Source organism: Loktanella sp. DJP18 (genome assembly GCF_049310965.1).
Taxonomy (GTDB): domain Bacteria; phylum Pseudomonadota; class Alphaproteobacteria; order Rhodobacterales; family Rhodobacteraceae; genus Loktanella.
Map to the genome: position 1 here is coordinate 1 of NZ_JBMERN010000005.1, position 54,894 is coordinate 54,894.

Consider the following 54,894-nt stretch of genomic DNA (forward strand, 5'->3'; position numbering starts at 1 on the left):
CTCTGAGCAGTACCTAAATTTTATTCAGTATGAAGTTTATAGGTTCCTAAATGCACTAAACTCAAAAATCAAAAACTCTGAATTTGGGCGCACACGCTCGATTAACAACGTGTACGAGAACGACTTCAAAATGATTTCTAAAACTTATCTTATTTTGAGGCTGCTGGGCGTATCACGCAATGAATCTCGAACATACTGGTAGCGTCGACTAATCGCAATACCCCAATTGGGCGCATGAGTCTCTGCTAAAAGTATGATTTCCTCGGGCGTGAAATTGTAGTCGCTGTCGTTGCGCGAAATGATTTCATAGATTTGTTTGGGGAACGGTCTCGCAAGGAGCGAAGCAACGAAAGATGCTTCATCCCAGCTAAGTCTTGAAGCATACTTACAAAATATAAATTTCGCGTTGATCTCAACACCTTCAAGTTTGTACCCGAAATAGCTTTTGTGCATGTAGGCGTAGAATATCGAAGCTTTGCTACGATGAGCGTTAAGCAACACAGCCAAAAGTAATTCTCGGATTTTTCGCCTGATAGTGCGTTCATAGCGGCCTGTGGCTATTCGCACTAACTGCTGGTCGATCGTACTAATAGCACCCAGCCTGCCGCCCACTATTAGCCTTTTGATTAAGCTAAATGATGCTCGCAACTCAACGCCAGAGTGAGAGAAGAATTGTCGGTCTTCTAAAAACAGGATCGCAGCTTGTACCTTTGTTAACTCGGTGAATCCTGTAATGTGACTTTGCTGATAAATTGCTGAAGAAAGGCTTTGGGCGTCAATACAATCCAATACTTGATCGAGATCTCGATTAAGTCGCAGCAGCCATCGTTTAGGGCTGAAGTCGAAAGATATTTGGTGCCAGTTTGTCATTTTACTTCACCAAAACCCCCTCAAACTCCCGCCATTCCCCCTTGCTCATGCCCGAGGTCTCCTGCGTGACCGCTTCCCCCGCCAGCATCCGCTTCACGCAATCGAGGCCCTTGGCCGACAGCACCGCCCCACCCAACCGATAATCCGCGAACGCCCCGTAGGCCGCCGGCACCCAGTCCGCCACGATTCCGCAGATCGCCTCGGCATAGACGCGGATTTCGTATTGGGCGTGGGGGTCGGCGCGCAGGCGCAGGAAGTGGAACAGGTTGTGCAGGTCCACCTTCCAGTACCACTGGGTATAGATGTTCGCAGGCAGGTTCATGCGGGCGAGTTCGCGGGCGAGGCCCTGTTTCGGTGTGCCGTCCGGCCCCTCCTCGCCGATCATCTCGGCGTAGTGGTCATAGGTCCGGGCGGCGTCGCCCTTCAGGATCTCCAGCACGCGGGCGGATTCGTCAGGCGTCAGCGCCTGCCCCCGCCCCTGGTTGTTCACGACCGATTGGGCCGCCAGCTGTTCGGGTGCCGGGATGTAGAATTCGCGGTCGAGGATCGAATAGCGGGCGGAGTATTCGTTGACGTTGGCCGTCCGGTGCCTGATCCACTGGCGCGCGACGAAGACGGGCAGCTTCACGTGCAGCTTGACCTCGCACATCTCGAACGGGGTCGAGTGCCAGTGCCGCATTAGGTAGCGGATCAGCCCCTCGTCGTTCTGCACGGATTTGGTGCCGCGGCCATAGGACACGCGGGCGGCCTGGCAGATCGCAGCGTCGTCGCCCATGTAGTCCACCAGCCGGACGAAGCCGTGATCCAGCACCGGATGTGCGGTGTAAAGATGCTTTTCCGCCCCCTCTGCCACGGCCCGCAGGGTGGGCCGCGGGGTCTGGCGGAGATCGTCGATTTCGGCCTGCTGGTCGGGGGTCACGGGCATGGGCGGCGTCCTTTGCATCACGAGTCGGGGCACTTTAGGCGGCGCGTGGCAAAACCTCCATAAGTGGTGAGCAAAGCCGCCGGGACCGGGTGCGGCGGATTGACTTGCGGCGATGGCACCGGGACAGTGACCGCCAACATCTCGACTTCGCAGGGGGCGATTCCATGATCCGTTCGACACTGGCCGTGGCGGCCCTTGCACTGCTCACGGCCTGCGGTGACGGTCAGCCGTTCTTCGACGAGGCGACCGACCCCGAACCAGGCACCGGGACTGGTGGCGACGACGACGGCGGCATCGACACGGGCGGCGCGACGCCGCCCTTGCCCGGCACCGCATCGCCGTCGGCGGATGCCAGCATCGTCCGGTTCGAGCCGTCTGCCGCCGACGGCAGTTCGCTGGTGCAGGACGTGGCCTACGATCCGGCGACCGACACGTTCTCTGTCGACGGCATCGGGTTCGACGGCAACAACGTCTATACCCGCCTGCCCGGCACCCTGAGGACCATCGGCCCGGCCCGTGCATTCGGCGCGTCTCTGGTGGTCAAGGATGCGCTGACCGGGACGCCGATTACGCAGATCGCCCCCTACCGCGCGCTTTACGGCGTCAGCCGCAACCGCACCGACGGAGAGCCGACGACAAGCTATGCCATCGTGCGCACCGGTGGGTACGTCGGCTACGGGTTCGGCGGCTTTGTCTATCAGCGCAACGGCGGCGTGTCGCTGCCGACGACCGGTCAGGCCGGCTTCAGCGGCGAATATGCCGGTATCCGCGTGTTCGAGAACCGCACCGGTCTGGAATACACGACAGGCGACATGAACATACTGATCGATTTCGAGGACTTCAACGCCAACGATGCGGTGCGTGCCCAGATCACGAACCGGGCTGCCATCGATCAGGCCGGCAATGCCATCCCGCTGGGGAACGGCGACGGTCAGTTGCGTCTGCCCGATGTCGGCTGGGTGATTCAAGAGGGTTCACCCACGATCAACGGCAACGGGGAACTCACGGGCGAGCTGCGGTCCGTGACGCTCAACGATCAGGGCGCGCTTGAGACTTACGAGACCGGCACCTTCAACGGCCTGATCGCGGGCGACGCCACAAAGAGACCCGGCGGCGAGATCGTCGGCGTCGTGGTGCTGCAATCCGCCGACCCGCGGTTCGAAGGCGTCAACGTCCAGGAAACGGGTGGAGTGGTCCTTTACCGTGACTGATGCAGGACGTGTCGTGGGCCTTGTGCTAGCGGCGACCATGACCCTGGCTGGCATGCCGGCTGCGGCGCAGACAGCGACCGATCAGGATCGTGCGACAGGTCTGAGCGTCGACGACATGCGCGTGCTGGCCCAGCAATTGCTGGCGGTGGGCCAGCCGTCGGCTGCCGGAAACGTGCTGAATGCGGTGCTCGCCCAGAACCCGGACGACACGGCCGCGCTGATCCTCGGGGCGCAGGCCGCGTTGGACCAGAACCAGCCTGCAGCGGCCGTCGATCTGGCAGCGCGCGGCTACCGGACCACAACCGACCTCACAGCCCGCTTTGTCGCCGCCCGGCTTGCCGCACTTGGCCATGCGACGCTGCAACAGGACACCCGCGCGCAATTCTGGCTGCGCCGTGCCCGGCAGGTGGCACCGGATGCAGAGAACGCGGAGTCAGTCGCCCGTGACTATGCGTTTCTGCGCAACCGCAATCCGCTGTCGTTCAACCTGTCCTTCGGGGCCACGCCGTCGAACAACATCAACAACGGGTCGCGGTCGGACACCGTCACGATCGGCCCCTTCGTCACGGTCCTCAGCGAATCCGCCAAGCCGCTGTCGGGCTTTCAATTCGACGCAGGTGCCACGTTGCGATATCGGTTGCGCGAGGATGCGCGGTCACAGCTGTCCGTCGCATTCGACCTCAACACCACCACATATGCGTTAAGTCAGACCGCCAGGGACGCCCTGCAGCGCGACATCGACGCTGCCGCGGGCGACACCAGCGACCTGCCGCGGGCGGGCAGCGATTTTGCCTATACCGAGGCGTCGGTGTCCCTGATCCAGCAGCAAATCCTGCGCGACGACTGGCAGCCGACCACCCTGTCGCTGTCATTGGGTCGCAACTGGTATGGTGGCGAAACCTACCAGAAGTTCGTGACAGCCTCGGTGTCGCAAAGCTTTGCCTTCGGCCCGGGGGAACAGATCAGGCTTGACGGTTTCTATCGCTACAATTTTGCGGATCAGCCGGATCGAGTGGACAGCTTTGGCGACCCGATCCTTTATGACGACATCGCGAATTTCGGGGTCGGTCTGGGTTACACACGCCTGCTGGACGACGGCAACATCGTGAATCTGGGCGTGTCGAACCGGATGAGCACATCGGACAATGCCGAAAACGACTTCGTCTCTTGGCGCGTCGCGGCGGGTCTGGACCTGGCCCAACCGGTGATGAACGTCCGCTTCGGGTTCGGGGCGCAGTTCGAGGAACGCAAATTCGACCGTTCCATCTACACTTCCGGCATCCGGCGGGACCGAACCGTGACCGGCCAGGTGACGGCGCTGGTGGACGAGTTGGAATACTACGGCTTCACGCCCGTCTTTACCCTCAGCGCCGGGCGCACCTATTCGCGGGCAGAGCGTTTCGATACGGATTTCGCGAACATCGGCATCGATTTGCGGTCGGCGTTCTAGGTTGCGGTCTTGGCAGGGCCTGAGGACAGGCTACCATTTGGCCAATGCAAACAGCCCGAGGAAGGACCACGATGTCCCTGAAATACCTGCATACCATGCTCCGCGTTCAGGATCTGGACAAGACGATGGCGTTTTTCAACCTGCTGGGTCTACGGGAAATTCGCCGCCGCGACGATGACGGCGGACGCTTTTCGCTGATCTTCATGGCCGCCGAAGGGGACGAGGATTGCCCAGTCGAGCTGACCTGGAACTGGGACGGCGACACGGGCCTGCCCTCCGACAGCCGCCATTTCGGCCATCTCGCCTATCGCACCGACGACATCTACGCGCTGTGCCAGCATCTGATGGACAACGGCGTGACGATCAACCGGCCGCCGCGCGACGGCAACATGGCGTTCGTTCGCTCACCGGACAACGTCTCGGTCGAATTGTTGCAGAACGGCGACGCGCTGCCAAAGGCCGAGCCGTGGGCCAGCATGGAAAACATCGGTCATTGGTAGGATGATCGGCCGGCTGGCAGCGCTGACCGGCCTGACGTTGATGGCGCAGCCGGCCGGTGCCTGCCGGCTGGCGCTTGTGCTGGCCATCGACGTGTCATCCTCTGTCGACGCGGCCGAGGATGTGTTGCAGCGGCAGGGATTGGCACAGGCGCTGGTCGACCCAGAGGTCATGGCCGCCTTTCTGACCGCTGACGATCCGGTTGCGCTGGCCGTCTTCGAATGGTCCGGGCGCTACAACCAGGCCACGCTGGCGGACTGGACAGTGGTGCAATCGCCCGATGACCTGATCCGCCTGTCCGCCCAGATCGCGGGCAGCAGCCGAAGCCACAACGACTTCCCGACCGCGATGGGCCATGCGCTGGGTCATGCGGCCGGTCTGTTGCAGTCCGCCCCCGCCTGCCTGTTCCAGACCATCGACGTCGCGGGCGACGGGATCAACAACGAAGGTTTCGGACCGGTCGAGGCGTATCGCGCGTTTCCGTTCGAAGGCGTGACGGTGAACGGCCTTGTGGTGAATGCCGCCGACTTCGAAGGCGAGGTCGGCCTGATTCCGTTCTACATGAATGAAGTCATCCGCGGCCCCGGTGCCTTCATCGAGGTCGCGACGACATTCGACGATTACGCGCGCGCCATGCGGCGCAAACTGATCCGCGAGCTTGGCGTTCAGGTCCTGGGGGGTGCTGCCGCACCCGTGCCGCAAGGGTGAGGCATCTGTTGCTCATTTCCCTGATGCTGGCATCGCAGGGGGCGCATGCGGCCTGCCGACAGGCGCTGGCGCTGGGCCTCGACATCTCCGGGTCGGTGGATGCGCGGGAATATGTGATGCAGCGCGAAGGGTTGGCGGGGGCACTTGGGTCAGCTGCCGTGCGCGCGGCGATCCTGCAACAGCCCGACGCGCCGATCCGTCTGACCGTCTTCGAATGGAGCGGCCCTGTCGCACAGACGGTGATCCTGCCGTGGCGCACGATCGTCGACTCCGCGGACCTGGATAACGCACGCCAACGCATCCTGACCGCGCCCCGCAGCCGGCAGGACCAGACCACGGCGCTCGGTTCTGCCATGCTGGCCGGGTTCGCGATGCTGGACACCCAGAACGATTGCTGGGCCCGCACGCTCGATCTATCAGGCGACGGGATCGCCAACACCGGCCCACGGCCGCAGGACATCGGACAGGATCGCACGCCCCCGGGCGTCACCGTCAACGGGCTGACCATCGGGGCCGACCAGCAACCCGGTCGGGATGAGACCGCAGCCGACATCCGAGAGCTTTCGGCCTATTTCCGAGCCTACGTCATTCGAGGCCCCGGCGCATTCGTCGAGACTGCCGTGGGATTTCAGAACTATGCCGCGGCGATGGAACGCAAGTTGCTGCGCGAATTGCAGTCCCTCGCCCTGTCGCACGCCGATCAGTAGATGTAGCGGATTTGTTCCGTCCAGTAGCGTTCGACCCGCCGCAGCGATCCGGTGATATCCTCGATCCCCTGCTGATCCACGACGCCGCGCGACAGCAACCCTTCCGCGTGGGTGGCGAAAAGCTTCGACACGATCTGCCGGATGTCACGCCCCTTCTGCGTCAGGCGCACACGCACGGACCGGCGGTCGATTTCCGACCGTTCGTGATGCATGTAACCGCTGTCGACCAGCTTCTTGAGGTTGTAGCTGACGTTACTGCCCTGGTAATAACCGCGCGTCTTCAACTCTCCCGCGGTCACCTCGTTGTTGCCGACGTTGAACAGCAAGAGCGCCTGCACCGGGTTTATTTCCAGCACGCCGACGCGCTCGAATTCATCCTTGATGACGTCCAGCAGCAGCCGGTGCAGCCGTTCGACCAAAAGCAGGGAATCGAGGTATGTCGCCATGAAGGCCGCGTTTGCCGGCGACATCTGCATGTCGTCCGGCCTCGTGTTCAGTTTGGCGTGCAAGGTCATTGCCGTCTCCGATATCGACTGTCTGACCTCGACCCTGCACGGAATTGTCAAAAATTCCGTTAAGTTGCGTGCGGTCGTGTCAATCCCGTCGCCCCGGCGGAAATCTCGGCCACAAGGGGCGCGAAATGGACAGGTGCCGCACTTTGCCCGCTGACCCAGTGATAGATGTCCAGATCGCTCTCCTCCAGCAACGCCTCGTACTGGGCAAGCTGGTCCGAATCGTAATCCTGCAGCCGACGTCGGGCGAAATCCGACAGGATCAGGTCCATTTCCTTGATCCCGCGCCGCATGGACCGCATGATCAGCCGCTTGCGCGCGGTCTCGATAGCGTCCTGCATCAGGCGTCCTTCAGCTTTGTGCGTAGCCGCTTTTCCAGGCGGGCCAGACGGTCGGCGCTGGCGACGATCGACAGGCGTAAATCGCGCAGGTCCGACAAAAGGGCGCGCGTGTCCACGTCCGCATCCCCGTTCTCGGACGGTGGCGGCAGGCCGTCGCCCTGCCCCGTCAGCAACCAGGTCAGACTTACATTCAGCATCCCCGCCAGCATCTGCAATCGGTTGGCGCGCGGCTCTTTCACGTCCTGTTCCCAGGCCTCCAGCGTCGTGATCTTGACGCCAAGGCGCGTCGCAAGGCCCTCGACGTCCAGCCCGGACGCCTCTCTCGCGGCTGTCAGCCGATCGCCGAACGTCGCGGCGTCGTCGCTGTACCAATCGGAATCGGACATGGCAGGCTCCTGATCGCTTGCGTGGTGATGGTCGGGCGTCTTATGACACAGGCGAACCCCATTGGCCACCGGATGCCCCCCATGACCTTTCTGTCTGCGACCCTTGACCGCGTCAAACCCTCGCCCACCATCGCCGTCACGACGCGCGCCGCAGAGTTGAAGGCGCAGGGCCGCGACATCATCGGCCTTGGTGCCGGAGAGCCCGATTTCGACACGCCCGACAACATCAAGGCGGCAGCGACGCAGGCGATCAAGGATGGCAAGACGAAATATACCGCCGTCGACGGCATCCCGGAGCTGAAGCAGGCAATCTGCGCCAAGTTCAAGCGCGACAATGCGCTGACCTACACCCCCGCTCAGATCAGCGTCGGCACGGGCGGCAAGCAAGTGCTTTACAATGCCTTCATGGCGACCTTGAACCCCGGGGACGAGGTCATCATACCCGCCCCCTACTGGGTCAGTTATCCCGACATGGTGTTGCTGGGCGGCGGCACACCCGTCTTCGTCGCGGGAGAAATGGAGCGCGGCTACAAGATTACCGCCGATCAGCTTGAGGCCGAGATCACGCCGCGCACCAAATGGTTCCTGTTCAACTCGCCCAGCAACCCGACCGGCGCAGGTTATAGCTGGGATGAGCTCAAGGCCCTGACCGACGTACTGCTGCGGCATCCGCATGTCTGGGTGATGACCGACGACATGTACGAGCATCTGGCCTACGGGGCCTTCACGTTCTGCACCCCGGCAGAGGTCGAACCGAAGTTGTACGACCGCACCCTGACCGTCAACGGCGTCAGCAAGGCCTATGCCATGACCGGCTGGCGGATCGGCTATGCGGCAGGGCCCGAGCCATTGATCAAGGCCATGCGCAAGGTGCAGTCGCAGTCCACCTCGAACCCCTGCACCATCAGCCAATGGGCCGCAGTCGAGGCATTGAACGGCACGCAGGAGTTCCTGAAGCCGAACAACGCCATGTTCGTGCGGCGCCGCGATCTGGTGGTGGATGCGCTGAACGACTGCCCCGGCATCGCCTGCCCCCGTCCCGAGGGGGCCTTCTATGTCTATCCATCGATCAAGGGCTGCATCGGCAAGACCAGCGCCGGCGGCACCGTGATCGACACGGACGAAACATTCGCCACCGCCCTGCTGGATGAAACCGGCGCTGCCGTCGTCTTTGGCGCGGCCTTCGGCCTGTCACCGCATTTCCGCGTCAGCTATGCCACTTCCGACACCGCCCTGAGCGAAGCCTGTGCCCGGATCAAGACCTTCTGCGAGGGGCTGACCTAGACGGCGACACCACCGACCTTGATTGACGGGTGCGCTTCGCTATCGTTGCGCAAAAAGGGACGGACTGCATGGGTGCCGATCTGCCAGACTACTACTTTCGCATCCGCGAGAACGGCGCCGCCGTATTCCGCATCGATACGGAAAACCGTCAGCGCCGGATCGAGATGGACCAGCTTGCCATCGTCAACGTCCGCAACGGAGAGGTGAAGCCGCAAGGCGACCGCGTCCTGACGGCACAGGACATTGCCGCATTTCAGGACTGGCTGAACAAGCGGGTGGCGCTTCTGGCGCAGCGCGACATCGACGATATTCACCGGGCGGTCGACTACCTGAACATCACGACCCAATGGGTCCAGTCCAAGGCGTCCGACGACCAGCTTGAAGACGTCACCGACGCCTTGCTGCTGGCGATGCACGACCTGCGCACGGTGCTGGTGCGCAAGAAGGCGGACCGGTTGCTGGGTAAGGATGTGGTTGGGTCTGACGACGATTAGGTGTGCCGGCGCTCCCGGATCTGGCGGATGACGCGGTAGACATAGGCGATCACGATTGCGCCGATTATCAGGTTGGTGATCGGATTCAGGTAATCGACCACGCGTTCGTAGTTGGCTTGCAGCAGGAAACCCGATGCGATCAACGCCACGTTCCACAAGGCACTTCCAGCAGTGGTGTAGATCAGGAACCGCACAAGCCCCATGCCCGAGATGCCAGCGGGCACAGAAATCAGGGTCCGCACGCCGGGGATCATCCGACCAAAGAACGTGGCCGCCTTGTCGTGACGGTCGAACCAATCGATCGCGCGGCGGATGTCATCCTGGCTCAGCGTCAGCCAGACACCGTATTGCCCGATAAAGCGTTGCAGACGCTCTCGTCCGACCCTGCGGCCGATCTCATACCACAAATATGCGCCCAGCACGGACCCGGCCGTGCCCCACAGAAAGACAGCCGCCAGCGACAGCTTGCCCTCGGCCGCGTTGAACCCCGCCAGAGGCATGATCAGTTCCGACGGGATCGGCGGAAAAACGTTCTCGAGGAACATGACGATGCCGACGCCGAAGGCACCCATCGTGTCGATCAGGTTCGTGATGAAATCAAACATGCGTCCCAACCCCGCCCCTCACAGAGCGGTTCCCTGTTCCATCGGGTGTTGCAACCGCCTGCGCCAGAATCGTGACGTCAGGGCGACGGCCGCGGCGGCCAGACCCACCACCAACCCCAGCCAAAGCCCCTGCGCCCCCCAGCCCCATGTGAACGCCATGAGGTAACTGGCCGGCATCGCGATCACCCAGTAGCTGACGGCGGCGATGATCATCGGCACGGCCGTGTCCTGGATGCCGCGCAGCAGGCCCAGCGCCATGACCTGCGCTGCGTCGACCAGTTGAAACAGCGCCGCAAGCGCCAGGAGCTGAACACCAAGGCCGATCACCTCTGCCCTGACGGGCGAGTCCGTATCGACGAAGAGACCGATCAGCGGTGCCGGAAAGACAAGGAAGACGAAGATCGTCGCAGCCACGAACAACCCCGACATTGCGGTTGCGGCGATGCCGCCCCGCCGCAGGCCGACCTCGTCCCGACGGCCAACGGCGCGGCCCGCGCGCACGGTCGCCGCCTGACTCAGCGCGATGTGGACCATGAAGGTCAGGCTTGCCAGTTGCAGGGCGATGCCGTGGGCGGCCAACGGAATTTCTCCGATCCAGCCCATCATGATGGCAGAGGCCGTGAACAGCCCGCCTTCGGCCAACGACGTCAGGCCGATCGGCAGGCCCAGACGAAAGACGCGCCCCATGATCTGCGGATCGGGACGCCACGGATTGCGGGTCAACTGGTACTGCGGCAACCGGCGCAGCACGTAGACCACCAGCACCACGACCGTGGCCACTTGCATCGTGACCGATGCGATGGCCGCCCCCTGGATGCCCAGTTCGGGTGCCCCGAAATTGCCGAAGATCAGCAGATAGTTCAGCGCGATGTTCAAGATTGCCGCGATCACCGTCGACCACAGGATCATCGCCGTCATCTCGAGCGCGACGAGGAATGACTTCAGCACCATGACGACCAGGGCCGGGATGAAGCCCAGCGCGATGATCCACAGATAGTCCGCGCCCGCCGCCGCGACCGCGGGCGTCTGCCCGATGGCCAGCAGGATCGGTTCGGCCACGAAGAACGGCAGCCCCACGACAGCACCGTAGATCACCGAAAGCCAGACCGCCATGCGCGTGGCACGACGGGCCGTCGTGATATCGCCCGCCTCGGCAGCGGCGGCAACGAGTGGCGTCACCGCCTGCGCAAACCCCGCACCGACGATGAAGATCACGAAATAAAGACTTGTCGCAAGCGTCGCCGCCGCAAGGTCGGTCACATTGTACCAACCCAGCATCAGCGTATCCGTGACGTGGATCGCGAACTGCGCGAGGTTGGAGAGCATCAGGGGCACGCCCAATTTCAGGACGGCGCCGAAGTGCTGACGGTAGGTCTGGGCGGGGTGTTCCATGCGATGGCTCTAAGGGTGAACGGGGATCGGGTCCAGACGCTGCGTCGCGTCCGGGCGCGTCTGCGATTTTTCGCGAAAAATCGGCGCGGGGCTCTGCCCCACACCCCGGGATGTTTTCGACCGGAAGAAGGGGATCAGTCCTTCAGCACGTCACGCCAGCTGTGCTGCGGGGCGAAGCCCAGCATGCGCTTGGCCTTGGTGTTGTCGTAGAACGTCTCTGTCCGGCTCATCTCGCGGCGCTGCGCGACGCCTTGATAGAACCGGTCGATGACCTCATCCGTCGTCAGATCCACGCTCATGTCGTCGTTGGCGACGTTGAAGACCTCGTATCCCAGCCCGTCCGTGACCAGACAGCGTTCCACCATCTGCGCCAGATCGCGCGCGTCGATATAGGCGAAAATGTTGCGGCGACGCTTTTCCGGATGGGCCATGAAATCAGGAAAGTTTTCGGCGTATTCATGCGGTTCGATGACATTGTTGATGCGCAATCCGTAGATGTCCGCGCCCGACCGCGCCTGAAAGCTGCGCGCCGTCGCCTCGTTCACGACCTTGGACATGGCGTAGCTGTCCTGCGGGACGCTCGGGTGATCCTCGTCCACGGGGATGTAGGCGGGCTTCATCTCTCCGTCATGAAAGCAGATGCCGTAAGTCGTCTCGGAGCTGGCGAAGATGATCTTGGGCACGCCCGCCTTCACCGCCGCATCGATCACGTTATAGGTCGACAGGGTGTTGATGCGGAACGTCTCGTTGTCAGGGACGATCATGATGCGCGGCACGGCGGCGAAATGCACGACTGCGTCGTAGCGCGGCACCCCGGTGCCGGGTTCCAGTTCGTCGAAGTCCGCATAGGCCTGCATCGCGCTGGCCACCTGTCCCGCATCGGTCAGATCGACCCGCAGGCTGCGACCGTCGGCAGGCGCGTTCAGGTCCACGTTCGTGACATGGTGGCCGAGGTCGCGCAGATGCTTGACCGCATATTGCCCGGCCTTGCCGTTGCCGCCAGTGAAGAAGATGCGCATGGAAATGGTCCTTTACAGTTCGCGGATCGGGGTGCCGGCCTGGAAGGCGCGGATCGCCTCGACCGTCTGGGTGTAGAACAGGCGAAACGTCGCCTCTGTCGTGTAGCCGAGGTGGGGCGTCAGCAGCAGTTTGCCAGAGGCGACGAGGTCAGCGTCGCGCAGAGGGTCGTTCATCGGCAGGGGTTCGCTGTCGAAGACATCAAGCCCCGCCATCGCCGGACGACCGAGGCGCAGCCCAGCCAGCAAGGCCGCCGTGTCCACCAGCGGCCCGCGCGAGGTGTTGATGAACACTTGCCCCGTCTTCGCGGCGGCAAAGGCATCGCGCCCGACAAGCCCTTTGGTGCGGTCCGACAGCACCATATGAACCGAAGCCACATCGGCCCGCGCCATCAGGTCCGGCAGCGTATCCATCCGCCCGACGCCCAGTTGGGCGCAGCGGGCATCCGTCAGGTGCGGCGACCATGCCACGATCCCCATGCCAAGCGCCTTGCCGATCGTCGCCATCTGCGCTCCGATGTTGCCCAGCCCGATCAGGCCCAGCGTCAGACCAGCCACGTCACGGCCCAGCCCCATCTGCCAGCCGGTGTCGTGGAGCGCCGCGACCTCGGGCATCAACCGCCGGTTCAGCGCCAGCATCATCAGCGTCGTCAATTCAGAAGTCGTTGTCTTGCGGCTTTCGGTGCCGCTGACGGTGATCCCGGCAGCGCGGGCGGCGGCTACGTCAATGCTCGCATTGCGCGGTCCGGTCGTCACGATCAGGCGCAGATTGGGCAAGGCGGCAATCAACTCCGCGTCCAGTGGCGTGCGTTCGCGCATCAGACAGATGACCTCGAACGGGTGCAGACGTGCAACCAGCGCCGCACCTGTCACCGTATCGGAAAATACCGTGACCTCGCCCAGTCGGCCCCAGTCCGCCAGACGCAGCGCGGCGCGGGCGTAATCGTCCAGTATCGCGATCTTCATGGTGTTTCTCCGCCGGTTCCGGTCTATCTATCGCGGTATCGGCCTTTGGCCACAAGACCTTGCCCCAGATGGAGTGTCCTTCGTGAAACGCATCCTGCCCCTCGCTCTCGCCCTGACCGCGCAAGCCGCGACTGCCGAAAACCGGATCGACGTGATACGCCCGGACGCCCCGGACCTCGCGGCCTACGGCGACTTCAAGGTCGGCGTGCAGACCATGACCTTCACCAACCCGGATCAGGTCGACGTCGTGAATGCGCAAGCGGAAGGCGACATTCCGACCTACGATCGGCCTCTCACAGTTGAAATCTGGTACCCCGCCGCAGCGGACACGATGCCCGGCGGCAGCTACGATGCCCTTCTGCGCGACGGCGTGACAGAGGTTACGCTGCAAGGTCAGGCGGTCCGCGATGCGGTGCCGCTGACAGGGGACAGCTTTCCGCTGGTGATCGTCAGCCACGGTTATCCGGGCAACCGCTGGCTGATGTCGCCGCTGGCGGAAAACATCGCCTCCAAGGGGTATGTCGTCGCATCCATCGACCATACCGACAGCACATACGACGATATGAAGGCCTTCGGATCGACGCTTTACAACCGGCCTTGGGACCAGAGGTTCGTGATCGACAGCATGGCGACGCTCGACGGCGATCTGGGTGCGATGACCGATGCCACGAACGTCGGTGTCATCGGCTATTCGATGGGCGGCTATGGCGCCTTGATCCTTGCCGGGGCCGGCGTGACCACGGCCAGCGCCGGGTTCGACTTTGCGCCGCCGCAGCGGTTGCTGGACCGCAACGTCATGGGCAGCGAGACCCACGCGCAACTGGCTGACGACCGGATCAAGTCCTTCGCGGCCTTCGGCCCGTGGGGCAACAATACAGGGTTCTTCGATGCTGACGGCCTTGCCGGGATCACCCGACCGCTTTTGCTGATCGCGGGCGGCATCGACGACGTGTCAGGCTATGACGCGATCCGGGGCATCTTTGACGGGGCTGTCAACAGCGACCGCCACCTGCTGACCTATGTGAACGCCAACCACAACGCCGGTGCGCCCATGCCGTCGCCTGCAGAAGGCTTTGCCATGAACGACACCCTCGGCTTTGCACCGTTCGAGCATTACGCCGACGCGGTCTGGGACAACGTGCGCATGAACAATATCGCCCAGCACTTCCTGACGGCCTGGCTGGACCAGACGTTGAAGGGCCGCGACATGGCCGCCTACTTCGACCTGATCCCGAACGCCGCCGACGGGGTCCGCGCGGTTGACGACGCAGGCCAACCCACGGCCGACGACACCTATTGGACCGGCTTTCCCGACCGCACCGCTGCGGGCCTGATGTTCGAAAGCAGATCCGCCGGGGAATAGCCGGCACCGCGGGGGTCGGGGCATTGCCCCGCCCCGCCCCGCCTGCCAATATGCGCGAAACCTTGAAAAGAGCAGCGCATATGTCAGACCTCCTCTCCGGGGCCTCCCCCGATTCCTACAACGCCGCCTCGATCCAGGTGCTGGAGGACATGGAACACGTCCGTCTGCGCCCCGGTATGTATATCGGCGGCAAGGACGACCGCGCCCTGCACCACATGGTCGCCGAGATCATCGACAACTCCATGGACGAGGCCGTCGCCGGCCACGCCACATGGATCGAGGTCGAGCTGCACGCCAACGGTCATGTCACCGTGCGCGACAACGGGCGCGGTATCCCCATCGGGCCGCACCCCAAGGACCCCACGAAATCCGCGCTGGAGATCGTGTTCTGCACACTGAACGCGGGCGGTAAGTTTTCGGGCGACAGCTATTCCACATCCGGTGGTCTGCACGGCGTCGGGTCGTCGGTCGTGAACGCCCTGTCCGACCACCTGCGGGTCGAGGTCGCGCAGAACAAGGAACTCTACGCGATGGAATTTTCGCGCGGGGTGCCGCAAGGCAAGCTGGAACGGATCGGCGCGGCCCCCAACCGGCGCGGCACCTCCGTCACCTTCCACCCGGACGAGGACATCTTCGGCGGGTTGCAACTGAAACCCGCCCGCCTGTTCAAGATGGCGCGGTCGAAGGCCTACCTGTTCTCCGGCGTCGAAATCCGCTGGAAGACCGAGATCGACGACAGCGAGACGCCCGCCACGGCGACCTTCAAGTTCCCCGGCGGCCTGTCCGACTACTTGAACGAAACGCTGGGTGGGTCCACGACCTACGCCGACAACCCCTTTGCCGGCAACGTCAGCTTTACCGAAAAATTCGGCGTCCCCGGCAAGGTCGAATGGGCGATCAACTGGACGCCCGCCCGCGACGGGTTCATCCAGTCCTACTGCAACACGGTGCCGACCCCCGAAGGCGGCACCCACGAGGCCGGGTTCTGGTCCGCGATCCTCAAGGGGATCAAGGCCTATGGCGACCTGACCAACAACCGCAAGGCGGGCAACATCACGCGCGAAGACCTGACGGCGGGCGGCTGCGCGCTGGTGTCCTGCTTCATCCGCGAACCGGAATTCGTCGGCCAGACCAAGGACCGGCTGGCCACCGTGGACGCGCAGCGCATGGTGGACGCCGCCGTGCGCGACCACTTCGACAACTGGCTGGCGGCGGACACGAAATCCGCCGGTGCGATCCTTGATTTCCTTGTCCTGCGGGCCGAGGAACGGCTGCGCCGCAAGCAGGAAAAGGAAACCGCCCGCAAGACCGCGACCAAGAAACTGCGCCTGCCCGGCAAGCTGACCGACTGCACCAACAAGACCCGCGAGGGCACGGAGCTGTTCATCGTCGAAGGCGACTCTGCCGGGGGGTCCGGCAAGGGTGCGCGCGACCGCAAGACGCAAGCGCTGCTGCCGCTGAAAGGCAAAATCCTGAACGTGCTGGGCGCGGCCTCTGGCAAGCTGACCACCAATCAGGAAATCTCTGACCTGTGCGAGGCGCTGGGCGTCGGCATGGGCACGCGGTTCAATCTGGACGATCTGCGTTATGACAAGATCATCATCATGACCGACGCCGACGTCGACGGCGCGCATATCGCGTCGCTGCTGATGACCTTCTTCTTCACCCAGATGCGGCCCCTAATCGATGCGGGCCACCTCTATCTGGCCTGCCCGCCGCTCTATCGTCTGACGCAGGGGGCGAAACGCATCTATGTCTCTGACGAGGCCGAAAAGAACCGCGTGCTGGCCGTGGGTCTGGGCGGCAAGGGCAAGATCGACCTGCAACGCTTCAAGGGTCTGGGAGAGATGGACGCCGCCGACCTGAAATCCACCACCATGGACCCCGCCACCCGCAAACTGATCCGCGTCACCGTGGCCGACGAGGAACCGGGAGAGACCAGCGATCTGGTGGAGCGCCTGATGGGCAAGAAGCCGGAGTTAAGGTTTGCGTATATTCAGGAGAATGCGCGGTTTGTGGAGGAGTTGGATGTGTGAGTGAAGGACTTAAGAAGGATGTTAAAAATCTAGAGCCTGAGATTACCGCCAATCTTTTGCGGTTGCGAACTATAATTGACCAAATACTGACCCACGCGGCTTATGTTGAAGCAACCATCGAATATGGCGACTATTCTAAAATATCACACTCCTACTCAGGCCACATCGTTCACTCGCAGACGCGAGCAAACTCTCACCTTTGCCTTTTGGCAATATGTCGATTCTGGGACAATGAGAGGCGGAATGATTATTCAAATTTCGTCTTTGCACTTGAGCGAATGAGAGACTTGTCGGTCGATATAGACCCGCATTCCCCAAGTAAATCTCTGATTTCGCTGTCCTGAACTTGACATTACCCATATAAATCGTGGTGTTGATGGCTGCGAGGGGCGTGCTTCATGGATCACCCAGAGGGTGCGGGATTACAGCGGGCAGATCGGGTGGATTTCGACCCTCGCGTGCGACTGGAATTTCGCGGCACTCAGCTCAGTTCCGACGGCGGCCTTCTGGTGATGCGCGAGTTGGATGACGCGCTTGGGCTGTCCGATCTGGCGTCTGCGGCGCTGTGCGACAACCGCAGGGGCAAGAACACCGTCCACCGGCTCGACGGGCTGTTTCGGCAGTCGGTGTTCGGGCGGCTGGCGGGTTACGAGGACGTCAACGACGCCGACCGTCTCGCCGTCGATCCGGTCATGCGCCAGGTCGTGGGTGGGCGCGCCGTCGATGCGCAGGCGGCCTCGGCCTCGCAGATGGGGCGGTTCGAGACCGAGACCCTGGGTTTGCCCGAGAACCGGGCGGCGCTGGCCGACCTGAATGGCCAATGGATCGACCGGTTTCATGACCGCAACGGGCTCAAGTATATCGTGCTGGACATGGACAGCTCGGTCAGCCCGACCCATGGCGATCAGGAAGGAGCGGCGTGGAACGGACATTTCGACTGCAGCTGCTATCACCCGAACTTCCTGTTCAACCAGTTCGGCATGCTGGAACGTTGTGCCCTGCGCAACGGCAACGTCCACAGTGCCGATGGCTGGAGGGCTGTTCTTGACCCCGTCATTGCCAGATATGCTGAGCGCGAGCTTGGGGGGCGGTTCTTCCGGGCCGACGCCGCCTACGCGATCCCTGCGATCTATGCGCGGCTGGAAGAGGCAGGCTACTTCTACGCCATCCGGTTGCCCGCCAACACTGTCCTTCGCGAGAAGATCGTGCATCGGCTGACGCGGCCTGTAGGTCGGCCCTCGCTGACCAAGGTGAAGCGGTTCTATGAGGCCTTCCAGTATCAGGCTCAGAGTTGGGACAAGCCACGCCGCGTGATCGCGAAGATCGAATGGCATCCGGGCGAGTTGTTTCCCCGCGTGGGCTTCATCGTCACCAACCTGCCCATGGAATCGGACGGGGTGGTTCGGTTCTACAACCAGCGCGGCACCGCCGAGCAGCATATCAAGGAGGGCAAATACGCCTTCCACTGGACGCGGCTGTCGTGCCGGCGGTTCCGCGACAACGAGGTGCGGCTACAGTTGCACGCGCTGGCCTATAACCTGGCAACCTTCTTACGCTGCATCGAGTTGCCCGAGGCCATGGCCGACTGGTCGTTGACCAGCCTCCAGCTCAAGCTGATCAAGATCGGCACCCGCGTCGTGCGCCACGCTCGTGCCATTACCTTCCAACTGGCAGAGGTGGCTGTCACCGGCCCGATGGTGCGCGCCATCCTCGACGCCATCCGCCGATTGCGAACGCCACCGCTATGCGCATGACCGCGATCCGGACCCAAACTGAACGAAAACGGCAGGACAGGTCTGTCCGCCACGCTGAAAAACGTCCCTGCCGGGCTGGGTCGCTGCGGGTTCACGGGCCGATCCGCCGAACTTCGGGCGTTTGCGCGATAGCAGACAGCGCTCAGGGCGAAAAACGCTTGGCCAACTGGCAAAATCAGGCGGTCTTGACGTCAGAAGGCAGGCAACTTGGGGAATGTCAGATAGAAGCTATTAGAAGAAAACACCTACCGCATTGGGACAATATCCATTTGGAAATTGGGGGGCTAGCGGCTTCGATACAAAGCACCATTGCTGAGGCGATAGCATTTCTAAACTCCGAACCTTACAAGCATATAAGAGTATTTCGAACTGAGTTTCTTGCACATTCGATCATAGGCCCATCCAACGATAGAAAAAGGCTCCTAAACGAAGCGACAGAGCCAACTACAAAGTATCTAGAGCTAATCCAGGCAGCAAAGACCACCGCATCAATATTCGATAAATCAATTCTTCACTGGGAATTTTCAACAGAAGATAGCGACGGAATATTTAAAATTATTAAAAGTTATGCCACCATGTATTGGAAAGTCCTTCCAACACTCAGAGATATCGAAGACACGAGAAACCTTTGAAATTTTGAAGCGATTTTGGCTGCTTAACAGCAGCATTACCTTTAGCCGCCACTACCCTGCACCCCCGCCAGATACGCCAACAAATCCACCACCGGCACGCTGGTCATGATCGGCTGGCCGGTCTCGGCCTTCACGGCCACGTCCCAGCCCTCGAAGAAGTCTCCGTAAACCGGCATCGGTGATCCGTGGCTGGTCAGCGGGTCGCGGCCGTCGATGCGCATCACGATCCGCGCGATGGGAAAGGTGCCGCCATACCGCTGCGTCAGCGTCGTCAGGTCCGGCGGACGCACCAGCAACATGTTCGCCATCGGCCCGTCCCCGCTTGCCGCAACGCCGTGACAGGTGGCGCAATGGGTCTGGAACAGGGCCTTGCCCGCGTCAGCGTCCTGTGCGGCGACGGGAAGGGCGAGGCAGATCAAAAAGGCGGGCAACAGGCGCATGGGATCATCCTTTTAGAATGACCCCAGCCTGACTCCCCTGCCCGCCCTGTGCGTTGATGCAGATCAATTCAGCGACAGCCCACCCACCGCTGCGCGGATCGTGCTTTTCGTGTCATCGCTGTCCCCGCTTACCGCCAGACCGATCAGCGCGCCGGGCTGTCCGCCGAACGCGCGGGCGTAGTCGGAGGAGAGGTCCACACTCTCGCTGTGCGATCCGGTGCCTGCCTGCCGCAAGGGGATCGTGACGCCGGTGCCGGGGGTGCCGTAGGGCGAGGGCAGCACGGCACCCACGGGGTTGCTGCCGCCGTAGGCGTATTGCAACACGCGCACGTCGTCGCGGCCCAGCAAGGCGCGGATGTCGGCGCTGGCCAGGTCCGCCGCGACCGCCTGCGGCACGAAGACGAAATAGACCGCAAGGTTGCGGTCGTCGCCGCCCTTGACGCTCAGGTCCGTGGGCGGGACGCCCTCGGACACGTCCCAGGTCCAGGATGCGGTGCGCGCGCCCCAGTCGGCCTGCGGCACCCGCCCCCAGGCGATGCTGACCGACCCGTCCGACATCATCTGCAAGGTCTGCCCAAAGGTGTAGTCGTTCGATCCGAACAGCGACAACCGCTGTTCCTGCCAATCGGCAAAGCTGACGGGTCCGGCGGCGGCGGTGCCAGCCATGAACATCAGGGCGGCGGTCAACGTGCGTTTCATGGGCATCCTCCAAGGCATCTGCCTGCACTTTAGCCCGGATGTGCGCCATTTCACCGCATGTCACCCACCCTCACGCCATTGTCAGGGGGTGAAACGCCCGCAGCCCGCTAACGTAGGGTCATGCAATACCTGATCCCTGTCCTAGCGCTCTGGTCCTCTGCCGCCGCGGCGCAGACCGAAACCTCGCTCGAACTCGTGCTGCTGGCGGACGCCAGCGGGTCGATCGACGCGGGCGAGCTGGCGTTCCAGCGGCAAGGCTACGCCGATGCGCTGCTGTCGGATACGGTGCAAAGCGCCATCGCGAACACGCTGCACGGTCATATCGCCGTCACCTACGTCGAATGGGCGACCAATCAGGTGCAGGTCGTGGACTGGATGCTGATCGACGGACCCGCCACGGCGCAGGCCTTTGCCGACGCGCTGACGGTCGCCCCCCGCGCAGCCTTGGGCAGCAACGCCATCGGGGCCGCCCTGCTGGAAGGCCAGCGGCTGATCGAGGTGAACGACTTCGACGGTTTCCGCCATGTCATCGACTTTTCCGGCGACAGCATGGGCAATTCGTCAGGCCCGGCCATCGTGCCGTCCCGCGACACGGTGCTGGCGCAGGGGACCGTCATCAATGCACTGCCGATCCTGCGCCCCGACAGCCCGCGCCGGGCGGGTTACGATCTGGAGCAACTATACGCCGACAACATCATCGGCGGCCCCGGCGCCTTCATGGTGACGGCAGAGGGGCGTGACAGCTTTGCCGAGGCGGTGCAGCGCAAGCTGTTCCTTGAAATCGCAGGCGAGGTGCCGCCACTACGGCTGGCGCTGGATCAGCCTTAGGTAGTTCGACAGGGCCAGAAGCTCGGCCGGGACCGGGACCGGATTGCCATCCTCGGCTGTCATGATCAGCGGCCCCATGTCACCGTCGCCGAAATGCGGCATCGGGTCCGCGCCGCCGTGGCTGCCACGAGTGAAGCCATCGATCTGGCTCATCACGCGGTCGGCGGGAAAGGTGACGCCGTTGCGGGCGCTGATCAAGGTCAGATCAGGCGGTGCCACGGGCAGCCCTGCCGCCATCGGCCCGTCGCCTCGCCCGGACGCGCCGTGACACCCCGCGCATTGCGCCATGAAGGCGGCCTCTCCGTCGATCTGCTTCTGTTCGGGCGCGCAAGCGGCCAGGGCCAGAAGTCCGGTCAGGATGATGGTGCGCATGGGGTGCCTCGGCTGCTGGTGCGCGGTTGGTCCGGCGCATGTTGCGACAATCATGGGCGCTTCGCGCCCATCAGGCAAGAGAGGTCGCACGTGTCGCTGCTCGTGTGGATCATGTTGGCCACGGGGAGATCGGCACTGCTGGCCGCGACGGGCCGCGCGCCGGGGCCTTGGGAGCGTGCGCGGGCATCTGCGTGACGCAGCGGAGCTAGGCCGCGCCCGACACCAACTGCCCGTCCACCAATCGCACGGCACGGTCCATCCGCGCTGCAAGGTCGAGGTTGTGGGTGGCGATCACGGCGGCAAGGCCGGTGCTGCGCACCAGCGCCATCAGCGCGTCGAACACCCGATCGGACGTTGCGGGATCGAGGTTCCCCGTCGGCTCGTCCGCCAGCAGCAGCACCGGATCGTTGGCCAACGCCCGGCAAAAGGCGACGCGCTGCTGTTCGCCGCCCGAAAGCTCTGCCGGGCGGTGGGTCGCGCGGTGGCCGACGCCGACGGTGTCAAGCAACAGCATCGCCCGGTCCCTGGCCGCCTTGTCCTGCACACCGTTCGCCATCTGCGGCAAGGTAATGTTCTCAAGCGCCGAAAACTCCGGCAACAGGTGGTGGAACTGGTAGATGAAACCGACATCGTTGCGCCGGATCGCCGTGCGGCGGCGGTCGCCGAGGTTGGTCATATCCTCGCCCCGGATCGCGACGGTGCCGGCATCGGGCGTGTCCAGCAGACCCGCGATATGCAGCAGGGTGGACTTGCCCGCGCCCGAAGGCGCGACCAGCGCCACGACCTCGCCCGCTTGCACGGTCAGACTGGCCCCCTGCAGAACCAGCACTTCGCCGGGCTTCCCGTGGTTGTAGCCCTTTCGCAGATCGGTGAGCGCCAGAATGGGTTGAGATTGCATCGGATCATTCATAGCGCAGTGCCTCGACCGGGTTCATGCGGGCTGCGCGGCGGGCTGGAAAGATCGTGACGACCCATGACAGGCCCAGCGACAGCGCGACAGAGGATACCACGTCCGACAGGTTCAACTGAGCGGGCAGCGCATATATGCCCCGAATCTCCGGGTCCCAGACGCCGCCGCCGGCGACATAGTTCACGAAAGAAAAGATCGGGTCGATGTAGAGCGCGAAGAGGCAGCCGAGGAGCAGGCCCAGCAGCGTTCCGACAGTGCCGATCCCCGCCCCGCAGATGAAGAAGATGCGCAGGATCGACCCTTCGGTCAGGCCCATCGTGCGCAGGATGCCGATGTCGCGGCCCTTGTTCTTGACCAGCATGATGAGGCCCGAGATGATGTTCATCGAAGCGATCAGCACGAGGATCGACAGCAGGACAAACATGACATTGTCCTCGACCGTCAGGGCGCGCAGGAAGGCACCCGCGCTGTCCCGCCACGACCAGACGTAGGCGTAGTCGCCGGCGGCATTCACGATGGCTGGCATCACCTCCTCGACCCGGTCGGGGTCGGCGACCATGACCTCGATCTCGTCCGCGACTCCTTCGCGGTTGAAGAAGGTCTGCGCCTCGGCCAAGGGCATGTAGACCCTTGTCTTGTCGATGTCGTAGCGCCCGGCGGTGAAGACATAGACGACCGGATAGACGTTCACGCGCGGGCTGGTGCCCATCGCCGTGCGCACCCCGTTGGGAGAGATCAGCTTGATCCGGTCGCCGACAGCCACGCCCAGTTCACGCGCCACGCCGGAGCCTATGGCGATGCCCTGCTGGAAATCGTCAAGGCTGCCGGTGGAATCTTCGGGGTTCGCGATGCGCGGGACGGTGCGCAGGTCGTCTTCGGTGATGCCGTAGACCTCGACCCCCGCGTTTTCCGTGCCCCGGTTCGCCATGACCTGCTGGCGGACCAGCGGGGCCGCACGCGTGACGCCCGGGACCTGTGCGATCCGGTCGGTCAAGGCGGCGTAATCGGAAATGATCCGGGTGAACTGGTCGGTCCCCGCGATCGGCGTCTGCTCATAGACAGTGACATGCGCGTTGGAGCCGAGGATCGTGTCGACGAATTCCGCCCGGAAACCGGACCGGATCGCCAGCGTCGCGATCAGGGCGAAGACCGCCAGCGTGATGCCGATCAGGCTGATCCAGGTCATGGTGGACACGCCGCCTTCTGCCCGCTTGGCGCGGATGTAGCGCCAGGCGATCAGCCATTCGAAGCGGGCAAAGGGTGGCGTATTGGGCATGTCGCGGTCCGGTCATCAGGTCGCGCGGACCATGATCGCAAATCGGGGCCAGCGTCAATGCAAGCGGGTGTGACTGGGGAAAGGCCGCAGGGGGGCCAGCCCCCCGGTGCATGGCACCTCCCCTCGGAGTTTATCTGGCCAGATGAATGCGGATCAGCCGTGATTGCCGGCATGTTGCAGATGATTGATCGATTGGCCCGCGGCGGCGGCCTTGCCTGCGGCGGCCCAGAGCAGACCGCGGCGCAGCATCTCGTAGGGGGTGCCGGTCGCGATGACGTCAGGGGCGTGACCCAGCGCATTGTAGTAGACGCGGCCAAGGCCCCAAGACCGCGTCCAGACGACCGGCATGTCGACGGCGCCGTTGGGGCTGTGATACCAGGTCACGACGTCGGTGCGGGTCGTGGCCAGCACGCGGTTGGCCGGGTCGGTGTGCAGGTAGTATTGCTCTGTCTCGACGTCGAAATCGGAAAGCCCCGCGACCAGCGGATCGTCGGAGGTGATGGTCACGCGATGTTTCACCCCGTCGCCGCCGGGGTGCGCGACCCAGTTGGCCCCGGTGATGAACTGCCACAGCGGATTGCCGCGGAAAGCGTCGCACATGCCGCCGTGGCAACCGGCGAGGCCGGTGCCGCGCGCAACCGCCTCGGACACGTTCCTTGCCGCGTCGCGCGACAGGTCGGCCATGGTCCAGACCGGTACGATCAGGTCGAGCGACGCCAGCAGGTCGGGGTCGTCGAAACACGACAGGCTGTCGGTGACGGTGACGTCCAGTCCCTCCTCGGTCAGCATTCTGTTGAAGATATCGGCGATGCGTTCGGGTTGGTGGCCGGTCCAGCCACCCCAGGTAATCAGGGCTTTCATCGGTGGGTCCTATCGGTGATCGCGGCGCACGCCGGACAGGCGCGGCACAGGTGAGGGGGATGCCGCGGTCTGGCGCAGCACGACGGGTTCGCCGCGGCGAGCGTGCGAACGCGCAGGGCGGGGGCGAGGTTGCCGCTTGCGCAGCGGTGCGAGCATGAGGGCCAGGAACGCGCGGGACATCAGCCATGCAAGGGTGAAGCCGATCAGGCCGCTGACGATTCCGGCGACGGTCAAAGGCATCGCCGGGCGATAGTCGCCCCAGGTCGCCGTGAATGTCGCGGGGTCCACCATGCGCTGCGGCATGATGATCCGCTCCAAGGGCGAGGCCTCGCGCAACGTGGCAAGATTGTCGGTCAGCACCGCATGTCGGCGAAAGGTGCGGCGCATGTCGGCCTGCCGGTCGGTCAGAAAGGGCGTGCCGGTCAGTTCGGCCAGCGCCTCTGACCGGGTCAGACCGGCACGCATCGCGGAGCCTTCGAAGTCCGCGACGACGATGTCCAGCGCATCGACCTGCCCGGCCAGCCGTTGCAGATACTGCTGCGAGAATTCGGGATACTGCGACAGCCCCGCTGCCCCGAGGATGCCCCCGGCAAGGGCCAGTGTGCGGATCATGGGGTCACCGGGTCGTCGAGCCACGCCATCACGCCGGCGGCGTCCTGATCCGGGGGAAAGACGGGGTAATGGACCCGGACGATCACGCCGTCGCGCAGGATGAGGGTGCAGCGTTTCAGCAGTGTCTGGCCCTCCATCTGGAAGGTCGGCAGGTTCAGGGCGCGGGTCAGCGTCAGGTCAGCATCGGACAGCAGCGGATAAGGCAGGTGCAGGCGGGCCGCCGCCTCGGCCTGCCAGTCGGTATCCTGCGTGGACAGGCCGAACAGATGCGCGACGCCGCGGGTGGACAGATCGGCGAAGTGGTCGCGATAGGCGCAGGATTGCGGCGTGCAGCCCCGGGCACCGGGGGTTGCGTCCCATTCGTCAGGCAAGGGCCGGTCCGGGCGGCCGGTCATCGGGTAGATGTAGAGAACCGCAATCCCCGGCAGGCGGGACAGGTCGACCCTGCTGCCCGCGGTCGAGGCCAATGTGACCTGCGGCACCGCAAGCCCCGCCAGGTGCGCGGCCCCGCCGTCGTCGCGCGGGGCGGGGATCGTCGTCCAGTCGACGGACGTAAGTGACATGGGATGCCTCGGCCTGCTCTTGTTTTGCGGGCAGTCTGCCGCAAAATGTGCCTTGCGTCCACCGGCAAGGCGACGGGGCGGCCCGGGGGCCACCCCGATGTGGCATCAGAGGCCCGCGTAGATCGCCGCGATGCGGGCGATGGCGTCCTCCGGGCTGATCTCTTCGCTGATCCCCGTGCGGCGCGAGGTCAGTTCCACGACGCCGGACTTCAGCCCGCGCGGGCCGACGGTGATGCGCCAGGGCAGGCCGATCAGGTCCATCGTGCCGAATTTCGCCCCGGCACGTTCATCACGGTCGTCGTAAAGCGGGTCGAGGCCACGGGCCGTCAGTTTGGCATAAAGATCCTCGCAGGCGGCATCCGTGTCCACGTCGCCCTGGCGCAGGTTCACGATGCCGACGTGGAACGGGGTCACACCTTCGGGCCAGATGATGCCCTTGTCATCATGGCTCGCCTCGATGATGGCACCCAGCAGGCGGGAGACACCGATACCATGCGATCCCATGTGGACGGGAACGCTCTTGCCGTCAGGCCCCTGGACGGTTGCCCCCATCGCGTCCGAATATTTCGTGCCGAAGTAGAAGATCTGGCCGACCTCGATGCCGCGCGCGGTGCGGCGGCGCGCCTCTGGCACTTGCGCAAAGACGGCCTCGTCGTGGGTCTCGTCCGTGCGGGCATAGCGCGAAGTGAACTCCTCCAGTACGGCCGCACAGGCGGCCTTGTCGGTAAAGTCAATGTCGCGGTCGCCGAAGGTCAGGTCGGTGATCTCGCTGTCATAGAACACCTCCGACTCGCCGGTTTCGGCCAGCACCAGGAATTCGTGCGTGTCCTCGCCACCGATGGGGCCGCTGTCGGCGCGCATCGGGATCGCCTGCAACCCCATGCGTTCGTAGGTGCGCAGGTAGGTGACAAGGTGACGGTTGTAGGCATGCAGCGCATCCTCGGCCGTCAGGTCGAAGTTGTAGCCGTCCTTCATCAGAAACTCGCGGCCGCGCATGACGCCAAAGCGGGGGCGGGTCTCGTCCCGGAACTTCCACTGGATCTGGTAGAGCGTCAGCGGCAGGTCCTTGTAGCTGGACACATGCGCGCGGAAGATGTCGGTCACAAGTTCTTCGGCCGTTGGCGTGAACAGCATGTCGCGCCCGCCGCGATCCTTGATGCGCAGCATCTCGTCGCCGTAGGCGTCATAGCGGCCGCTTTCACGCCACAGGTCGGCGGATTGGATCGTCGGCATCAGCATGGCAAGGTGGCCGGCCTTCGCCTGCTCCTCATGCACGATCTGTTCGATCCGACGCAGGATCTTGTAGCCCATCGGCAACCAGGAATAGATGCCGGCCGACGCCTGCTTGATCAGGCCGGCCTGCAACATCAGGCGGTGGCTGACGATCTGCGCCTCGCGCGGAGTTTCCTTGAGGACGGGGAGGAAGTAGCGCGACATCCGCATGGGGTTCGACCTTATAAGCTTTGGTTTGCGGCACTGTCTAATCGGCCCCCTGCCCGCCCGCAAGCATGGCTTGCCCTGCGGCCCCGGCTGCGCCATTGAGATGCAGGATCGCTGGAAGGATGCCCGATGGCCATGACAACGCGCCAACAGACGCTTTATTGGGGCATCGCCACGGTGGTGTTCCTCGTGCTGCTGTATCTTCTGGGCAATGTCATCATGCCCTTCATCCTGGGTGGCGCGATTGCCTATATCCTCGATCCGGTGGCAGACCGTCTGGAACGGCTGGGTCTCAGCCGCGCGATCTCCGTCACGATCATCTCGCTTGTCGCGCTATTCGCATTTGCGCTGATCATCCTGCTGGTCATCCCGACGCTGATCAACCAGTTGACCGACCTCATCGCGACCGCACCGCAATTGCTCGACAATCTGCAAGGCTGGCTGACCGGTCGCTTTCCCGAACTGCTGGACGAGGGCAGCACGATCCGCACGCAGCTTAACAGTATCGGAGAGATGATCCAGTCGCGGGGCGGAGAGGTGCTGAATACCGTGCTGACTTCGGCGCTGGGGCTGGTCAACGTCATCGTGCTGCTGGTCGTGGTGCCGGTCGTCGCGATCTACCTGTTGCTGGACTGGGACAACATGACCGCCCGCATCGACGCGCTGCTTCCGCGCGATCATGTCGACACGATCCGCGACCTTGCCCGCCAGATCGACAAGACGCTGGCCAGCTTCATCCGGGGTCAGGGCCTCGTGTGCCTGATCCTCGGTGCCTATTACGCGTTGGCGCTGGCGCTCGTCGGCCTGAACTTCGGCCTTGTCGTGGGGGCCATCGCAGGGGCGCTGACGTTCATTCCCTACGTCGGCGCGATCGTGGGCGGCGGGCTCGCCATCGGGCTGGCCCTGTTCCAGTTCTGGGGCGAATGGCCCTGGATCATCGCGGTCTGGGCCATCTTTCAGTCCGGCCAGTTCGTCGAAGGCAACATCCTCACGCCAAAACTGGTCGGCTCTTCGGTGGGTCTTCATCCGGTCTGGCTGCTGTTCGCGCTGTCCGTCTTCGGATCGCTGTTCGGTTTCGTGGGCCTGCTGGTCGCGGTGCCCGTTGCGGCCGTCATCGGCGTGCTGGCGCGGTTCGCGCTGGACCGTTACCGGTCCAGCCCGCTGTATCGCGGCACGCTGGGCGACTGAACGATGGCGCGGCAACTGACCTTCGACTGGCCAACTGGGGTTGCGCTGGGACCCGAGGATTTCTTTGTCGCGGATGCCAACCGCAAGGCCTTTGCCATGTTGTCCGACCCGGTCCGCTGGCCACTGGGCAAGCTTGTCCTGACCGGACCGGAAGGGTCGGGGAAAAGCCACCTCGCCCGTGTTTTCGCGGCCAGCCACGACGCTGCAATCCTGTCGGCAGACGCTCTGCCCTCGGACCTGCACCCACGCACAGCCACGGTGATCGAAGACCTGGACCGCCTGCCCCTTGCGGCGCAGGAGACGATGTTTCACCTGCACAATCACCTTGCAGCGCACAGGTTGCCGCTGTTGATGACCGCCCGCACCCTGCCCGCCCGGTGGGACATCGCCCTGCCCGACCTTGCCAGCCGGATGCAGGCGACGACACCGGCCAGCATCGACGCCCCCGACGACGCGCTGTTGCAGGCGCTGCTGATGAAGCTGTTCGCCGACCGGCAACTGACCTTGACGCCAGAGGTCGCGGCCTACCTCTTGCCCCGGATCGAGAGGTCCTTTGCCGCCGCACATCGCATCGTGGCCGACCTCGATACGGCGGCACTTTCGGAAAAGCGTGCGATCACGGTGCGGCTGGCCGCACAGGTTCTGGACAAGCAGGGCGACCTGCTGTGAAATCCGTCATACGTCTGACATGTAGGCAGGCAAGAAGGCCCCATGATGAATGCTGACTTTCTGAAAGGGGCGCTGCCGGACCCGGTCGCGCTCGATATCGACCCCGCGACGGCGGACCGGTTCGTGAACCGCGAACTGTCATGGATCGGGTTCAACATGCGCGTGCTCGAAGAGGCCGAAAACCCCCGCGTGCCCTTGCTGGAGCGCCTGCGGTTCCTGTCGATTTCAGCCACGAACCTGGACGAGTTCTTTACGGTTCGCGTGGCGGGTCTGCGCGAACTGGCCCACGCGGGCAACACGACACCCGGCCTTGACGGGCGCAGCCCGGCGGAACAGTTGGGCCTGATCGACGTCAAGGCGCGCGACCTGATGGACCGCCAGCAAGGCGTGTTCCGTCAGTTGGCGGCCGAGATGGCCGAGACCGGCATCCACATCCTGACCCGCGACGACCTGAGCGACGCCGACGTGACTTATCTTGGTGACTTCTTTCTTGAACAGGTGTTCCCGGTCCTGTCGCCCTTGGCCATCGACCCGGCACATCCGTTCCCGTTCCTGCCCAACCAAGGCTTTGCGCTGGCGCTGCAACTGGAACGCGGCACGGACAAGCGCCCGCTGCGCGCCCTGCTGCCGGTGCCCGCCCAGATCGCCCGCTTCGTGCGGTTGCCCGGTAAGCCCATGCGCTTTGTCCCGCTGGAGGAACTGCTGCTGCACTTTGTCGGGCGGCTGTATCCGGGCTACAAGACGCGCGGCCATTGTGCCTTCAACGTGCTGCGCGACAGCGACCTGGAACTCGAGGATGAAGCCGAGGATCTGGTCCGCGAATTCGAGACCGCCCTGAAGCGTCGCCGCCGTGGCGAGGTCGTGCGGCTGAAGATTTCGGAGAACGCACCTGTCCCGCTGCGCACGATGATCATGCAGGAACTGCACGTCACCGAGGAAGAAGTCGTCAGCGTCGACGGACTGATCGGCATTGCCGATCTGTCGGAACTGGTGCTGGACGAACGACCGGACCTGCTGTGGCCGACCTTCAGCCCGCGCGTGCCCGAACGGGTGCAGGATCACGAAGGCGACATGTTCGCCGCGATCCGCCAGAAGGACATGCTGCTGCATCATCCCTATGAGACGTTCGACATGGTGGTCCGCTTCCTCGCGCAGGCGGCCCGCGACCCCGATGTCGTGGCGATCAAGCAGACGCTGTATCGCACCTCGCGCAACTCTCCCATCGTCGAGGCACTGTGCGAAGCGGCCGAGGACGGCAAATCCGTCACGGCGCTGGTGGAATTGAAGGCCCGTTTCGACGAGGCCGCCAACATCCGCCAGTCGCGGCGGCTGGAACGGGCGGGGGCGCATGTCGTCTATGGCTTTCTGAACTACAAGACCCATGCCAAGATCAGCACCGTCGTGCGGCGCGAGGGTGAAAAGCTGGTGACCTATACCCATTTCGGCACCGGCAACTATCACCCGATCACCGCGCGCATCTATACGGACGTTTCACTGTTCACCTGCGACGCCGCATTGGGGCGCGACGCGACGAAGGTGTTCAACTACCTGTCCGGCTATGCGCAGCCCGAGGGGCTGGAGAACCTTGCCATCTCGCCCATCAGCATGAAGGAACGGCTGATCGAGATGATCGGGGCCGAAGCCGCCAATGCACAGGCCGGCAAGCCTGCGGTGATCTGGGCCAAGATGAACAGCCTGATCGAAAAGGACGTGATCGACGCGCTTTATGCCGCCAGTCAGGCCGGGGTGAAGATCGACCTTGTCGTGCGTGGCATCTGCGGCCTGCGTCCAGGCGTGAAGGGCCTGTCCGAGACCATCCGTGTCAAGTCCATCGTCGGACGGTTCCTCGAACACAGCCGCATCGTCTGTTTCGGCAATGGACAGGGCCTGCCCAGCAAGAAGGCCCGCGTCTTCATCAGTTCCGCCGACTGGATGAGCCGGAACTTGAACCGCCGGGTGGAAACGCTGGTCGAGATCACGAACAATACGGTGAAGGCGCAGATCGTGAGCCAGATCATGGCCGCGAACATGGCCGATGTGGCGCAAAGCTGGGTGATGCAGGCCGACGGGTCGTTCGTGCGCGCGACTTGGCCAGAAGGCGATTTCGCCTTCAACTGCCATCGGTTCTTCATGGAAAACCCGTCGCTGTCGGGTCGCGGATCGGCGGGTGCATCCGACGTGCCGCAACTGACCCACACCGACGACTGACCGCCCCTGTGCCGTTGACTCCGCCGCAGGGTGCGTCACATGGTGACCCTCTGGAAACGACCCGGGACGATCAGTAGATGACGGACGACACCGCCACCGAGACCATCGACTGGGGCCCGTTCGGCCGCCCCCTTTTCAATGACGAGGCGGCGCAAAGCCTGGGTCGCGTCGGTGTCGTGGACGTCGGGTCGAACTCTGTCCGGCTTGTCGTGTTCGACGGGGCGGCCCGTAGCCCGGCCTATTTCTACAACGAAAAGATCATGTGCGCTTTGGGGGCCGGCCTGTCGGAAACCGGTCGCCTGAATCCCGAAGGCCGCGTTCGCGCCCTGTCAGCGATCCGCCGCTTTGCCGCCCTGGCGGACGGCATGGGCATCGCACCTTTGACCGCCGTGGCCACCGCCGCGGTGCGCGAAGCCAGCGACGGTGCCGATTTCCGGGCCGAGGTGGAGCGTGAGACCGGCATCAAGTTGTGGGTCATCGACGGAGAGGAAGAGGCGCGGCTGTCGGCGCAGGGCGTGCTTTTGGGTTGGCCCGGCAGCTATGGCATGGTCTGCGACATCGGCGGGTCCAGCATGGAACTGGCCGACCTGTCCGACGGCCGCGTCGGCCACAGGGTCACCTCGCCGCTTGGTCCGCTGAAACTGCGCGAGGTGAAGGGCGGCAAGAAGGCCTTGAAAGCGCATATCAAGGGCATCGTGGCCGAGTTGCACGCAAAGATGGACCACGAGACGGGAATGCGCCTGTTTCTGGTCGGCGGATCGTGGCGGGCCATCGCCCGCGTCGACATGGAACGCCGTAACTATCCGCTGACCGTCCTGCACGAATACCGCATGACGGCGCGGCGCATCGGGGAAACAGCGCAATACATCGCCGACGCTGATCTTCAGGAACTGCGGGCGCGCTGTGGCATTTCGGACAGCCGTATGTCGCTGGTGCCGCTGGCCGTGCTGGTGTTGAAGGAACTGGTCCGCGTCTTCAAACCCAAGGACGTCGCCGTGTCATCCTACGGCATCCGCGAGGGGATGCTGTATGAACAGATGCCGCGCGCCCTGCGCGAACGCGATCCCCTGATCGAGGCCTGCCGCTTTGCCGAGGCCAAGGATGCCCGGCTACCCGGTTTCGGCCGCCTGCTCTATGACTTCGTGAAGCCGCTGTTTCCGCGCGCCAACTGGCAGCGCCTGCGGATCATCAAGGCCGCCTGCCTGCTGCACGACGTCAGCTGGCGCGCCCACCCCGACTACCGGGCCGAAATCACCTTCGACAACGCCACCCGTGCCAACCTTGGCGGGCTGAAACATACCGAACGGGTGCAACTTGGACTAGCGTTGATGAAACGCTACTCGTCGAAGACCCCAGAAGGCCGTTTCGTGCCGCTGTTCGCGATGCTCACGCCCGAACAGATGAAGGAAGCCGACATCCTCGGCCGTGCCATGCGCTTTGGTGCGATGCTTTGGTTGGACGGCGACACGCCGCCCGGCACGATCAAGTGGCAGTCGAAGACCAGGCACCTGACCCTCATGCTCGCCGCAGGCGCGCGACCGTTGTACGGAGAGGTGGCCGAAGCGCGTCTGGGCGCCTTGGCACAGGCGATGGACGCGACCTTCGAGGTCAGGTTCCGCAGTTAAAGCTCGATTTCCTGCCCCGGTTCAGGCGGCACATAGGTCGGTGCTTCGGGGGTGCGGCGGATGATGATGTCGCCATTGGGCAGCAGTTCAGGCGCGCTGTAATTCTTGATATCGTCGATCAGCGCGAGAATGTCCGCCAGCGCAGGTCCCATCTGGTCAGTCAATTCGCGCATCCGCGGGCCGACCTGATCCGCGAAGTCCTGAAGGTCGCGCAGCGTCGGCTCGGCCTCGTTCAGCAGGCCGCGAAACAACAGCTTCGCGCCCTCCTCGATCAGATCGCGTCCGGGAGGGGTCTCTTGCTGTTCGGTGGGCGGATCGGCCATTTGCGCCGCCACGGGGGCAGCGGTCAGGGCAAGGGCTGTGGCAAGCACGATCTGTCTCATGCCCTTCAGGTAGGGCGGGACATGCCCGTTGCCAAGGGCAGCACAAGGTCGAGCGTGACGGGAAAATGATCGGAGGCGGTCAGAAGTGCCTCTCTCAGGGTCGGATCGCCATAGCAGGCAGGCGTGTCGAAAGGGTGCCAGATGGTCCACTGCGGGGCGGTGGCCGCAAGGTCCGGGCTGACCATGATATAGTCCAGCAGCGCCGACAGATAGACACCGTCATGCTGGAACCGCGCTGTCGCCGGCTGTGCCGCGATGCGGCCCGACAGGGCCAGCCGGGCGTGTGGATCGTGCAACGGCACCGCCTTGCCTTCACCCAGAACGATTTCGACGCCAGAGCGTCCGAAGAGCGCCTCGAATTCATCAAGGCCGGGGCCGTCGTTGAAATCGCCCAAAACGATCAACGACTTGCCTGCCGCCAACACCTCTTCCACGCGGGCTCGCAGCCAGACACATTGCGCAAGCTGCTTGCGCCGGTTTTCGATGTTCACGCGCATGACGTGGGCGGGCGTGCCGGTGATATGGGCCGCCTTGGATTTCGCATGGACCCCGATCAGCGCCAGGGGTGCCTGGCCGGGGATGGTCAGCGTCACCTCAAGCGGCGGCTTGGACCAGCGGATCAGTTCGGGTCGCGCGTCTAGGTCGAGGTCGGCGGCATAGGTGCCATCGAAACGCGGCACTTGTTGGCTGCCTCGCGGATCATGTGCCGCCGTCATGCGGTCGGGGTCGTAAAGCAGCGCGATTTCCTGCTGCGTGTCGTTCGCGAACCCGGTCAACACCGCCCGCGTACGCAGCCCGAACCGCTGCGCAAAGTGGTGCAACGCCGCCCCGGTCCTGCGTTGACGCGAGGTGTCGGGAGCCTCGATGATCATGACCGCATCGGCGTCCACGGCGCGAAACACGGTGCCCAGGGCCGCGATCTGTGCAAAGCGGGTGACGTCCCAGCGGCCCGACCATTGGTCGTCGTCCAGAAGCCTGCCAGCGTCGTCGAACAGGCTGTTGAACCATTCGACATTGTAGGTCGCCAACCGCAGCGCCGTCACTGACGCAGGTCCGCGATTTCTTCCCATGCGCGGTTGATTGCGACAAGGCGCTTTTCAGCCAGTTTTACCGCTTCCTCGGGCACGCCGCGGGCCAGCATCCTGTCGGGATGTGTGTCGCGCACCTGCTGGCGCCACGCCGCGCGGATGGTGTCCATGTCGGCCTCTGGATCGACCCCCAGTACGTCGTAGGGGTCGCGGGCCGCGTCGTTAACGAACTGCGCCCGGATGCGCCCGAACCTGCGGTCGTCAAAACCGAAGATTTCGGCGACCCGCGACAGAAAGGCGTCCTCGCCCGGATGATAGTTGCCGTCGGCCAGAGCGATGTGGAACAGCCCTTCCATCAGATCGCACAGCGGTGCCGTGTCGTCACCGAACATCCGCCTGATGCGCACGGCGTAATCCTCGAACCCGGCGATGTCGGTGCGGGCCATGTTGAACAGGCGGGCCGCGTTCGCCTCTTCCTGCGGCGGGATGTGGAACACCTCGCGAAAGGCCGCAACCTCTGCGCGCGTCACGGTGCCGTCGGCCTTGGCCATCTTGGCCCCCAGCGCGATCACCGCAATGGTGAAGGCGACCGACCGGTCAGGCGGCGTGCGCAGCATGTCAAAGACCGCCGACAGGCTTTCACCTGCCCGCAGGGCAGCGATGGCGTCGGCAATGCGGGTCCAGATCGACATGGGTGTGACCCTAGAGCATCTTCTGCAGAAGGATAAGGTCGATCCAGCGGTCGAACTTGCGCCCGACCTGCGGCAGAACCGCCACCCGTGCGAAACCCATGATTTCGTGGAACCTGACCGCGCCCATGTTCTCGGCGCTGCACCCGGCAAACAGACTGTGCATTGCGCGTGCCTTGGCATGGGCGCACAGCGCATCCATCAGAGCCCGCCCCATACCACGCCCCTGCGCCCGCGGGTTCAGGATCACGGTATGTTCTGCCGTGTGGCGATAGCCCGCCCCGCCGCGAAATTGCGCATAGGTGGCAAAGCCAAGCACGCCATCGTCGTCAGCGACCAGAAAGCCGTGCGCTGGCCCACGTTCCGCGATCATCGCGGCCACATCCGCTGCGGTCTTTTCAACGGGATTGAAGGTGATCGCGGTGTCGCGGATCACGGGATTCCAGATCGCGGCAATGGCGGCGGCGTCATCGGCAGTCGCATCGCGAATGATCACAAGGTCACCGTCCCGCCCGGCGTTTGCAGCGTCGCGCGCAGGCCCATGGCACCGGTCACGAAGACCACGCGAGGATCGGTCAGCCGCAGGCCTTCGCGCAGCAGCGTAGCCTGCGGATGGCTGACCTCCCACGTCAGCAGGCGACACCCGCTGTCCGGCAGGCGTGTCGCAGGCAGGACAACCCCGTCACCCCACTGGATCATGGTCGGCATCGCCCCGTCCAGCGGAAGTCTGCCGTCGTCCGGTACGGTGATGCGCCAGTGCAGATCGCCGCGTGTCAGTGGCACGATGGTGCCGGGATCGACAGGGGCGATGGCGATGGCAGCCCTCAGATCGTCGGTCCGGCAGATCCAGTTTGCCGCGCGCGCAGGCCCGGTGAAATGGTCCATGCCAAACCACGCAGGTCGCCCGGTCGGGGCCGCGTCCGGGTCCAGCGCGATCAGTTCGAGGTAGATGTCTCCCAGCCCCAGCAGCCGGTTATGCGTGCCATAGCGGTCATGCCGCCCCCCCGGTTGCAGCGGCACGCCAAGGCGGTCGGACAGCGCCTTGGCGGCCGTGTCCAGATCGGTGCAGGCGATGGCGATATGATCGAGGGTCAGCATCGCGATTTCGGACTGCATCAGCCACGCGCCGCGCGGATCAGGCGCAGGATGTCGGCCGCGGCCTTGGGGATGTTCGTGCCGGGGCCAAAGATCGCCTTGACGCCCGCATCCGTCAGGAATTTGTAGTCCTGCTGCGGGATCACGCCGCCACAGATCACGAGGATTTCGCCGGCACCCGCCGCCTCAAGCGCGCGGATCAGTTTGGGTGCCAGGGTCTTGTGACCGGCGGCCTGGGACGAGATGCCGATCACATGGACGTCGTTGTCGATGGCGTCCTGCGCTGCCTCCTCCGGCGTCTGGAACAGGGGGCCGACGTCCACGTCGAAACCGATGTCGGCAAAGGCCGTGGCGATGACCTTTGCCCCCCGATCGTGACCGTCCTGCCCCATCTTGACCACCAGCATTCGCGGGCGGCGACCTTCTTCGGCCGCGAAATACTCGACGTCCTTCTGGATCGCGGCAAAGCCCGCGTCACCGTCGTAGGCGGCCCCATAGACACCGGCGAGGGTTTTCACCTCGGCGCGGTGGCGACCAAAGACCGCCTCCATCGCGTCGCTGATCTCGCCCACTGTGGCGCGCTGGCGGGCGGCCTCGACGGCAGCCTCCAGCAGATTGCCGCCCTCTTTCGCGCGGCGGGCAAGCTCGGCCAGGGCCGCGTCACAGGCCGTCTGATCGCGCCCGTCGCGGGTCTTCTTCAGGCGGGCGATCTGGCTGTCACGGACGCCGGCGTTGTCGATGTCGCGGATGTCGATCGGGTCTTCCTTGTCGCGGCGATACTTGTTCACGCCGACGATCACTTCGGTTCCCCGGTCGATGCCCGCCTGCCGCTTCGCCGCCGTCTCTTCGATCCGCAGCTTCGGCATGCCAGAGGCGACGGCCTTCGTCATGCCGCCCATCTCCTCGACCTCTTGCATCAGCGACCACGCGCTCTCAGCCAGATCGTGCGTCAGCTTCTCGACGTAGTAGCTGCCGGCCAGCGGGTCGACGACCTTCGTAACGCCGGTTTCCTCTTGCAGGATCAGTTGCGTATTGCGGGCGATGCGGGCGGCAAAGTCGGAGGGCAAAGCGATTGCCTCGTCCAGCGCGTTGGTGTGCAGCGACTGGGTGCCGCCCAGGACCGCGCTCAATGCCTCGTAAGCGGTGCGGACGACGTTGTTGTAGGGGTCCTGTTCCTGCAGGCTGACGCCGCTGGTCTGGCAGTGGGAGCGCAGCATCGACGACTTGGGGTCGGATGGCGCGAATTCCTCCATCACGCGGGACCACAGCAGGCGGGCGGCCCGCAGTTTCGCCGCCTCCATGAAGAAGTTCATGCCGATGGCAAAGAAGAACGACAGACGCCCGGCGAAGCTGTCCACGTCCATGCCGGCCTTGATCGCCGCGCGCACGTATTCGCGCCCGTCGGCCAAGGTGTAGGCCAGTTCCTGCACGAGGTTCGCGCCGGCTTCCTGCATGTGATAGCCAGAGATCGAGATGGAGTTGAATTTCGGCATGTTGTCGGCGGTATACTGTATGATGTCCGAGATGATCCGCATCGAGGGTTCCGGCGGATAGACATAGGTATTGCGGACCATGAATTCCTTCAGGATGTCATTCTGGATCGTGCCGGACAATACCGCCTTGTCGTGGCCCTGCTCCTCTCCGGTGACGATGAAACTGGCGAGGATCGGGATCACGGCGCCATTCATGGTCATCGACACCGACACCTTGTCGAGCGGGATGCCGTCGAACAGGATCTTCATGTCTTCGACACTGTCGATGGCGACACCGGCCTTGCCGACGTCGCCTTCGACGCGGGGGTGGTCGCTGTCATAGCCCCGGTGCGTCGCCAGATCGAAGGCGACGGAAACGCCCTGCTGACCGCCCGCCAGCGCCGCCTTGTAGAAGGCATTGGATTCTTCTGCCGTCGAAAAACCTGCGTACTGCCGGATCGTCCAGGGGCGGCCCGCATACATCGTGGCCTTCACTCCGCGCGTATAGGGAGCCTGCCCGGGGATGCCGCCCATGTGCGGCAAGCCTTTCACGTCGTCGGCAGTGTAAAGGGGCTGGACGTCGATGCCTTCCAGGGTGTGCCAGGTCAGGTCTGACAGATCGCGGCCCCGCAGTTCCTTTGCTGCGATCTTTTTCCAAGCGGATGTGTCGGTCATCGGTTGTCCCCCATGTTGTCGTCGGTCGTCTTCAGGCACCCTGCGCCCTTTGTCGGACGGATGGTATCTTGATGGCGGTGCGTTCGGTAAAGGTCAAAAGCGGGTCGTCTTGTCCGCGCAAATACGTCAGGTCATCGGCATAAAGGGCGGCCAGCGCCGCACGATCCGCGGCATCGAAAGGCATCCAGGCCCCGGGGGCGTCCGGGATCAGCGCCGCCTCGTCCGGGCGGCCTTGGCGGACCAGTGCATCGCGCAACGTGTCGGTATCCCGACTGCGGTTTGCCCAGACCGGCGTCTGGTCCAGCATGTGCGCCACCCGCGGGTCGCGGCTGAGCATCGTCAGCTGGCGGCGCGGACGTCCCGCAAACGCCTCGAACGTCCATACCGAGATCGGCGTATCCGGACACAGGCGACGCAGATCGCAGACCACATCCGCCCAACAGCGCGGTTGATTGGCGATGCGCTTGCACGCCTCGGCCCCCGGCACACGAGTCCCAGCCATGACTGCGAACGCGATGGAGGAGGCCCAGAATGCCTCGTATCCCCGGATCACGAGACCGATGCGGTCCACGCGTCCGCCAAAGGCATCGCGGAACCGCGCCAGCCGCGCCGCGAGTCCCGGATAAAGGGCCTGTCGCGCGATGTTGTCACGCGGCGTGCCGATCATGTTTTCCTCTGACACCAGCAGCTGACGCACGCCGCGCCGTTCCATGCTGGACAGACGGTTGGCAATGCGTCGCGCGGCCTGCGCGTCCAAGCCAGGATCGTCCTGCGCAGGCGGGCGCACCAACCGGTCGAACAACCCTTCGCGTGTGACGGACGGCGTCCAGGGCATGATGCCAGCACGGATCAGCGGCTGCCTGTTCTGGTCCAGATAGGCCTGAAATGTCGTCGTGGCACAGCGATGGGCCCCGATGTGAAAAACCGTCTCGATCACTTGCCGCACCGTTCCCCACAGCGACCCGACCGGATCGCGGGGCATCTGCACGGTGATCATCATGCGTGCCGCGCCTTCAAGATCGAGTTAACTGTGATCCGGGGGGCGATATGGCGCATCGTAAAGGCCGGTTTCATGATTATATGCAAAGTCATGAAGCACATAATCCTTGCCGTCCTTGGCCTTGCCATGACCCTGTCCGTTCCTGCCCAGGCAGAAGAGACCGACCCTGTAGCCGCATGGAATGCGGACCGCACGCTGCCCGTCGATGCCGCCGGGCTGGACCTCAGCGCGTTCCAATGGGTCGCGCGCCCCGTTGTCGTCTTTGCGGATTCGCCCAACGATCCCCAGTTCGTCCAGCAGATGGAGCTGTTCGCAGACCGGCCCGAAGAGCTTGCCCTGCGTGACGTTGTTGTGATCTTCGACACCGACCCGGAGGCGCGGGGCGACATCCGGCTGGAGCTGCGTCCGCGCGGGTTCATGCTGGCCTTAGTGGGCAAGGATGGCCAGATCGAGGCGCGCAAGACGCGGCCCTGGGACGTCCGGGAACTGTCGCGATCCATCGACAAGATGCCGATGCGGCAGCAGGAAATACAGGACCGACGTGGCGTGGACCCGTAGTCCGGACCGGTCATGGTCGCCCGCGCCCTGCCGCAGCCACAGCCCACCAGGCCAGTGCCAGCAGGACCAGCAGGTTCAGGACCCAGACCAGCAGCGGACTGAACCCCGTGACCGCCATGATCCGACCGACCAGATACAGGACGGCATAGACTGCAAGGGCACCCAGCACGAAGGTGCGCATCGGCTCCAGCGGGACGCCGCAGGCGCGTACGATGCCCCAGAAGACGATGACCGCGATCATCGGCGTCGTGTATGTGGTCGCAGGCAGTTCAGTGGCGTAGGTGATCGCCCCGTCCGGAATCATCACGATCAGCGCACCCAGGGCCGCCGCGATGGCAACCACGCAGGCCATGGCCCAGATCACGACAAGCGGCAGCCTTCGGGTCATTCGAACTCCATGATCACATCATCGACCGCAAGGCTGTCGCCGGCTGCTGCATTGACCTTTGACACCACGCCCCGCCGTTCGGCGCGCAGGATATTCTCCATCTTCATGGCCTCGACGGTGCAGAGGGTCTGGCCTTCCTGTACCTCGTCGCCCACCGCGACATCGACCTTCACGATCAGGCCCGGCATCGGACACAGGAGCAGCCGCGACGTATCGGTGGCAACCTTTTCCGGCATCAGAAGGGCCAGCGCCGCCTGACGCGGCGTGCGCACGTGCACCTTCAGATCGGCCCCCCGGTGCCGCACGCGGTAGCCGCCGGGGATGCGCGCCGCCTTCAGCACCAACGGACTGCCGTCCACGGTCAACCGGGCAAGGGGCTGGCCGGGTTGCCAGGTGCTTTCGACGCGCAGGGTCTGGCCTGCGACCGTCACATCCGCGCCATTCCTGTCCGCCTTGACCAGCGTATCAAAGGACTGCCCCTGCACCGCGACATTCCAGTCAGAGCCGACGTGACGTTCGTGATTGTCCATCCGCCCGCTGATCCGGGTCCGGCGGATTTCGCTGATCCGGTGCATCGCCGTCACCGCGGCCGCAATCCGCTTCAGGGTCACGTCTACCAGTGCCACCCCGTCAAAGCCGTTGGGAAATTCCTCGGCGATGAAGGCGGTGGTCATTTCGCCGGATGTGAACTTCGGATGATCCATCACGGCCGCGAGGAACGGCAGGTTATGCCCGATCCCTTCCAGCTCGAACCCGTCAAGCGCGAGACGCATCTCCTCGATCGCCTCTGCGCGGGTCGGAGCCCAGGTGCACAGCTTGGCGATCATCGGGTCGTAGAACATGCTGATCTCACCGCCCTCGAACACGCCGGTATCGTTGCGCACCGCGCGCTGATCCGTCGCCTCCTCGACCGGGGGGCGATAGCGGGTCAGCCGCCCGATGGACGGCAGGAACCCGCGATAGGGGTCTTCGGCATAAAGCCGGCTTTCGATGGCCCAACCGTTGATCGTCAGATCGCTTTGCCCAAAGGGCAACTTTTCACCCGCCGCGACGCGGATCATCTGTTCGACAAGGTCGATGCCGGTGATCATTTCCGTGACCGGATGTTCGACCTGCAAGCGTGTGTTCATTTCAAGAAAGTAGAAGTTGCGGTCGCCGTCGACGATGAATTCCACCGTGCCGGCGCTCGTGTAACCCACCGCCTGCGCCAATGCGACCGACTGCGCGCCCATCGCGGCGCGCGTTTCCTCATCAAGGAACGGGCTCGGGGCCTCCTCAATGACCTTCTGATTACGGCGCTGGATCGAACACTCACGCTCGTGCAGGTAGACCGCATTGCCGTGGCTGTCGGCGAGCACCTGAATTTCGATGTGACGCGGCTGCGTCACGAACTTCTCGATGAAGATGCGGTCGTCGCCGAAACTGTTCGCCGCCTCGTTCTTGGACGATTGGAACCCCTCGCGGACCTCGTCTTCCTTCCAGGCGATCCGCATGCCCTTGCCACCGCCGCCGGCACTGGCCTTGATCATCACCGGATAGCCGATCTGTCCCGCGATCCTGATCGCTTCGTCCGCATCGGCAATCAGCCCCATGTGGCCCGGCACGGTGCTGACACCCGCCTCCTGCGCCAGCTTCTTGGACGTGATCTTGTCGCCCATCGCCTCGATCGCCTTGACCGGCGGGCCGATGAAGGCGACGCCGGCGGCCTGCAACGCTTGCGCGAATTTCGGATTCTCGGACAGGAAGCCGTAACCGGGATGCACGGCCTCTGCCCCGGTCTGGCGGATCGCATCCATGATTCTGTCGATCACGATATAGGACTGATTGGCGGGACTCGGCCCGATATGCACCGCCTCGTCCGCCATCTTGACGTGCAGGGCATTGCGGTCCGCATCGGAATAGACCGCGACCGTCGCGATGCCCATACGGCGCGCCGTCTTGATGACGCGGCAGGCGATCTCGCCCCGGTTGGCGATCAGGATCTTCTTGAACATGTGTCAGTCCTTCAAACGAAAATCGCCGCCGGGGCAAGGCCCCGACGGCGATCGATGGTCGTGGTCCGCGCCGCAGCGCGAAGCGACTTAGCGGGTCGGGCGGCAGATGCCGGCGTCGTCGCAGAGCAGGCCAGCGGCCGCGCCGGCCAGCGCCGTGCCGGTCGGGTCGGTGTTGAGGACGCCGGATGCGGCAGCACCGGCACCGGCACCGATGAGGCCACGCTCCAGATCGGAGTCACCGATGCCGGAACCGGCGCAGGCGGACAGACCGAGGGCGGCGATGGGGGCGAGGAGCCAGGTAGCTTTGAACATGTGATTATGCTTTCGTTAAGGTTGTTGACGTGTGCAAGGTCGCGTTTGTCTTCGGGCAACTCAAGCCCGATTGCAGACAAAAGGCGCTTTACCGCCGTTAAGTTCCGCGAAATGCGACCGCTATGCAATAACACCGCGACAGGACGGCCCAATGTCGGGTCGACCACCCTTCGAAGACCATTGCGCGCCCTCACTCGAACGCTTCCGGAAAGCTGACACGCGCACGCGTCACGTCGATCCGCAGCAGCGCGTCGTAGGATTCGGCATCGAAAGGGTCTTCGACGGCGACGACTTCCCGCTCGAACAGCCAGCTGAGCCGGCCCGCATCCAGGTTGCCCCGCACGAAAGGGTCTTCGCCGAAATGTTGCCAAAGGGCCTGCATGAAGGCGCTGTCCGCCTTGCGGTCCGGCGGCCGACGGTCGGCATAGCGTTCGCGCGCAACCAGCTTCGTTGCGCCGTCCTTGTGGCCGCGCCTGATGACGAACTGATAATCGGTGCCGTGCAGGCGGCCGGGAAAGCCGCGATGCTTTTCCATCACGCGGCCCTCTTTGCGATTTTACAGATCTGACGCGACCTCGGGCAGACCGACGCGCGCTTGCCCTCTCGATCCGCTGACGGCGACAAGCGCCATGAGGGCCACGACGCAAAAAACCTTGAAACCGTTCGACATCTGCCTGATCCACCTGACTGCTGCGGCCCGCGTTGATCGCAGGTCCACAAGGGACGCGCGCTTGCCGCGCGCAGGGATATCTTATCACCGGTCCCGATTCGGACGAGCAGTCGATTTCCGCGATCCGCCCACCGTGGCAGGTTTGCACCGCGCGTTGGGCGGATTGTTGCCATCGGTATCGCGGGCATCAGAAGTCCTCCCAGATGCAGGCATTGGCTTCCAACCGAAACGGTTGAAAGAATTGGGTCACGTCAGGGCTGTAGGTGCCAAAGGCTACCGGCTTGTCCGAGATCGAGACGACGACCTCGCCGCTGTCCCAGCCATTGCCCTGCAACGCGGGCACGATCACGCGGTCGCAGACGTATTGAAGATCATCGATGACATCGGCAAAGACCTTCTGCCCGCCGTCGGGTCCGATCGCCGGCACGATGAACCGAAACCGCGCCACCTTGGTGTCCGCTTCCAGTATCACGTCGTTCAGCGAAATCTCCAAACCTGAAGGCACGCTGATCTGCTGCGCCGCAAGAGGTGTCGCCCAAAAGGCAGCCGCAATCAGCGATCCCGCAAGGCCGCGATAAGATCGTCCTTGGACATGTCCGACCGGCCCGCGATCTCCAACTCCTGCGCGCGCGCGTAAAGATCGTCCTTCGACCAGTCTTCGTACGGCGGTGCCTTGCCGCCCTTCTCGCTCGGGTGCTGGTCCGGTGCGGCTTGCGCATTGGCGATCCGCGCGGCTTTCTCCTGCGACGCGCCCTGGTTTCGCAGGGCCTCGTAGGTCTCGTCGTCCTTGATCCTCGGTCCATGATCCTTGGTCATCGCGCCCTCCTTTCGGGCGCAACGACAGACCCGCCGACCGAGTTCCCCCGTTCATCTGGCCAGTTGAACTCCGGGGGGAGTCCGCGCCTTGCGGACGGGGGGCTGGCCCCCCTCTTTGCGGACCGGGACTAAAGCGGGATGTTGTCATGCTTCTTCCACGGGTTCTGCAGGGACTTGCCGCGCAGGGACGCAAAGGCACGGCACACCCGCCGGCGGGTGGATCGGGGCATGATCACCTCATCGATGAACCCCTTGGAGGCCGCGACGAAAGGATTGGCGAACCGATCCTCGTATTCCTTGGTGCGCGTGGCGATCTCTTCGGCGGACTTGCCGCGATAGATGATCTCGGTCGCGCCCTTGGCCCCCATCACCGCGATTTCGGCCGTGGGCCAGGCATAGTTGAAGTCGCCGCGCAGATGCTTGGACGCCATGACGTCGTAGGCACCGCCGTAGGCCTTGCGGGTGATCACCGTGACCTTCGGCACCGTCGCCTCGCCATAGGCGAACAGCAGCTTGGCCCCATGCTTGATGACGCCGCCATATTCCTGAGACGTGCCCGGCAGGAACCCCGGCACGTCGACCAGCGTCAGGATCGGGATCTCGAAGGCGTCGCAGAACCGCACGAACCGCGCCGCCTTGCGCGCGCTGTCGATGTCCAGACACCCGGCCAACACCATCGGCTGGTTTGCCACGACGCCGACGGTGGACCCTTCCAGCCGGATGAAGCCGGTCAGGATGTTGCGGGCGAAATCCGCCTGGATCTCGTAGAAGTCGCCTTCGTCTGCCAGCTTGTGGATCAGCTCTTTCATGTCGTAGGGCGTGTTCGCATTGTCGGGGATCAGCGTATCGAGGCTATCTTCGATCCGGTTCACGTCGTCGAAGAAGGGCCGCGTCGGCACCGACTTGCGGTTGTTCAGCGGCAGGAAATCGAACAGGCGACGACATTCGGCAATCGCCTCTACATCGTTGTCGAACGCCCCGTCCGCGACAGAGGATTTCTTCGTATGCGTGCCGGCCCCGCCCAGTTCTTCGGCGGTCACGACCTCGTTCGTGACGGTCTTCACCACATCGGGGCCCGTCACGAACATGTATGACGTGTCGCGCACCATGAAGATGAAATCGGTCATGGCGGGCGAATAGACGGCGCCACCCGCGCAGGGTCCCATGATCAGGCTGATCTGCGGCACCACACCGGACGCCATGATGTTGCGCTGAAACACCTCGGCGTAGCCCGCAAGGGACGCGACGCCTTCCTGAATACGCGCGCCGCCGGAATCGTTGATGCCGATCACCGGCGCGCCGTTCTGCATCGCCATGTCCATGATCTTGCAGATCTTCAGGGCATGGGTTTCCGACAGCGACCCGCCGAAGACAGTGAAGTCCTGTGAGAATATATAGACCATCCGCCCGTTGATCGTGCCCCATCCAGTCACGACGCCGTCACCCATCGGCGTGCTGTCCTGCATCCCGAAGTCGATGGCGCGGTGGGTGACGAAGGCATCGAATTCCTCGAAGCTGCCTTCGTCCAGCAGCAGTTCGATGCGCTCGCGCGCAGTCAGCTTGCCCTTGGCATGCTGCGCGTCGATCCGGTCCTGACCACCGCCAAGCTGCGATTCCGCGCGTCGCGCCTCAAGCGCGTCCAGATGGTCTTTCATGGTGTCCCCCGCAGCCTGCGTCTTGCCTTGGCAGGGATCATAGGGACCGCTGGCCAACAGGTGAAGCCACAAAGCGCCTGTGACGCCGCGGTCCTGTCAAGAAATTTTCCAATATCGACGGCGGGATGGCTGCGCCGCGGTGCAACCTGACGCCGTTAGCGCTATCCCCTGCAACGCAACGAACCGTTCATTTTCGCACAGTGGGGCGGGCCGAAATGCGGATGGACATGGCGACGCGCACCCTTAACGTGCCGCCATGCAAAATCCGCCCCAGATCCGGTTCTTCGACAGCCGTACCCCGCCCCACATTGCGACGCTGATCCTTCTGGCTGGCATCCCCGCACTGAACATGTCGATCTTTCTGCCGTCCCTGACGCGCATGGCGGAATTCTTTCAGACCGACTACGCCACCATGCAGTTCTCGGTGTCCGGCTATCTGGCGGCGACGGCGATCCTGCAGATTTTCGTCGGCCCGCTGTCGGACCGGTTCGGGCGGCGCAAGCTGATGCTGGGGTCTCTCATCATTTTCATCGTGGCGACGGTCGGTGCGCTGATGACGACCAGCATTGCCGCCTTTCTGGGGTTCCGCATCCTGCAGTCCGTCGTCGCCACAGGGATCGTGCTGTCGCGGGCCATCGTGCGCGACATCTATCCGGCGGACGAAAGCGCGTCCAAGATCGGCTATGTCACGATGGGCATGGCCGTGATCCCGATGATCGGTCCGACCATCGGCGGCGTGCTGGATCAGGCCTTTGGCTGGCAGTCGTCCTTCGTGTTCCTGTCGCTGGCCGGCGCGCTGGTGTTCGTGTTCGCCTGGTTCGATCAGGGAGAGACCGTCCGGGGTGGCGGCACCACGTTCCGCGCGCAGTTGCGCAGCTATCCCGATCTGCTGAGCGCGCCGCGCTTCTGGGGATACGCGCTGTGCGCCGCCTTCGGGTCGGGGTCGTTCTTCGCCTTCCTCGGTGGGGCCGCCTATGTCGCGGACCACATCTATGGCCTGTCGCCGATGCTGACCGGCACGGCGTTGGGCGCTCCCGCCATCGGCTACGCTTTGGGCAACTTCCTGACCGGGCGTTATGCCGTGCGGTTCGGTATCGACCTTATGGCGCTGACCGGGTGCATCGTCAGCATCGTGGGTCTTGGCGTGTCGCTGCTGCTGTCGGTCGCCGGATACAATTCGGCATTGCTGTTCTTTGGCTTCTGCACCTTGCTGGGCTTGGGCAACGGCCTGATGCTGCCCAACGCCACGGCGGGCCTTCTGTCGGTGCGACCCCTTCTGGCAGGCACCGCTTCGGGCCTTGGAGGCGCCTTGATGATCGGAGGCGGTGCGGCCCTGTCGCAATTCGCCGGCGGCCTGCTGGACGATGCATCAGGCACGGTGCCGCTTCAGGCCCTTATGCTGGCCAGTGCCGTGCTGGCGCTGGCGTCGATCGTCGTCGTGATGGTCCGCACGAACACTCTGGCGCGGCGGCAGGCCATCTGACGACGCTCGCGACTGTTGCGATCAGCTGTTGGCGTAGGCCGCCATCACGTCGTCGCTTGCTTCCACGTTCGTCGTGACGGATTGCACGTCATCGTCGTCTTCCAGCGTCTCGACCAGCTTCATCAGCTTGGTCAGGCCGTCCAGATCCAGTTCGGTCTGCATGTTCGGCTGCCAGATCAGCTTGGTGCTTTCGGCCTCGCCCAATGCGTCTTCCAGTGCCGTCGACACCTCGTTCAGGTCGGTCGGGGCGCAGATGACGACGTGATTGTCCTCGTCGGACTGCACGTCCTCGGCGCCGGCCTCGATCGCCGCCATCATCACGATATCCTCGTCGCCGACGGAGGCCGGATAGACGATCTGGCCCTTGCGGTCGAACATGAAGCCGACGCTGCCGGTCTCGCCCAGGTTGCCGCCGTTCTTGGTAAAGGTGGACCGCACATTGGACGCGGTGCGGTTGCGGTTGTCGGTCATCGCCTCGACGATCACCGCGACGCCGTTCGGGCCATACCCTTCGTAGCGGATCTCGTCATAACTTTCCGCGTCACCGCCGACAGCCTTGGTGATCGCGCGCTCGATCACTTCCTTGGGCACCGAGGACTGCTTGGCCTCCTTCACCGCAAGGCGCAGGCGCGGGTTCTTGTCCGGGTCCGGGTCGCCCATCTTGGCGGCCACCGTGATTTCCTTGCTCATCTTGGAGAACAGCTTGGCGCGCAGCTTGTCCTGACGCCCCTTGCGGTGCTGGATGTTCGCCCATTTGGAATGCCCGGCCATGGCGTGAACCCCTTATCTGGTCTGTCGGTGATTGCGCGTCGTTCTAGCGCGGTGCCCCCTGCCCCGCAAGCCTGCCGCTTACAGCGGATAGATCAGCGGAATGGCGACCGAACAGATCACCGCCAGCGACAGGTTCAACGGCACGCCGATGCGCAGGAAGTCGGTAAAGCGGTAGCCGCCGGGCCCATAGACAAGCGTGTTCGTCTGGTACCCGATGGGGGTGGAAAAGCTGGCCGAGGCAGCCATCATCACCGCAATCACCAACGGCCGCGGATCGACCGCGAGCGCGGTGGCCAGGCCGATGGCGATGGGAGTCATGACCACCGCGACCGCGTTGTTCGACACAAGCTCTGTCAGCAACATCGAAAGTGTGTAGACGGCAAAGACCACGACGAAGGCCGGCAGGACCATCATGTAGGGGGCCAGCGACCCGGCGATGATCTCGACGGCACCCGATTCCTCCAACGCGGCCCCAACGGCCAGCATCGCAAAGATCAGCGCCAACAGGTGGCCGTCGATGGACTGAAACGCTTCGTCCGCGTCGATGCAACCCGTCAAAAGGACAATCACCGCCCCCAGAAACGCCAGCTGCAGGATGGGTGCGACGTTGAAGGCCGCCAGCACCACGACCGCCAGCATCACGGCGATCGCGATGGGCGCGTGGGTGCGCCGATAGGCGCGGGCCGAGGGTTTCGACACATCGGCCAGGTTCATGTCGGCGGCGAGACGCTGGATATCTTCCGGCGTGCCTTCCAGCAGAAGGGTGTCACCGACCTTGACCACCAGATCGTCCAGTTGCCGCCCGATGTTGCGGTCGCGACGATGCACCGCCAGCGTATAGACGCCGTAGCGCCGGCGCAGGCGCATGGCACCAAGGCTGCGGCCGACCATCCGGCATTCGGGCGAAATCAGGACCTCGACGGTGCTGGTCTCGACCGCGGACACCTGATCGACGCGCCGCAGTTCCTTCGTCGCCTGCAAGGACAGAAGCTCCGTCATCGCCGTGCGCAACACGACCCGGTCGCCGACCTCGAGCGTGACGCTTTCCATGTCGCGGCGCAGGGAGGCGTCGCCGCGGATGACGTCGATCAGGCGCACGCCTTCACGTTTGAACAACTGCACGCTCAGCACTTCGCGGCCCAAGAGGTTGCTGTCGGGCGGAATCACCGCTTCGGTGAAGAAGCGCATCCTGGACCGGTCCGACAGCATGGTCGCCATGCTGGTCCGGTCGGGCAGCAGGCGATTGCCGAACAGGTACAGATAACCCATCGTCCAGACGGCAATCACGATGCCGATCGGCGTGACCTCGAAGATGCCGAAGGGTTCCATGCCGGACTGGCGGGCCACGCCATCGACCACAAGGTTCGTCGACGTGCCGATCAGCGTCAGCGTGCCGCCCACGATGGACCCATAGGACAAGGGGATCAGCAGCTTGGAGGCCGAGACCTTCAGCGTGCGGGCCATCTGCACGAAGACCGGCAACATCACGACCACGACCGGCGTGTTGTTCACGAAGGCAGAGGCGGAAATGACGAATCCCATGACGCCGCCGACCGCATGTTTCGGGTTCCGCTTGGCCGCCCGCTCGGCCATCTGCGTGACGTAATCCAGCGCGCCGGTGCGCACGAGAGCGCCCATGATGATGAACATCATCGCGATGGTCCAGGGGGCGGCATTCGACAGGACCTTCACTGCCTCGTCGTAGGGCAGGATTCCCGTGAACAGCAGGATCGCGGCCCCCAGCATGGCCACGACCTCGGTCGGGAAGGTTTCGCGCAGGAACAGCGCGAACATCGCTGCCAGCAGCAGCAATGTGGCGATGGCCTGATGCTGCATCAGGAAGGGAAGGTCTAACATCAGGATGCCTTCAGAAGGATGGTTCGCCTTTGTCGCGCGGCGCGACGGCCACCGCAACGATCATACGAGGATGGAACGGTCAGCTGCCGGGACCCGACTGCGACAGCCGCCCGCCTTGCCGCACCATGATGCAGGTCGTGGCCTGCCCGGTGCGGTCGTCGGTCTCGACATAAAGCCCGGACAGGGTCGCCTCGCCCTCTGCCGGGTTGAAGCGACCCTTCGGCATCCCCGTGATGAACCGGCGCAGCGGTTCGGCCTTGTCCATGCCGATCACGCTGTCGTAGTCGCCGCACATGCCCGCGTCGGACTGGAACGCGGTGCCGCCGGGCAGGATCATCGCATCGGCCGTCGGCACATGGGTATGGGTGCCGACGACGATGCTGGCGCGCCCGTCGCAGTAGTGACCGACGGCCATCTTTTCGGACGTCGCCTCGCAATGGATGTCGATCAGCGACGCCTGCACCTGTCCGCCCATCGGATACTGTTTCAGCACCGTCTCCAGCGCCGAGAATGGATCGTCGAAGGGCCGCTTCATGAAGACCTGACCCAGCGCCTGTGCCACCAGGACCTTGCGTCCGCGCGCATCGGAAAAGACGCGCGCACCCGCACCGGGAGCGCCCTTGGCGTAATTCAGCGGGCGGATCAGGCGCGGCTCCTTCTCGATGAAACTCAGCATGTCCCGCTGATCGAAGGCATGATCGCCCAGCGTCACCACATCGGCCCCGGCCTTGAGGATGGCCTTGGCATGGTCGGCGGACAGACCTGACCCGTTGGTCGCATTCTCGCCGTTGACCACGACGAAATCGAGTTTCCAATCCTTGCGCAGGTGCGGCAGATGATCGGTGATGGCGCTGCGGCCGGCGCGTCCCATGACGTCGCCCAGGAACATGATTTTCATGGTACCCTGTTAGGGACTGAGCGAAAAATCTTCTAGAAGATTCTTCTGTGGCAGACCGCCGCGCAGTCTTGCCGTGTCAGGGTCGGACGGACCGGCGCGTCAGGTCGCGATGATACCATGCTCCGTGACGATCATGTCGAGCGGCTGGTCCGTCGCCTCGATCGGCAGATCATCCGTCTGCTGTGCGGCGAACGCGAACCCGATGGCCAATACCGGACCGCGCGCGCGCAGAGCCTGCAACGTGCGGTCGTAGAAGCCGCCGCCATAGCCCAACCGCCCGCCGTGCACATCGAAGGCGACAAGCGGCACGATCAGAATGTCAGGTGTCATCCAGTCGCCACCTTCGGGCACCGGCGCGCCGAACAGGCCCGGCACCGTGGCGCAGCCCGGGGTCCACGTTCGAAAACGCAGAGGTGCATCGCGGGCCACGATCACCGGCATCCCGACAGGGCCATGCGCCGCGGCCTCTGCCAGTGCTGGGACCGGGTCGATCTCGGTCCGCATCGGAAGGTAGCCGGCCAGCGGCACGCCGCGGTGTCGGGCCAGCACCTGTGACAGATGCCCCGCCTGTGGACCGCCCACCGCATGGGCCCGGGCGCGCCGGGTCAGGGCCGCCGCACGCGCCATGGCCTTCGCGTCCGTCACAGCAGCCACAGCGCGGCTAGCCCGAGGAACGCGAAAAAGCCGACGATATCCGTCACCGTCGTCACGAAGGCACCAGAGGCGAGCGCCGGATCCACGCCCATACGCTCCAGCACGATGGGCACCCCCGTCCCGGCCAGTCCCGCAACTACGAGGTTGATCACCATCGCGCAGCCGATCACCGCCCCCAACATGGGAGAGCCGAACCAGACCACGCCGACGATGCCCATCACGACGGCGAACAGCACGCCATTGATCAGCCCCACCAGAACCTCGCGCCGAATGACGCGCCAGACGTTTGATCCCGTCAGGTCGCGCGTCGCCAGCGCGCGCACGGCGACGGTCAGCGACTGCGTACCCGCGTTGCCGCCCATCGAGGCGACGATCGGCATCAGCACCGCCAGCGCCACGAGCGACGAGATCGTCCCCTCGAACAGCGAGATCACCATCGACGCCAGGATCGCTGTGCACAGGTTCACCGCAAGCCAGGGCGCGCGCTGCTTCGTCGTCTCGATCACGCGGTCCGACAGGCTGCCTTCACCGACACCGGCGAGGCGCAGAAGGTCTTCCTCGGCTTCTTCCTCCAGGAACGCCATCGCGTCGTCGATGGTGATGACGCCGACAATGCGGTCGTCGTCGTCCACGACGGGCGCCGTGATCATGTGGTAGTGGTTGATCGCCTGCGCGACTTCTTCCACGTCCTGTTCGACGTGGAAGGTGCGAAATGTGTCTTCCATGATGTCGCGCAGCCTGGTGTCGCGCGGATTGCTCAGCACGCGGCCCAGCGTGACATATCCCACGGCCTTCAGCCGCGGGTCGACCAGGATGATGTGATAGAACTGGTCCGGCAGAACCACGTCGGACCGCAGAAAATCGATGGCGTCACCGACGGTCCAGTGTTCCGGTGCCCGCACCAGCTCGACCTGCATGTGGCGGCCTGCGGATTCCTCGGGGTAGGACAGTGATTGTTCGACGACGACCCGGTCGCCGGGGTCGAGCGCGTCAAGCACCGCCTCCTGCTGTTCCACGTCCAGATATTCGACAAGGTCCACGACATCGTCGCTTTCCAGATCGCGCACCGCCTCGGCCAGTTCGGCGGGGGCCAGCGCCGAGATGATCTCTTCGCGGATGCGTTCGTCGAGTTCGGACAGGATCTCGCCGTCCATGCCGCCCTTCCACAGGGTCAGCAGTTCGCGCCGCTGGCGGGTGTCGATCAGCTCGATCAGGTGGGCGATGTCCGCGGGGTGAAGGGGGTCGAGCAGCGCTTCGATCTGCTCGACATTGCGGTCGTCGATGGCCTCCAGCACGTCCGAGACGACGCGGTCGGTGATGCCGAACACCTCGTCATCGTCATGCTGATCCGGGAGCGTGTCCTGGTCGGTCATGGCAGTCCCCCTTCGCGGCTTTTCGCGCAACATAGAGAAGCGGCGTCGCACCACAACAGGCTTGGCACCGATTGTAGGCCCCTGTCCGCCGGACTAGGGTGCGAGTATGGAAAAACATCTTCTTCTGGGCCAGACGCTGGCCTTCGACGGCTGCGCCCTGACCGACTGGCAGGCGGCGACGCGACATGACAGCGCGGGCGGGGTGCTGATCGCAGACGGGCGGATCGAGACCGTCGGCAACGGGTCCGCGCTGCGGGCGGCAAATCCCGAGGTACCGGTTACCGACTACGGTGATGCCCTGATCGGTGCCGGCTTTGTCGATGCGCACATGCACTATCCCCAGACCCCCATCGTGGCGAGCTGGGGCAAGCAGTTGATCGACTGGCTGAATACCTACACATTTTCTCAGGAAATGCGGCTGGCCGATCCCGCCTATGCCCGCGCCGTTGCCGACACGACGCTCGATCTGGCGCTGGCGCACGGGACGACGACACTGTGCAGCTTCTGCACAATCCATCCGGGCAGCGTGGATGCATGGTTCGGTGCAGCCGCAGCGCGTGGGATGGCCGTGGTCGGCGGCAAGACCTGCATGGACCGCAATGCACCCGACGGGCTGCGCGACACGGCGCAGGGTGCCTACGACGACAGCAAGGCGCTGTTGGATCGCTGGCACGGAAATGGCCGCGCGACCTATGCGATCACGCCGCGCTTTTCGCCGACCTCGACACCGGACCAGTTGGCCGCGCTGGGCGCGCTTTGGGCCGAACGGCCCGATGCGCTGATGCAGACCCACCTGTCAGAGCAAGTGCCGGAGATTGCCTGGGTCCGCGACCTTTTCCCGGGCGCGCGCGACTACCTCGACACCTACGAGGCGCATGGCTTGCTGGGCGCGCGCGGGCTGTACGGTCACGCGATCCATCTGGCCCCGCGCGAGGTCGACCGCCTGGCAGAGGTGGGGGCGGCGGTCGTGCATTGTCCGACGTCCAATACCTTCATCGGGTCCGGTCTGTTCGACATGGCCGGCCTTGCCGCGCGGCGAATTTCCATCGGCTTGGCCACGGATACCGGCGGGGGATCATCGTTTTCCATGCTGCGCACGATGGCTGCCGCCTACGAGATCGGGCAGTTGCGCGGCACCGCCCTTCACCCGGCGCAGCTGATGTGGCTCGCGACCGAAGGATCGGCCCGCGCCCTGCACATGGGCGGCAGCATCGGGCATCTGGGTGCCGGGGCCACGGCGGATATCACCGTGCTCGACCTTGCATCCACCCCCGCCATCGCGCAACGCGCCGCGCGGGCGAGCGATGTCTGGGAGGCGCTGTTCCCCACGATCATGATGGGCGACGACCGCGCCGTGCGCGACGTCTGGGTCGGCGGCCGCCGCGTCGTGACCTAGGCGGCGCAGGCCATCAGCAGAACGATCACCCAGACATCCGCTCCGCGCCCCGACAGGTCGACCGCATGACCGAAGCCGTAGTTGACATAGGCAGGATTCAGCAGGACCCGCCGCTGTTGCGGGTTCGACAGCCAGGCGGACAGCGCGGCCTGCGCGGTGGGGTAACCCTGGGAAATGACCTCTCCCGCGGTGCAGCCCGACACGCCGGCGGCCTTGATCCGCTGGCCCGCCCGGGCCCCGGTGGACAGCCCCATCATCAACTTGTCGCCCTGCGCCAGTTCAGCGGCATATTGCGCCGCGACCCGGTCGAGGGTGCCATTCGAGACGAGCGCCGATTGGCCGTTGTCCGCGCGCACCTCGTTCAGAGCAGCGTCCACCGCCGGGGACAGCGGTGCCGTTGCGCCAAGGCGCTGAACCGGCTCGTCCGTCACAGGGGCACCGGACGCGCTGAGCGGCACGATAAGGGGAACGGGCACAGGGACGCAGGCGGACAGCGCCAGCAGGGCCGACAGGATCAGGGCAGAGAAACGGGACATCATGGCAGGACCGATCACGAGGGAACAAGCCACCATAGACGCCAAAACCTTGCCGAACTGTCAACTGCAGAGTGCGCGGGCCAGACCGTTCTGCCGGGCGATCAGTGCCGCGATATCGACGGTCAGCATCCGCCCGTCGCCCACGATCTGTCGCCCTTCGACGAACAGTTCGCGCACGCGGACAGGCCCCGCCAGCACCAGCGCTGCCGCATCCCAGGACCCCGCGCTCTCGATCCCGGTGACGTCCCAGACCGCCAGATCGGCGCGTTTGCCCACCGCGATCTGGCCCAGATCGTCGCGACCCAGCACGGCGGCACCGCCGCGCGTCGCCAGTCGCAGTGCTGCGCGCG

The 54,894-nt window shown here is 64.1% G+C and carries 58 protein-coding genes (1 of these 58 only partly in view); 19 read left to right on the forward strand and 39 right to left on the reverse strand.

Features of this window, described 5'->3' with window-relative positions; all coding sequences use genetic code 11:
* Window positions 1-144: 144 nt before the first annotated feature.
* Together ACOI1H_RS02265 and thyX are read right to left on the reverse strand one after the other, a co-directional pair.
* A complete protein-coding gene (locus ACOI1H_RS02265) occupies window positions 145-870 on the reverse strand; it encodes a biosynthetic peptidoglycan transglycosylase (protein WP_422435098.1) in 726 nt (241 codons plus the stop codon).
* Between the two features lies 1 nt (window position 871).
* Window positions 872-1,795 (reverse strand): FAD-dependent thymidylate synthase, encoded by a 924-nt coding sequence (gene thyX / locus ACOI1H_RS02270; RefSeq protein WP_422435099.1) that lies wholly within the window; start codon window positions 1,793-1,795, stop codon window positions 872-874.
* A gap of 164 nt (window positions 1,796-1,959) precedes the next feature.
* Here thyX and ACOI1H_RS02275 point away from each other — a divergent pair, with 164 nt between their 5' ends.
* From ACOI1H_RS02275 to ACOI1H_RS02295, 5 genes are all read left to right on the forward strand, one after another.
* The gene (locus tag ACOI1H_RS02275) at window positions 1,960-3,006 is read left to right on the forward strand and encodes a hypothetical protein (protein WP_422435100.1); all 1,047 of its coding nucleotides are present in this window, start codon (window positions 1,960-1,962) and stop codon (window positions 3,004-3,006) included.
* A complete protein-coding gene (locus ACOI1H_RS02280) occupies window positions 2,999-4,456 on the forward strand; it encodes a tetratricopeptide repeat protein (RefSeq protein WP_422435101.1) in 1,458 nt (485 codons plus the stop codon). Before ACOI1H_RS02275 ends, ACOI1H_RS02280 begins: the two co-directional genes overlap by 8 nt.
* A gap of 71 nt (window positions 4,457-4,527) precedes the next feature.
* Complete coding sequence (locus tag ACOI1H_RS02285) at window positions 4,528-4,956, forward strand: VOC family protein (RefSeq protein ID WP_422435102.1); 429 nt, start codon at window positions 4,528-4,530, stop codon at window positions 4,954-4,956.
* A gap of 1 nt (window position 4,957) precedes the next feature.
* Window positions 4,958-5,662, forward strand: a complete 705-nt coding sequence (locus ACOI1H_RS02290; protein WP_422435103.1) for a DUF1194 domain-containing protein — start codon at window positions 4,958-4,960, stop codon at window positions 5,660-5,662.
* Window positions 5,663-5,670: 8 nt separating this feature from the next.
* Window positions 5,671-6,369, forward strand: a complete 699-nt coding sequence (locus tag ACOI1H_RS02295) for a DUF1194 domain-containing protein (RefSeq protein ID WP_422435104.1) — start codon at window positions 5,671-5,673, stop codon at window positions 6,367-6,369.
* Here ACOI1H_RS02295 and ACOI1H_RS02300 read toward each other — a convergent pair.
* Genes ACOI1H_RS02300 through ACOI1H_RS02310 form a run of 3 tightly spaced genes read right to left on the reverse strand, consistent with a single transcriptional unit; the run spans window position 6,363 to window position 7,608 of the window.
* Window positions 6,363-6,884, reverse strand: a complete 522-nt coding sequence (locus tag ACOI1H_RS02300; RefSeq protein WP_422435105.1) for a MarR family winged helix-turn-helix transcriptional regulator — start codon at window positions 6,882-6,884, stop codon at window positions 6,363-6,365. The two genes, ACOI1H_RS02295 and ACOI1H_RS02300, sit on opposite strands and share 7 nt — an antisense overlap.
* Before the next feature lie 59 nt (window positions 6,885-6,943).
* Window positions 6,944-7,222: a succinate dehydrogenase assembly factor 2 gene (locus tag ACOI1H_RS02305; protein ID WP_422435106.1), complete on the reverse strand. Its 279-nt coding sequence runs from the start codon at window positions 7,220-7,222 to the stop codon at window positions 6,944-6,946.
* Entirely contained in the window at window positions 7,222-7,608 is a 387-nt protein-coding gene (locus tag ACOI1H_RS02310) for a helix-turn-helix domain-containing protein (protein ID WP_422435107.1), read from the reverse strand. The genes ACOI1H_RS02305 and ACOI1H_RS02310 overlap by 1 nt, the downstream gene beginning before the upstream one ends.
* A gap of 81 nt (window positions 7,609-7,689) precedes the next feature.
* On the opposite strand from ACOI1H_RS02310, the gene ACOI1H_RS02315 reads away from it, so the two are divergent.
* Together ACOI1H_RS02315 and ACOI1H_RS02320 are read left to right on the forward strand one after the other, a co-directional pair.
* The gene (locus tag ACOI1H_RS02315; RefSeq protein WP_422435108.1) at window positions 7,690-8,892 is read left to right on the forward strand and encodes a pyridoxal phosphate-dependent aminotransferase; all 1,203 of its coding nucleotides are present in this window, start codon (window positions 7,690-7,692) and stop codon (window positions 8,890-8,892) included.
* 68 nt (window positions 8,893-8,960) lie between these two features.
* Window positions 8,961-9,386, forward strand: coding sequence for a hypothetical protein (locus ACOI1H_RS02320; RefSeq protein ID WP_422435109.1), 426 nt, complete (start codon window positions 8,961-8,963; stop codon window positions 9,384-9,386).
* Here the strand turns inward: ACOI1H_RS02320 and ACOI1H_RS02325 are convergent.
* From ACOI1H_RS02325 to ACOI1H_RS02340, 4 genes are all read right to left on the reverse strand, one after another.
* Window positions 9,383-9,991, reverse strand: coding sequence for a DedA family protein (locus tag ACOI1H_RS02325; RefSeq protein WP_422435110.1), 609 nt, complete (start codon window positions 9,989-9,991; stop codon window positions 9,383-9,385). The genes ACOI1H_RS02320 and ACOI1H_RS02325 overlap by 4 nt on opposite strands.
* A gap of 18 nt (window positions 9,992-10,009) precedes the next feature.
* Entirely contained in the window at window positions 10,010-11,383 is a 1,374-nt protein-coding gene (locus tag ACOI1H_RS02330) for an MATE family efflux transporter (protein ID WP_422435111.1), read from the reverse strand.
* Window positions 11,384-11,517: 134 nt separating this feature from the next.
* Window positions 11,518-12,402 carry an NAD-dependent epimerase/dehydratase family protein gene (locus ACOI1H_RS02335; protein WP_422435112.1) on the reverse strand — a complete coding sequence of 295 codons (885 nt, stop codon included), beginning with the start codon at window positions 12,400-12,402 and terminating at the stop codon, window positions 11,518-11,520.
* A gap of 12 nt (window positions 12,403-12,414) precedes the next feature.
* On the reverse strand, window positions 12,415-13,365 hold the full coding sequence (locus tag ACOI1H_RS02340; RefSeq protein WP_422435113.1) for a D-2-hydroxyacid dehydrogenase family protein: 951 nt from the start codon (window positions 13,363-13,365) through the stop codon (window positions 12,415-12,417).
* 82 nt (window positions 13,366-13,447) lie between these two features.
* Here ACOI1H_RS02340 and ACOI1H_RS02345 point away from each other — a divergent pair, with 82 nt between their 5' ends.
* The 4 genes from ACOI1H_RS02345 (at window position 13,448) to ACOI1H_RS02360 (ending at window position 19,150) form a co-directional block, all read left to right on the forward strand.
* Window positions 13,448-14,728, forward strand: coding sequence for an alpha/beta hydrolase family protein (locus tag ACOI1H_RS02345; protein ID WP_422435114.1), 1,281 nt, complete (start codon window positions 13,448-13,450; stop codon window positions 14,726-14,728).
* 80 nt (window positions 14,729-14,808) lie between these two features.
* Window positions 14,809-16,764 (forward strand): DNA gyrase/topoisomerase IV subunit B, encoded by a 1,956-nt coding sequence (locus tag ACOI1H_RS02350; protein WP_422435115.1) that lies wholly within the window; start codon window positions 14,809-14,811, stop codon window positions 16,762-16,764.
* Window positions 16,765-17,162: 398 nt separating this feature from the next.
* A complete protein-coding gene (locus ACOI1H_RS02355) occupies window positions 17,163-18,518 on the forward strand; it encodes an IS1380 family transposase (protein ID WP_422435116.1) in 1,356 nt (451 codons plus the stop codon).
* A gap of 158 nt (window positions 18,519-18,676) precedes the next feature.
* Window positions 18,677-19,150 (forward strand): hypothetical protein, encoded by a 474-nt coding sequence (locus ACOI1H_RS02360; RefSeq protein ID WP_422435117.1) that lies wholly within the window; start codon window positions 18,677-18,679, stop codon window positions 19,148-19,150.
* A gap of 41 nt (window positions 19,151-19,191) precedes the next feature.
* Here ACOI1H_RS02360 and ACOI1H_RS02365 read toward each other — a convergent pair whose 3' ends face one another.
* Window positions 19,192-19,590 (reverse strand): c-type cytochrome, encoded by a 399-nt coding sequence (locus ACOI1H_RS02365; protein ID WP_422435118.1) that lies wholly within the window; start codon window positions 19,588-19,590, stop codon window positions 19,192-19,194.
* Between the two features lie 63 nt (window positions 19,591-19,653).
* Complete coding sequence (locus tag ACOI1H_RS02370; protein ID WP_422435119.1) at window positions 19,654-20,289, reverse strand: DUF3047 domain-containing protein; 636 nt, start codon at window positions 20,287-20,289, stop codon at window positions 19,654-19,656.
* A gap of 120 nt (window positions 20,290-20,409) precedes the next feature.
* Between ACOI1H_RS02370 and ACOI1H_RS02375 the strand changes: the two genes are divergently transcribed.
* Complete coding sequence (locus ACOI1H_RS02375; protein WP_422435120.1) at window positions 20,410-21,117, forward strand: DUF1194 domain-containing protein; 708 nt, start codon at window positions 20,410-20,412, stop codon at window positions 21,115-21,117.
* On the opposite strand, the gene ACOI1H_RS02380 is transcribed toward ACOI1H_RS02375, so the two are convergent.
* The 7 genes from ACOI1H_RS02380 to proS form a co-directional block, all read right to left on the reverse strand.
* The gene (locus ACOI1H_RS02380; RefSeq protein ID WP_422435121.1) at window positions 21,091-21,489 is read right to left on the reverse strand and encodes a c-type cytochrome; all 399 of its coding nucleotides are present in this window, start codon (window positions 21,487-21,489) and stop codon (window positions 21,091-21,093) included. The two genes, ACOI1H_RS02375 and ACOI1H_RS02380, sit on opposite strands and share 27 nt — an antisense overlap.
* Before the next feature lie 205 nt (window positions 21,490-21,694).
* Window positions 21,695-22,387 (reverse strand): ABC transporter ATP-binding protein, encoded by a 693-nt coding sequence (locus ACOI1H_RS02385; RefSeq protein WP_422435122.1) that lies wholly within the window; start codon window positions 22,385-22,387, stop codon window positions 21,695-21,697.
* A gap of 4 nt (window positions 22,388-22,391) precedes the next feature.
* A complete protein-coding gene (locus ACOI1H_RS02390) occupies window positions 22,392-23,675 on the reverse strand; it encodes a lipoprotein-releasing ABC transporter permease subunit (RefSeq protein WP_422435123.1) in 1,284 nt (427 codons plus the stop codon).
* A 153-nt stretch (window positions 23,676-23,828) separates the two neighbouring features.
* Window positions 23,829-24,536: a ThuA domain-containing protein gene (locus tag ACOI1H_RS02395; RefSeq protein WP_422435124.1), complete on the reverse strand. Its 708-nt coding sequence runs from the start codon at window positions 24,534-24,536 to the stop codon at window positions 23,829-23,831.
* A gap of 9 nt (window positions 24,537-24,545) precedes the next feature.
* A complete protein-coding gene (locus ACOI1H_RS02400) occupies window positions 24,546-25,148 on the reverse strand; it encodes a DUF2937 family protein (RefSeq protein WP_422435125.1) in 603 nt (200 codons plus the stop codon).
* Window positions 25,145-25,711, reverse strand: a complete 567-nt coding sequence (locus tag ACOI1H_RS02405; protein WP_422435126.1) for a peroxiredoxin — start codon at window positions 25,709-25,711, stop codon at window positions 25,145-25,147. The genes ACOI1H_RS02400 and ACOI1H_RS02405 overlap by 4 nt, the downstream gene beginning before the upstream one ends.
* 105 nt (window positions 25,712-25,816) lie before the next feature.
* Entirely contained in the window at window positions 25,817-27,154 is a 1,338-nt protein-coding gene (gene proS, locus ACOI1H_RS02410; RefSeq protein WP_422435127.1) for a proline--tRNA ligase, read from the reverse strand.
* Between the two features lie 126 nt (window positions 27,155-27,280).
* Here proS and ACOI1H_RS02415 point away from each other — a divergent pair, with 126 nt between their 5' ends.
* From ACOI1H_RS02415 to ACOI1H_RS02430, 4 genes are all read left to right on the forward strand, one after another.
* Entirely contained in the window at window positions 27,281-28,339 is a 1,059-nt protein-coding gene (locus ACOI1H_RS02415; protein ID WP_422435128.1) for an AI-2E family transporter, read from the forward strand.
* A gap of 3 nt (window positions 28,340-28,342) precedes the next feature.
* Window positions 28,343-29,008: an HdaA/DnaA family protein gene (locus ACOI1H_RS02420; protein WP_422435129.1), complete on the forward strand. Its 666-nt coding sequence runs from the start codon at window positions 28,343-28,345 to the stop codon at window positions 29,006-29,008.
* 42 nt (window positions 29,009-29,050) lie between these two features.
* The gene (locus ACOI1H_RS02425; protein ID WP_422435130.1) at window positions 29,051-31,216 is read left to right on the forward strand and encodes an RNA degradosome polyphosphate kinase; all 2,166 of its coding nucleotides are present in this window, start codon (window positions 29,051-29,053) and stop codon (window positions 31,214-31,216) included.
* Window positions 31,217-31,293: 77 nt separating this feature from the next.
* A complete protein-coding gene (locus ACOI1H_RS02430) occupies window positions 31,294-32,841 on the forward strand; it encodes a Ppx/GppA family phosphatase (protein WP_422435131.1) in 1,548 nt (515 codons plus the stop codon).
* On the opposite strand, the gene ACOI1H_RS02435 is transcribed toward ACOI1H_RS02430, so the two are convergent.
* From ACOI1H_RS02435 to ACOI1H_RS02465, 7 genes are read right to left on the reverse strand one after another with little or no spacing between them, the layout of a single operon-like run.
* Window positions 32,838-33,224 carry a hypothetical protein gene (locus ACOI1H_RS02435; RefSeq protein ID WP_422435132.1) on the reverse strand — a complete coding sequence of 129 codons (387 nt, stop codon included), beginning with the start codon at window positions 33,222-33,224 and terminating at the stop codon, window positions 32,838-32,840. The genes ACOI1H_RS02430 and ACOI1H_RS02435 overlap by 4 nt on opposite strands.
* A gap of 5 nt (window positions 33,225-33,229) precedes the next feature.
* Window positions 33,230-34,258 (reverse strand): endonuclease/exonuclease/phosphatase family protein, encoded by a 1,029-nt coding sequence (locus ACOI1H_RS02440; RefSeq protein WP_422435197.1) that lies wholly within the window; start codon window positions 34,256-34,258, stop codon window positions 33,230-33,232.
* Between the two features lie 5 nt (window positions 34,259-34,263).
* The gene (locus tag ACOI1H_RS02445) at window positions 34,264-34,944 is read right to left on the reverse strand and encodes a TerB family tellurite resistance protein (protein ID WP_422435133.1); all 681 of its coding nucleotides are present in this window, start codon (window positions 34,942-34,944) and stop codon (window positions 34,264-34,266) included.
* Between the two features lie 10 nt (window positions 34,945-34,954).
* Complete coding sequence (locus ACOI1H_RS02450; protein ID WP_422435198.1) at window positions 34,955-35,434, reverse strand: GNAT family N-acetyltransferase; 480 nt, start codon at window positions 35,432-35,434, stop codon at window positions 34,955-34,957.
* The gene (locus ACOI1H_RS02455; protein WP_422435134.1) at window positions 35,434-36,057 is read right to left on the reverse strand and encodes a VOC family protein; all 624 of its coding nucleotides are present in this window, start codon (window positions 36,055-36,057) and stop codon (window positions 35,434-35,436) included. Before ACOI1H_RS02455 ends, ACOI1H_RS02450 begins: the two co-directional genes overlap by 1 nt.
* Window positions 36,057-38,183, reverse strand: a complete 2,127-nt coding sequence (scpA, locus tag ACOI1H_RS02460; RefSeq protein ID WP_422435135.1) for a methylmalonyl-CoA mutase — start codon at window positions 38,181-38,183, stop codon at window positions 36,057-36,059. The genes ACOI1H_RS02455 and scpA overlap by 1 nt, the downstream gene beginning before the upstream one ends.
* Before the next feature lie 31 nt (window positions 38,184-38,214).
* Window positions 38,215-39,183: a hypothetical protein gene (locus tag ACOI1H_RS02465; protein WP_422435136.1), complete on the reverse strand. Its 969-nt coding sequence runs from the start codon at window positions 39,181-39,183 to the stop codon at window positions 38,215-38,217.
* 72 nt (window positions 39,184-39,255) lie between these two features.
* Between ACOI1H_RS02465 and ACOI1H_RS02470 the strand changes: the two genes are divergently transcribed.
* Entirely contained in the window at window positions 39,256-39,741 is a 486-nt protein-coding gene (locus ACOI1H_RS02470; protein ID WP_422435137.1) for a DUF4174 domain-containing protein, read from the forward strand.
* 10 nt (window positions 39,742-39,751) lie between these two features.
* Here ACOI1H_RS02470 and ACOI1H_RS02475 read toward each other — a convergent pair whose 3' ends face one another.
* The 7 genes from ACOI1H_RS02475 to ACOI1H_RS02505 form a co-directional block, all read right to left on the reverse strand.
* Window positions 39,752-40,129 (reverse strand): hypothetical protein, encoded by a 378-nt coding sequence (locus tag ACOI1H_RS02475; protein ID WP_422435138.1) that lies wholly within the window; start codon window positions 40,127-40,129, stop codon window positions 39,752-39,754.
* Window positions 40,126-42,123 carry an acetyl-CoA carboxylase biotin carboxylase subunit gene (locus tag ACOI1H_RS02480; RefSeq protein ID WP_422435139.1) on the reverse strand — a complete coding sequence of 666 codons (1,998 nt, stop codon included), beginning with the start codon at window positions 42,121-42,123 and terminating at the stop codon, window positions 40,126-40,128. Before ACOI1H_RS02480 ends, ACOI1H_RS02475 begins: the two co-directional genes overlap by 4 nt.
* Before the next feature lie 87 nt (window positions 42,124-42,210).
* Window positions 42,211-42,435, reverse strand: coding sequence for a hypothetical protein (locus ACOI1H_RS02485; RefSeq protein WP_422435140.1), 225 nt, complete (start codon window positions 42,433-42,435; stop codon window positions 42,211-42,213).
* Between the two features lie 190 nt (window positions 42,436-42,625).
* Window positions 42,626-42,970, reverse strand: a complete 345-nt coding sequence (locus tag ACOI1H_RS02490) for a hypothetical protein (protein ID WP_422435141.1) — start codon at window positions 42,968-42,970, stop codon at window positions 42,626-42,628.
* A gap of 322 nt (window positions 42,971-43,292) precedes the next feature.
* Window positions 43,293-43,760, reverse strand: coding sequence for a DUF6497 family protein (locus ACOI1H_RS02495; RefSeq protein WP_422435199.1), 468 nt, complete (start codon window positions 43,758-43,760; stop codon window positions 43,293-43,295).
* Window positions 43,658-43,921 (reverse strand): DUF7218 family protein, encoded by a 264-nt coding sequence (locus ACOI1H_RS02500; RefSeq protein ID WP_422435142.1) that lies wholly within the window; start codon window positions 43,919-43,921, stop codon window positions 43,658-43,660. Before ACOI1H_RS02500 ends, ACOI1H_RS02495 begins: the two co-directional genes overlap by 103 nt.
* A 128-nt stretch (window positions 43,922-44,049) precedes the next feature.
* Window positions 44,050-45,576, reverse strand: a complete 1,527-nt coding sequence (locus ACOI1H_RS02505; RefSeq protein ID WP_422435143.1) for an acyl-CoA carboxylase subunit beta — start codon at window positions 45,574-45,576, stop codon at window positions 44,050-44,052.
* A 256-nt stretch (window positions 45,577-45,832) separates the two neighbouring features.
* Between ACOI1H_RS02505 and ACOI1H_RS02510 the strand changes: the two genes are divergently transcribed.
* Complete coding sequence (locus ACOI1H_RS02510; RefSeq protein WP_422435144.1) at window positions 45,833-47,059, forward strand: multidrug effflux MFS transporter; 1,227 nt, start codon at window positions 45,833-45,835, stop codon at window positions 47,057-47,059.
* Between the two features lie 21 nt (window positions 47,060-47,080).
* On the opposite strand, the gene ACOI1H_RS02515 is transcribed toward ACOI1H_RS02510, so the two are convergent.
* The 5 genes from ACOI1H_RS02515 to mgtE form a co-directional block, all read right to left on the reverse strand.
* A complete protein-coding gene (locus ACOI1H_RS02515) occupies window positions 47,081-47,830 on the reverse strand; it encodes a YebC/PmpR family DNA-binding transcriptional regulator (RefSeq protein WP_422435145.1) in 750 nt (249 codons plus the stop codon).
* 78 nt (window positions 47,831-47,908) lie between these two features.
* A complete protein-coding gene (locus ACOI1H_RS02520; RefSeq protein WP_422435146.1) occupies window positions 47,909-49,687 on the reverse strand; it encodes an SLC13 family permease in 1,779 nt (592 codons plus the stop codon).
* Window positions 49,688-49,766: 79 nt separating this feature from the next.
* Window positions 49,767-50,585 (reverse strand): TIGR00282 family metallophosphoesterase, encoded by an 819-nt coding sequence (locus tag ACOI1H_RS02525; protein ID WP_422435147.1) that lies wholly within the window; start codon window positions 50,583-50,585, stop codon window positions 49,767-49,769.
* 99 nt (window positions 50,586-50,684) lie between these two features.
* Window positions 50,685-51,212 carry a 5-formyltetrahydrofolate cyclo-ligase gene (locus ACOI1H_RS02530; protein ID WP_422435148.1) on the reverse strand — a complete coding sequence of 176 codons (528 nt, stop codon included), beginning with the start codon at window positions 51,210-51,212 and terminating at the stop codon, window positions 50,685-50,687.
* Window positions 51,213-51,226: 14 nt separating this feature from the next.
* The gene (gene mgtE, locus ACOI1H_RS02535) at window positions 51,227-52,612 is read right to left on the reverse strand and encodes a magnesium transporter (RefSeq protein ID WP_422435149.1); all 1,386 of its coding nucleotides are present in this window, start codon (window positions 52,610-52,612) and stop codon (window positions 51,227-51,229) included.
* A 106-nt stretch (window positions 52,613-52,718) separates the two neighbouring features.
* Here mgtE and guaD point away from each other — a divergent pair, with 106 nt between their 5' ends.
* Window positions 52,719-54,008 (forward strand): guanine deaminase, encoded by a 1,290-nt coding sequence (guaD, locus tag ACOI1H_RS02540; RefSeq protein WP_422435150.1) that lies wholly within the window; start codon window positions 52,719-52,721, stop codon window positions 54,006-54,008.
* On the opposite strand, the gene ACOI1H_RS02545 is transcribed toward guaD, so the two are convergent.
* Window positions 54,005-54,547: a CAP domain-containing protein gene (locus ACOI1H_RS02545; protein WP_422435151.1), complete on the reverse strand. Its 543-nt coding sequence runs from the start codon at window positions 54,545-54,547 to the stop codon at window positions 54,005-54,007. The two genes, guaD and ACOI1H_RS02545, sit on opposite strands and share 4 nt — an antisense overlap.
* A gap of 57 nt (window positions 54,548-54,604) precedes the next feature.
* On the reverse strand, window positions 54,605-54,894 hold the 3' end of the coding sequence (locus ACOI1H_RS02550; RefSeq protein ID WP_422435152.1) for an 8-oxoguanine deaminase. 1,045 nt of this gene lie beyond the right edge of the window; the window shows 290 of its 1,335 coding nt (coding positions 1,046-1,335); the start codon falls outside the window, past its right edge; it ends in the stop codon at window positions 54,605-54,607.

What these genes read in the sequence shown, in the direction of transcription:
- ACOI1H_RS02265 (WP_422435098.1), bottom strand. Translation starts at nt 870, where the DNA reads ATGACAAACTGGCACCAAATATCTTTCGACTTCAGCCCTAAACGATGG.
- thyX (WP_422435099.1), bottom strand. Translation starts at nt 1,795, where the DNA reads ATGCCCGTGACCCCCGACCAGCAGGCCGAAATCGACGATCTCCGCCAG.
- ACOI1H_RS02275 (WP_422435100.1), top strand. Translation starts at nt 1,960, where the DNA reads ATGATCCGTTCGACACTGGCCGTGGCGGCCCTTGCACTGCTCACGGCC.
- ACOI1H_RS02285 (WP_422435102.1), top strand. Translation starts at nt 4,528, where the DNA reads ATGTCCCTGAAATACCTGCATACCATGCTCCGCGTTCAGGATCTGGAC.
- ACOI1H_RS02290 (WP_422435103.1), top strand. Translation starts at nt 4,958, where the DNA reads ATGATCGGCCGGCTGGCAGCGCTGACCGGCCTGACGTTGATGGCGCAG.
- ACOI1H_RS02300 (WP_422435105.1), bottom strand. Translation starts at nt 6,884, where the DNA reads ATGACCTTGCACGCCAAACTGAACACGAGGCCGGACGACATGCAGATG.
- ACOI1H_RS02305 (WP_422435106.1), bottom strand. Translation starts at nt 7,222, where the DNA reads ATGCAGGACGCTATCGAGACCGCGCGCAAGCGGCTGATCATGCGGTCC.
- ACOI1H_RS02310 (WP_422435107.1), bottom strand. Translation starts at nt 7,608, where the DNA reads ATGTCCGATTCCGATTGGTACAGCGACGACGCCGCGACGTTCGGCGAT.
- ACOI1H_RS02315 (WP_422435108.1), top strand. Translation starts at nt 7,690, where the DNA reads ATGACCTTTCTGTCTGCGACCCTTGACCGCGTCAAACCCTCGCCCACC.
- ACOI1H_RS02320 (WP_422435109.1), top strand. Translation starts at nt 8,961, where the DNA reads ATGGGTGCCGATCTGCCAGACTACTACTTTCGCATCCGCGAGAACGGC.
- ACOI1H_RS02325 (WP_422435110.1), bottom strand. Translation starts at nt 9,991, where the DNA reads ATGTTTGATTTCATCACGAACCTGATCGACACGATGGGTGCCTTCGGC.
- ACOI1H_RS02330 (WP_422435111.1), bottom strand. Translation starts at nt 11,383, where the DNA reads ATGGAACACCCCGCCCAGACCTACCGTCAGCACTTCGGCGCCGTCCTG.
- ACOI1H_RS02335 (WP_422435112.1), bottom strand. Translation starts at nt 12,402, where the DNA reads ATGCGCATCTTCTTCACTGGCGGCAACGGCAAGGCCGGGCAATATGCG.
- ACOI1H_RS02340 (WP_422435113.1), bottom strand. Translation starts at nt 13,365, where the DNA reads ATGAAGATCGCGATACTGGACGATTACGCCCGCGCCGCGCTGCGTCTG.
- ACOI1H_RS02350 (WP_422435115.1), top strand. Translation starts at nt 14,809, where the DNA reads ATGTCAGACCTCCTCTCCGGGGCCTCCCCCGATTCCTACAACGCCGCC.
- ACOI1H_RS02355 (WP_422435116.1), top strand. Translation starts at nt 17,163, where the DNA reads ATGGATCACCCAGAGGGTGCGGGATTACAGCGGGCAGATCGGGTGGAT.
- ACOI1H_RS02365 (WP_422435118.1), bottom strand. Translation starts at nt 19,590, where the DNA reads ATGCGCCTGTTGCCCGCCTTTTTGATCTGCCTCGCCCTTCCCGTCGCC.
- ACOI1H_RS02370 (WP_422435119.1), bottom strand. Translation starts at nt 20,289, where the DNA reads ATGAAACGCACGTTGACCGCCGCCCTGATGTTCATGGCTGGCACCGCC.
- ACOI1H_RS02375 (WP_422435120.1), top strand. Translation starts at nt 20,410, where the DNA reads ATGCAATACCTGATCCCTGTCCTAGCGCTCTGGTCCTCTGCCGCCGCG.
- ACOI1H_RS02380 (WP_422435121.1), bottom strand. Translation starts at nt 21,489, where the DNA reads ATGCGCACCATCATCCTGACCGGACTTCTGGCCCTGGCCGCTTGCGCG.
- ACOI1H_RS02385 (WP_422435122.1), bottom strand. Translation starts at nt 22,387, where the DNA reads ATGCAATCTCAACCCATTCTGGCGCTCACCGATCTGCGAAAGGGCTAC.
- ACOI1H_RS02390 (WP_422435123.1), bottom strand. Translation starts at nt 23,675, where the DNA reads ATGCCCAATACGCCACCCTTTGCCCGCTTCGAATGGCTGATCGCCTGG.
- ACOI1H_RS02395 (WP_422435124.1), bottom strand. Translation starts at nt 24,536, where the DNA reads ATGAAAGCCCTGATTACCTGGGGTGGCTGGACCGGCCACCAACCCGAA.
- ACOI1H_RS02400 (WP_422435125.1), bottom strand. Translation starts at nt 25,148, where the DNA reads ATGATCCGCACACTGGCCCTTGCCGGGGGCATCCTCGGGGCAGCGGGG.
- ACOI1H_RS02405 (WP_422435126.1), bottom strand. Translation starts at nt 25,711, where the DNA reads ATGTCACTTACGTCCGTCGACTGGACGACGATCCCCGCCCCGCGCGAC.
- proS (WP_422435127.1), bottom strand. Translation starts at nt 27,154, where the DNA reads ATGCGGATGTCGCGCTACTTCCTCCCCGTCCTCAAGGAAACTCCGCGC.
- ACOI1H_RS02415 (WP_422435128.1), top strand. Translation starts at nt 27,281, where the DNA reads ATGGCCATGACAACGCGCCAACAGACGCTTTATTGGGGCATCGCCACG.
- ACOI1H_RS02420 (WP_422435129.1), top strand. Translation starts at nt 28,343, where the DNA reads ATGGCGCGGCAACTGACCTTCGACTGGCCAACTGGGGTTGCGCTGGGA.
- ACOI1H_RS02425 (WP_422435130.1), top strand. Translation starts at nt 29,051, where the DNA reads ATGATGAATGCTGACTTTCTGAAAGGGGCGCTGCCGGACCCGGTCGCG.
- ACOI1H_RS02430 (WP_422435131.1), top strand. Translation starts at nt 31,294, where the DNA reads ATGACGGACGACACCGCCACCGAGACCATCGACTGGGGCCCGTTCGGC.
- ACOI1H_RS02435 (WP_422435132.1), bottom strand. Translation starts at nt 33,224, where the DNA reads ATGAGACAGATCGTGCTTGCCACAGCCCTTGCCCTGACCGCTGCCCCC.
- ACOI1H_RS02445 (WP_422435133.1), bottom strand. Translation starts at nt 34,944, where the DNA reads ATGTCGATCTGGACCCGCATTGCCGACGCCATCGCTGCCCTGCGGGCA.
- ACOI1H_RS02455 (WP_422435134.1), bottom strand. Translation starts at nt 36,057, where the DNA reads ATGCAGTCCGAAATCGCGATGCTGACCCTCGATCATATCGCCATCGCC.
- scpA (WP_422435135.1), bottom strand. Translation starts at nt 38,183, where the DNA reads ATGACCGACACATCCGCTTGGAAAAAGATCGCAGCAAAGGAACTGCGG.
- ACOI1H_RS02465 (WP_422435136.1), bottom strand. Translation starts at nt 39,183, where the DNA reads ATGATGATCACCGTGCAGATGCCCCGCGATCCGGTCGGGTCGCTGTGG.
- ACOI1H_RS02470 (WP_422435137.1), top strand. Translation starts at nt 39,256, where the DNA reads ATGATTATATGCAAAGTCATGAAGCACATAATCCTTGCCGTCCTTGGC.
- ACOI1H_RS02475 (WP_422435138.1), bottom strand. Translation starts at nt 40,129, where the DNA reads ATGACCCGAAGGCTGCCGCTTGTCGTGATCTGGGCCATGGCCTGCGTG.
- ACOI1H_RS02480 (WP_422435139.1), bottom strand. Translation starts at nt 42,123, where the DNA reads ATGTTCAAGAAGATCCTGATCGCCAACCGGGGCGAGATCGCCTGCCGC.
- ACOI1H_RS02485 (WP_422435140.1), bottom strand. Translation starts at nt 42,435, where the DNA reads ATGTTCAAAGCTACCTGGCTCCTCGCCCCCATCGCCGCCCTCGGTCTG.
- ACOI1H_RS02490 (WP_422435141.1), bottom strand. Translation starts at nt 42,970, where the DNA reads ATGGAAAAGCATCGCGGCTTTCCCGGCCGCCTGCACGGCACCGATTAT.
- ACOI1H_RS02500 (WP_422435142.1), bottom strand. Translation starts at nt 43,921, where the DNA reads ATGACCAAGGATCATGGACCGAGGATCAAGGACGACGAGACCTACGAG.
- ACOI1H_RS02505 (WP_422435143.1), bottom strand. Translation starts at nt 45,576, where the DNA reads ATGAAAGACCATCTGGACGCGCTTGAGGCGCGACGCGCGGAATCGCAG.
- ACOI1H_RS02510 (WP_422435144.1), top strand. Translation starts at nt 45,833, where the DNA reads ATGCAAAATCCGCCCCAGATCCGGTTCTTCGACAGCCGTACCCCGCCC.
- ACOI1H_RS02515 (WP_422435145.1), bottom strand. Translation starts at nt 47,830, where the DNA reads ATGGCCGGGCATTCCAAATGGGCGAACATCCAGCACCGCAAGGGGCGT.
- ACOI1H_RS02520 (WP_422435146.1), bottom strand. Translation starts at nt 49,687, where the DNA reads ATGTTAGACCTTCCCTTCCTGATGCAGCATCAGGCCATCGCCACATTG.
- ACOI1H_RS02525 (WP_422435147.1), bottom strand. Translation starts at nt 50,585, where the DNA reads ATGAAAATCATGTTCCTGGGCGACGTCATGGGACGCGCCGGCCGCAGC.
- ACOI1H_RS02530 (WP_422435148.1), bottom strand. Translation starts at nt 51,212, where the DNA reads ATGGCGCGTGCGGCGGCCCTGACCCGGCGCGCCCGGGCCCATGCGGTG.
- mgtE (WP_422435149.1), bottom strand. Translation starts at nt 52,612, where the DNA reads ATGACCGACCAGGACACGCTCCCGGATCAGCATGACGATGACGAGGTG.
- guaD (WP_422435150.1), top strand. Translation starts at nt 52,719, where the DNA reads ATGGAAAAACATCTTCTTCTGGGCCAGACGCTGGCCTTCGACGGCTGC.
- ACOI1H_RS02545 (WP_422435151.1), bottom strand. Translation starts at nt 54,547, where the DNA reads ATGATGTCCCGTTTCTCTGCCCTGATCCTGTCGGCCCTGCTGGCGCTG.